The organism is Veillonella orientalis (assembly GCF_018406505.1).
GTDB classification, from domain to species: domain Bacteria; phylum Bacillota; class Negativicutes; order Veillonellales; family Veillonellaceae; genus Veillonella; species Veillonella nakazawae.
This window is the reverse complement of sequence record NZ_AP022322.1, coordinates 522,501-580,171: the sequence shown is the minus strand read 5'-3', so window position 1 is coordinate 580,171 and position 57,671 is coordinate 522,501. Positions and strand designations below refer to the sequence as shown.

The 57,671-nt window shown below is 38.6% G+C and carries 52 protein-coding genes, 4 tRNA genes and 1 riboswitch (1 of these 57 only partly in view); of the genes, 6 read left to right on the top strand and 50 right to left on the bottom strand.

Translation table 11 applies throughout. The annotated features are described in order from the left end of the window. From VEIS1202513_RS02570 to ilvB, 6 genes are all read right to left on the bottom strand, one after another. A protein-coding gene (locus tag VEIS1202513_RS02570) for a M20 metallopeptidase family protein (RefSeq protein ID WP_213467759.1) crosses the window boundary here: on the bottom strand, window positions 1–9 show its 5' portion. 1,176 nt of this gene lie to the left of the window's left edge; only the first 9 of its 1,185 coding nucleotides appear in the window; the start codon lies at window positions 7–9; its stop codon lies off the left edge, out of view. A gap of 344 nt (window positions 10–353) precedes the next feature. Beyond that, window positions 354–1,676 (bottom strand): fibronectin type III domain-containing protein, encoded by a 1,323-nt coding sequence (locus VEIS1202513_RS02565; RefSeq protein ID WP_213467758.1) that lies wholly within the window; start codon window positions 1,674–1,676, stop codon window positions 354–356. An 86-nt stretch (window positions 1,677–1,762) separates the two neighbouring features. Next, on the bottom strand, window positions 1,763–2,227 hold the full coding sequence (locus VEIS1202513_RS02560) for a hypothetical protein (protein WP_119207257.1): 465 nt from the start codon (window positions 2,225–2,227) through the stop codon (window positions 1,763–1,765). A 31-nt stretch (window positions 2,228–2,258) separates the two neighbouring features. Further along, on the bottom strand, window positions 2,259–2,846 hold the full coding sequence (locus VEIS1202513_RS02555; RefSeq protein WP_105089499.1) for a beta-class carbonic anhydrase: 588 nt from the start codon (window positions 2,844–2,846) through the stop codon (window positions 2,259–2,261). A 162-nt stretch (window positions 2,847–3,008) separates the two neighbouring features. Continuing rightward, window positions 3,009–3,521, bottom strand: a complete 513-nt coding sequence (gene ilvN, locus VEIS1202513_RS02550) for an acetolactate synthase small subunit (protein WP_060924047.1) — start codon at window positions 3,519–3,521, stop codon at window positions 3,009–3,011. A gap of 8 nt (window positions 3,522–3,529) precedes the next feature. Beyond that, complete coding sequence (ilvB, locus tag VEIS1202513_RS02545; protein WP_213467757.1) at window positions 3,530–5,257, bottom strand: biosynthetic-type acetolactate synthase large subunit; 1,728 nt, start codon at window positions 5,255–5,257, stop codon at window positions 3,530–3,532. 193 nt (window positions 5,258–5,450) lie between these two features. On the opposite strand from ilvB, the gene VEIS1202513_RS02540 reads away from it, so the two are divergent. After that, on the top strand, window positions 5,451–5,729 hold the full coding sequence (locus tag VEIS1202513_RS02540; protein ID WP_005385785.1) for a hypothetical protein: 279 nt from the start codon (window positions 5,451–5,453) through the stop codon (window positions 5,727–5,729). A 50-nt stretch (window positions 5,730–5,779) separates the two neighbouring features. Here the strand turns inward: VEIS1202513_RS02540 and VEIS1202513_RS02535 are convergent, their stop codons facing one another. The 3 genes from VEIS1202513_RS02535 to VEIS1202513_RS02525 form a co-directional block, all read right to left on the bottom strand. Next, window positions 5,780–6,109, bottom strand: a complete 330-nt coding sequence (locus VEIS1202513_RS02535; RefSeq protein WP_054746914.1) for a nitrous oxide-stimulated promoter family protein — start codon at window positions 6,107–6,109, stop codon at window positions 5,780–5,782. 9 nt (window positions 6,110–6,118) lie between these two features. After that, entirely contained in the window at window positions 6,119–6,934 is an 816-nt protein-coding gene (locus VEIS1202513_RS02530; protein WP_213467756.1) for a class I SAM-dependent methyltransferase, read from the bottom strand. 358 nt (window positions 6,935–7,292) lie between these two features. Beyond that, window positions 7,293–7,970, bottom strand: a complete 678-nt coding sequence (locus VEIS1202513_RS02525; RefSeq protein WP_244856285.1) for a LemA family protein — start codon at window positions 7,968–7,970, stop codon at window positions 7,293–7,295. A 237-nt stretch (window positions 7,971–8,207) separates the two neighbouring features. On the opposite strand from VEIS1202513_RS02525, the gene VEIS1202513_RS02520 reads away from it, so the two are divergent. Further along, the gene (locus VEIS1202513_RS02520) at window positions 8,208–8,627 is read left to right on the top strand and encodes a hypothetical protein (protein ID WP_213467755.1); all 420 of its coding nucleotides are present in this window, start codon (window positions 8,208–8,210) and stop codon (window positions 8,625–8,627) included. A gap of 104 nt (window positions 8,628–8,731) precedes the next feature. On the opposite strand, the gene VEIS1202513_RS02515 is transcribed toward VEIS1202513_RS02520, so the two are convergent. The 10 genes from VEIS1202513_RS02515 to moaC all read right to left on the bottom strand — a co-directional run bounded on the left by VEIS1202513_RS02515 (window position 8,732) and on the right by moaC (window position 18,227). Beyond that, a tRNA-Arg gene (locus tag VEIS1202513_RS02515) sits at window positions 8,732–8,806 on the bottom strand. A 171-nt stretch (window positions 8,807–8,977) separates the two neighbouring features. Continuing rightward, entirely contained in the window at window positions 8,978–9,436 is a 459-nt protein-coding gene (locus VEIS1202513_RS02510; RefSeq protein ID WP_213467973.1) for a low molecular weight protein-tyrosine-phosphatase, read from the bottom strand. A 36-nt stretch (window positions 9,437–9,472) separates the two neighbouring features. After that, window positions 9,473–10,114, bottom strand: a complete 642-nt coding sequence (locus VEIS1202513_RS02505) for a flavodoxin family protein (protein ID WP_213467754.1) — start codon at window positions 10,112–10,114, stop codon at window positions 9,473–9,475. A 214-nt stretch (window positions 10,115–10,328) separates the two neighbouring features. Beyond that, window positions 10,329–12,575 (bottom strand): autotransporter family protein, encoded by a 2,247-nt coding sequence (locus VEIS1202513_RS02500; protein WP_213467753.1) that lies wholly within the window; start codon window positions 12,573–12,575, stop codon window positions 10,329–10,331. Between the two features lie 150 nt (window positions 12,576–12,725). Then, the gene (locus VEIS1202513_RS02495) at window positions 12,726–13,448 is read right to left on the bottom strand and encodes a DUF4198 domain-containing protein (protein ID WP_105089507.1); all 723 of its coding nucleotides are present in this window, start codon (window positions 13,446–13,448) and stop codon (window positions 12,726–12,728) included. 261 nt (window positions 13,449–13,709) lie between these two features. Next, window positions 13,710–15,521, bottom strand: coding sequence for a translational GTPase TypA (gene typA, locus VEIS1202513_RS02490; RefSeq protein WP_005385769.1), 1,812 nt, complete (start codon window positions 15,519–15,521; stop codon window positions 13,710–13,712). Window positions 15,522–15,823: 302 nt separating this feature from the next. Beyond that, the gene (gene murB / locus VEIS1202513_RS02485; RefSeq protein WP_129823225.1) at window positions 15,824–16,756 is read right to left on the bottom strand and encodes a UDP-N-acetylmuramate dehydrogenase; all 933 of its coding nucleotides are present in this window, start codon (window positions 16,754–16,756) and stop codon (window positions 15,824–15,826) included. Further along, a complete protein-coding gene (locus VEIS1202513_RS02480) occupies window positions 16,728–17,096 on the bottom strand; it encodes a YlbF/YmcA family competence regulator (RefSeq protein ID WP_060924059.1) in 369 nt (122 codons plus the stop codon). The genes murB and VEIS1202513_RS02480 overlap by 29 nt, the downstream gene beginning before the upstream one ends. 104 nt (window positions 17,097–17,200) lie before the next feature. Continuing rightward, window positions 17,201–17,686 carry a tRNA (uridine(34)/cytosine(34)/5-carboxymethylaminomethyluridine(34)-2'-O)-methyltransferase TrmL gene (gene trmL / locus VEIS1202513_RS02475; RefSeq protein ID WP_129823226.1) on the bottom strand — a complete coding sequence of 162 codons (486 nt, stop codon included), beginning with the start codon at window positions 17,684–17,686 and terminating at the stop codon, window positions 17,201–17,203. Between the two features lie 28 nt (window positions 17,687–17,714). Then, entirely contained in the window at window positions 17,715–18,227 is a 513-nt protein-coding gene (gene moaC / locus VEIS1202513_RS02470) for a cyclic pyranopterin monophosphate synthase MoaC (RefSeq protein ID WP_213467752.1), read from the bottom strand. A 108-nt stretch (window positions 18,228–18,335) separates the two neighbouring features. Between moaC and VEIS1202513_RS02465 the strand changes: the two genes are divergently transcribed. After that, window positions 18,336–19,013 carry a metal-dependent hydrolase gene (locus VEIS1202513_RS02465; RefSeq protein WP_213467751.1) on the top strand — a complete coding sequence of 226 codons (678 nt, stop codon included), beginning with the start codon at window positions 18,336–18,338 and terminating at the stop codon, window positions 19,011–19,013. A gap of 124 nt (window positions 19,014–19,137) precedes the next feature. Here the strand turns inward: VEIS1202513_RS02465 and VEIS1202513_RS02460 are convergent, their stop codons facing one another. The 22 genes from VEIS1202513_RS02460 to VEIS1202513_RS02355 form a co-directional block, all read right to left on the bottom strand. Next, window positions 19,138–20,781: a vWA domain-containing protein gene (locus tag VEIS1202513_RS02460; RefSeq protein WP_213467972.1), complete on the bottom strand. Its 1,644-nt coding sequence runs from the start codon at window positions 20,779–20,781 to the stop codon at window positions 19,138–19,140. A gap of 135 nt (window positions 20,782–20,916) precedes the next feature. Beyond that, complete coding sequence (locus VEIS1202513_RS02455) at window positions 20,917–22,017, bottom strand: AAA family ATPase (RefSeq protein WP_213467750.1); 1,101 nt, start codon at window positions 22,015–22,017, stop codon at window positions 20,917–20,919. A gap of 13 nt (window positions 22,018–22,030) precedes the next feature. Continuing rightward, on the bottom strand, window positions 22,031–22,837 hold the full coding sequence (locus tag VEIS1202513_RS02450; protein ID WP_213467749.1) for a hypothetical protein: 807 nt from the start codon (window positions 22,835–22,837) through the stop codon (window positions 22,031–22,033). Window positions 22,838–22,950: 113 nt separating this feature from the next. Next, on the bottom strand, window positions 22,951–23,601 hold the full coding sequence (locus VEIS1202513_RS02445; protein ID WP_213467748.1) for a potassium channel family protein: 651 nt from the start codon (window positions 23,599–23,601) through the stop codon (window positions 22,951–22,953). A 34-nt stretch (window positions 23,602–23,635) separates the two neighbouring features. Continuing rightward, the gene (locus tag VEIS1202513_RS02440; RefSeq protein ID WP_213467747.1) at window positions 23,636–24,997 is read right to left on the bottom strand and encodes a TrkH family potassium uptake protein; all 1,362 of its coding nucleotides are present in this window, start codon (window positions 24,995–24,997) and stop codon (window positions 23,636–23,638) included. Window positions 24,998–25,007: 10 nt separating this feature from the next. Continuing rightward, window positions 25,008–26,024, bottom strand: coding sequence for a carbohydrate kinase family protein (locus tag VEIS1202513_RS02435; protein ID WP_213467746.1), 1,017 nt, complete (start codon window positions 26,022–26,024; stop codon window positions 25,008–25,010). A gap of 212 nt (window positions 26,025–26,236) precedes the next feature. Beyond that, window positions 26,237–27,877 carry a heme anaerobic degradation radical SAM methyltransferase ChuW/HutW gene (gene hutW, locus VEIS1202513_RS02430; protein ID WP_213467745.1) on the bottom strand — a complete coding sequence of 547 codons (1,641 nt, stop codon included), beginning with the start codon at window positions 27,875–27,877 and terminating at the stop codon, window positions 26,237–26,239. Between the two features lie 19 nt (window positions 27,878–27,896). Further along, on the bottom strand, window positions 27,897–28,415 hold the full coding sequence (locus VEIS1202513_RS02425; protein ID WP_213467744.1) for a flavodoxin family protein: 519 nt from the start codon (window positions 28,413–28,415) through the stop codon (window positions 27,897–27,899). A gap of 62 nt (window positions 28,416–28,477) precedes the next feature. Then, window positions 28,478–29,272: an energy transducer TonB family protein gene (locus tag VEIS1202513_RS02420; RefSeq protein ID WP_213467743.1), complete on the bottom strand. Its 795-nt coding sequence runs from the start codon at window positions 29,270–29,272 to the stop codon at window positions 28,478–28,480. 2 nt (window positions 29,273–29,274) lie between these two features. Continuing rightward, window positions 29,275–29,682 carry an ExbD/TolR family protein gene (locus VEIS1202513_RS02415; RefSeq protein WP_213467742.1) on the bottom strand — a complete coding sequence of 136 codons (408 nt, stop codon included), beginning with the start codon at window positions 29,680–29,682 and terminating at the stop codon, window positions 29,275–29,277. Window positions 29,683–29,684: 2 nt separating this feature from the next. Next, window positions 29,685–30,302: a MotA/TolQ/ExbB proton channel family protein gene (locus VEIS1202513_RS02410; RefSeq protein ID WP_213467741.1), complete on the bottom strand. Its 618-nt coding sequence runs from the start codon at window positions 30,300–30,302 to the stop codon at window positions 29,685–29,687. 35 nt (window positions 30,303–30,337) lie between these two features. After that, window positions 30,338–35,425 carry a TonB-dependent receptor domain-containing protein gene (locus VEIS1202513_RS02405; RefSeq protein ID WP_213467740.1) on the bottom strand — a complete coding sequence of 1,696 codons (5,088 nt, stop codon included), beginning with the start codon at window positions 35,423–35,425 and terminating at the stop codon, window positions 30,338–30,340. 268 nt (window positions 35,426–35,693) lie between these two features. Next, entirely contained in the window at window positions 35,694–36,584 is an 891-nt protein-coding gene (locus VEIS1202513_RS02400; RefSeq protein WP_213467739.1) for a helix-turn-helix domain-containing protein, read from the bottom strand. 275 nt (window positions 36,585–36,859) lie between these two features. Further along, window positions 36,860–37,255 (bottom strand): YbaN family protein, encoded by a 396-nt coding sequence (locus VEIS1202513_RS02395; RefSeq protein ID WP_213467738.1) that lies wholly within the window; start codon window positions 37,253–37,255, stop codon window positions 36,860–36,862. Beyond that, the gene (gene ulaA, locus VEIS1202513_RS02390; RefSeq protein WP_156720043.1) at window positions 37,255–38,622 is read right to left on the bottom strand and encodes a PTS ascorbate transporter subunit IIC; all 1,368 of its coding nucleotides are present in this window, start codon (window positions 38,620–38,622) and stop codon (window positions 37,255–37,257) included. Before ulaA ends, VEIS1202513_RS02395 begins: the two co-directional genes overlap by 1 nt. Window positions 38,623–38,653: 31 nt before the next feature. Beyond that, on the bottom strand, window positions 38,654–38,929 hold the full coding sequence (locus tag VEIS1202513_RS02385) for a PTS sugar transporter subunit IIB (protein WP_005385725.1): 276 nt from the start codon (window positions 38,927–38,929) through the stop codon (window positions 38,654–38,656). Window positions 38,930–38,941: 12 nt separating this feature from the next. Continuing rightward, window positions 38,942–39,406 (bottom strand): PTS sugar transporter subunit IIA, encoded by a 465-nt coding sequence (locus VEIS1202513_RS02380; protein ID WP_024047885.1) that lies wholly within the window; start codon window positions 39,404–39,406, stop codon window positions 38,942–38,944. A gap of 343 nt (window positions 39,407–39,749) precedes the next feature. Further along, window positions 39,750–39,923 (bottom strand): hypothetical protein, encoded by a 174-nt coding sequence (locus VEIS1202513_RS02375; protein WP_213467737.1) that lies wholly within the window; start codon window positions 39,921–39,923, stop codon window positions 39,750–39,752. Between the two features lie 413 nt (window positions 39,924–40,336). After that, window positions 40,337–41,335 carry an inorganic phosphate transporter gene (locus VEIS1202513_RS02370; protein ID WP_213467736.1) on the bottom strand — a complete coding sequence of 333 codons (999 nt, stop codon included), beginning with the start codon at window positions 41,333–41,335 and terminating at the stop codon, window positions 40,337–40,339. After that, a complete protein-coding gene (locus VEIS1202513_RS02365; protein ID WP_005385708.1) occupies window positions 41,328–41,957 on the bottom strand; it encodes a DUF47 domain-containing protein in 630 nt (209 codons plus the stop codon). The genes VEIS1202513_RS02370 and VEIS1202513_RS02365 overlap by 8 nt, the downstream gene beginning before the upstream one ends. A gap of 409 nt (window positions 41,958–42,366) precedes the next feature. Further along, a complete protein-coding gene (locus tag VEIS1202513_RS02360; protein ID WP_213467735.1) occupies window positions 42,367–43,836 on the bottom strand; it encodes a [FeFe] hydrogenase, group A in 1,470 nt (489 codons plus the stop codon). 132 nt (window positions 43,837–43,968) lie between these two features. Next, the gene (locus VEIS1202513_RS02355; protein WP_213467734.1) at window positions 43,969–45,975 is read right to left on the bottom strand and encodes an ABC-F family ATP-binding cassette domain-containing protein; all 2,007 of its coding nucleotides are present in this window, start codon (window positions 45,973–45,975) and stop codon (window positions 43,969–43,971) included. 112 nt (window positions 45,976–46,087) lie between these two features. Between VEIS1202513_RS02355 and VEIS1202513_RS02350 the strand changes: the two genes are divergently transcribed. Further along, window positions 46,088–46,408 carry a hypothetical protein gene (locus tag VEIS1202513_RS02350; RefSeq protein ID WP_024064881.1) on the top strand — a complete coding sequence of 107 codons (321 nt, stop codon included), beginning with the start codon at window positions 46,088–46,090 and terminating at the stop codon, window positions 46,406–46,408. A 129-nt stretch (window positions 46,409–46,537) separates the two neighbouring features. Here the strand turns inward: VEIS1202513_RS02350 and VEIS1202513_RS02345 are convergent, their stop codons facing one another. The 6 genes from VEIS1202513_RS02345 to VEIS1202513_RS02320 all read right to left on the bottom strand — a co-directional run bounded on the left by VEIS1202513_RS02345 (window position 46,538) and on the right by VEIS1202513_RS02320 (window position 53,990). Beyond that, on the bottom strand, window positions 46,538–47,701 hold the full coding sequence (locus VEIS1202513_RS02345) for an MGDG synthase family glycosyltransferase (protein WP_213467733.1): 1,164 nt from the start codon (window positions 47,699–47,701) through the stop codon (window positions 46,538–46,540). An 82-nt stretch (window positions 47,702–47,783) separates the two neighbouring features. Continuing rightward, window positions 47,784–48,083 (bottom strand): non-specific DNA-binding protein Hbs, encoded by a 300-nt coding sequence (hbs, locus tag VEIS1202513_RS02340; protein ID WP_005385694.1) that lies wholly within the window; start codon window positions 48,081–48,083, stop codon window positions 47,784–47,786. Between the two features lie 51 nt (window positions 48,084–48,134). Next, window positions 48,135–48,917: a nucleoside triphosphate pyrophosphohydrolase gene (mazG, locus tag VEIS1202513_RS02335; protein WP_060924080.1), complete on the bottom strand. Its 783-nt coding sequence runs from the start codon at window positions 48,915–48,917 to the stop codon at window positions 48,135–48,137. After that, the gene (locus tag VEIS1202513_RS02330) at window positions 48,901–50,508 is read right to left on the bottom strand and encodes a putative polysaccharide biosynthesis protein (protein ID WP_213467732.1); all 1,608 of its coding nucleotides are present in this window, start codon (window positions 50,506–50,508) and stop codon (window positions 48,901–48,903) included. Before VEIS1202513_RS02330 ends, mazG begins: the two co-directional genes overlap by 17 nt. Beyond that, entirely contained in the window at window positions 50,505–53,801 is a 3,297-nt protein-coding gene (gene mfd, locus VEIS1202513_RS02325) for a transcription-repair coupling factor (RefSeq protein ID WP_213467731.1), read from the bottom strand. The genes VEIS1202513_RS02330 and mfd overlap by 4 nt, the downstream gene beginning before the upstream one ends. Before the next feature lie 104 nt (window positions 53,802–53,905). Next, a tRNA-Leu gene (locus tag VEIS1202513_RS02320) sits at window positions 53,906–53,990 on the bottom strand. A gap of 480 nt (window positions 53,991–54,470) precedes the next feature. Then, window positions 54,471–54,642: riboswitch (cobalamin riboswitch) on the bottom strand. Between the two features lie 219 nt (window positions 54,643–54,861). Between VEIS1202513_RS02320 and VEIS1202513_RS02315 the strand changes: the two genes are divergently transcribed. Continuing rightward, window positions 54,862–55,137 carry a helix-turn-helix domain-containing protein gene (locus tag VEIS1202513_RS02315; protein WP_213467730.1) on the top strand — a complete coding sequence of 92 codons (276 nt, stop codon included), beginning with the start codon at window positions 54,862–54,864 and terminating at the stop codon, window positions 55,135–55,137. Between the two features lie 12 nt (window positions 55,138–55,149). Then, entirely contained in the window at window positions 55,150–55,593 is a 444-nt protein-coding gene (locus VEIS1202513_RS02310) for a hypothetical protein (RefSeq protein WP_156720037.1), read from the top strand. A 124-nt stretch (window positions 55,594–55,717) separates the two neighbouring features. Here VEIS1202513_RS02310 and VEIS1202513_RS02305 read toward each other — a convergent pair whose 3' ends face one another. From VEIS1202513_RS02305 to VEIS1202513_RS02295, 3 genes are all read right to left on the bottom strand, one after another. Further along, the gene (locus tag VEIS1202513_RS02305) at window positions 55,718–56,836 is read right to left on the bottom strand and encodes an IS1249 family transposase (protein ID WP_213466934.1); all 1,119 of its coding nucleotides are present in this window, start codon (window positions 56,834–56,836) and stop codon (window positions 55,718–55,720) included. A 268-nt stretch (window positions 56,837–57,104) separates the two neighbouring features. Further along, window positions 57,105–57,181, bottom strand: a tRNA-Arg gene (locus tag VEIS1202513_RS02300). 112 nt (window positions 57,182–57,293) lie between these two features. Next, window positions 57,294–57,369: transfer RNA gene (locus VEIS1202513_RS02295), tRNA-Trp, on the bottom strand. Window positions 57,370–57,671 lie beyond the last annotated feature (302 nt).

Genomic DNA, 57,671 nt, shown 5'->3' with positions numbered 1-57,671 from the left:
TGTATTCATTACTCTATCTCCTTTATACACTGTATGTATATTTTATACATTATTAGCGTATTTTTATAACCTATGTACGTATTATAATACTATCACTCATTTTATTCAAGTTTTATACAAATTTTCTGTATTTTTATTTGTTATACTATGGATTAATTTTTATCATAGTCTTTAAAACTGTAATTTACATGAACTTAATTTAGCATATAAAATATCTAATAAATATATAATTATCATTTATATGTTTACCTATTTAATCTATAAATCAGAGAAAACTATGTGTATAAACACACAAAAAAGACACCTTTCAAGGAAGGTGTCTTTTGCTTATATATTCTTATAATCTTGTACTTCTATTTCTCTATAACCGACTCATCTAGCTGTGTACCGTCTGGTAAGAAAGCTTTTACTATCAATTTATTCGGTGTAACAGTCATCGCCATATAGTTATTCTTATCTCGATCTGGTGCCACATATACATCTAAAGGATGTTCTTTCCACTTAGGGCGACGAGTATCTCCGGCAATACCAGTCAGAATATATAATGGTCCCGAAGCATCTCTATCAAAGTTACGTACATGCCCTCTATTACGATAAGAATGTAAATGAGCTGACAACACTAAATCTACATTAAACTCATCAAAGATAGGCATAAACAATACGCCCTCTTCGTTGAATCCTACATCACGACTTGCGCCAGGGCGGTCAATGGCATATTGGAATGGATCCCGATGCATGAGAACTACGGTCCACTTTTTAGTATTTGCTGCCAAATCTTGGCGTAGCCACTGAACCTGTACATCGTATAAATCAGGATGATGCGTATCATGATTATCTTCATGATTGCTTTCATAAAGTTGCGTATCTAATACAACGTAATGAACATCACCGAAGTCATAGGAATAATAACGACGATTAAAAGTTTCATTCCCATTAGGCGGTACTGCAAAGTAATTTAAATACGCATAAGGCTCGCGCATTTTCCAATCTAATGTATACATCTCGTGATTACCTAAGGTCGTTGCTAACGGCACATTAGCACTCAACGGTCTAATGGAATTTAACCAAGTGCGCCATTGATAGTCTTGTTCCCCATTATCTACAAGGTCCCCCATACTAATATATAGGGCTGTCCTTGGATTGCGATGTGCTGAGTCCTTTACAATCTCTTCCCATTGAGAATAATCCCCCGACTGAGAATCTGGATATATGAGCACATCATAGACACTAGCGCCAGCCGTTTCCAGAGAGTACCAATCACTACGGCGATCTGCACCGTAACCTACGCGATATTCATATTTAGTATTAGGTGTTAACCCTGTCAATGTAGCCTCATGAATATAGGTAGTACTGCCGTCATCAGTAAAAACTTTATCCGTTGCCCCTATCGTTTGAGTATTTTCAGAACCTGCTAGACGATACTCTATTACCGCATCAGCTTCGCTGCTATCTGATTGCCACATAATGGTACGGCTTGTGCTATTATCTTGAGCTACAATTTGTCGAATGTAACGGCCTTCAGAATTAAGGATCGGTTTTATCTCTTGACCACTTACGACAGCAGCCATTCTAGCTATACGACTCTGTATGGCATCCTTATATACATAGCCACCTACGATTAATATAACCAAAGCTACAATAGCTATAATTGTTTTTAATAGTTTACTTTTATTCATATAGTTCCTTTATGTAAATATGTATTAAGTACTAATATGAACACATTATAAAACTTAAACTTAACTTTAAGTCAAATAAGATTTTGCTATACTTCTTCAACATCTACTTTTCTATATCTAGCTGAAATATATCCCAACATGTTTAATTGCGGTATATTCCATTCATTAGGTAAATAGATATCACAGGTAAGCTCATCGCCTATAGAATTGTTAGCTATAAATTGATAGCGCCCCAATTCTTCATTACTGCATACTCTTTCAAGCTGATTTAAAGTAGTGTCCCCCCAAAATCGACTAAATTCAGTCCAAATAGTTTCTACATCAGCTTGAGATAACTCAACCTGTAATCTATATTTTATGCCAACTTTGCATCGTTTTTTTAAGCCCTTTTCATCAGCACTACAAACCTTAGTGGAACCTTTATCAAAAGACCATTCTAAACCATTTAACGATTGAACTTGGGTAGAAATGAGATTCTTAAAATTTGAAAAATCTCCGAGAAAATGTTTGCACGCTACCTCAAATGTATCTAGTCTATCTATATTGCTCAATTCACAATACCTCTTTTAAAGTATTTACCTACTATTTTTCGTAATATTGTTTCATTTGTGTATAGCCATTAACGATGACTTCAATTTCACCTGTTCTAGGATGGAAGATAAGACCGTGAATAGGTACGTCTTTCGGAATCAAAGGATTCATACGCAATTCGTCTACAGTATCTTCTACATTTTCAGCAGGGTGTGTAAATCCATCTGCCCAGCGTTCCATTTCTTTACGGACCATATGAATCGCTTCTGGTGCAATACCACGAGCCAACATTTTTTCTGTTAAATCTTTTGCCGTAGTTTTTGCCATACCACATTCGTGATGACCAATGATAAAGATTTCGTTAACGCCTAGCTCATAAATACAAACAAGTAAACTACGTACAACGCCATCAAAAGGACCTGTAATACAGTTCCCTGCAGTCTTTACAATTTTCGCTTCACCGCGGCCAATATCCATGGAATCTTCTAAGAAGTTAACAAGACGTGTATCCATGCATGTAACGATAGCCATTTCGCGGCTCGGCATTTTACTACATTTAGTGTCAGTTTCAACGTAACCTGTATTTTGATCTTCTACATATTCTCTATTATGGGCTAAAATATCATCTAATAAACTCATAGTACCTCCTATATAAAAAGACCTTGGCACACAACCAAGGTCTCTATATCAATAATGGTCGATATAAATATTATATCATATTCAGTTGTATCCATTCTAAATCACTACTAGTCTTAGATCATTATTCTCCAAAAATAGATTTAGAATAATTAGAGTTAAAACTTATCTATCAGGTGTAGATAGTGCTTCGATAGCTACGCTACCACCGCGTACAACTTCAATACGATTAACAAACATATCTTTAAATAGAGCAATCATATCGTTATTTTTGGATACTGTTTTTACACATTGTACAAGAACAGATTTGCGGTTATAATCGACTACCAACAAGTCAAAGGTTTGAGCAATGCGGAAGATTTCTTGTTTATCTGCTTCTTTGCAACTATTGACCTTAATAAACAATAGCTCTTTTTTTGTAATCGGCATATCCGTAAAGTCGATAACCTTAATCACCTCTACACTGCGATTAAGCTGTTTAATGATTTGTTCGTACGTCAAATCATCGCAAGTGAGCTCAATGGTCATACGAGACATGGTAGGATCTTCAGTTTCCCCTACTGTCAATGTATCAAGGTTATAGTTTTTACCTGCGAAGAGGCCAGAAATTTTAGCCAATACGCCGATTTGGTTTTCTACATACGCTGAAATACAGCGTTTTTCCATATGTAATTCCATAGCCCCTCCTATTTTTTATCCTTTAATAACATATCGCTTAAAGATTTGCCAGCTGGTACCATTGGCAATACATTGAGCTCCGTTGGAATGATGAACTCAAGTAATGTAGGACCATCTTTGAAAGTATCTGCCAATTGGAACCCTTTTTCGATATCCTCTACCTTCGTAATACGCATAGCTTTAGCACCATAAGCTTCTGCCAATTGTACAAAGTTTGGAACATATTCAAACTCATCATTATCGATCATATCACGCGTTACAATAGAACTTTCATCCATCAACAAATTAGTACAAGCATATCGTTTATCGTAGAACAATTGTTGCCATTGCCGTACATTACCAAGGAAGCCATTATTCAAAATGATGAGAGTTACAGGTAAACGGTAATGCATAGCTGTGGCAAATTCTTGGATATTCATTTGTACACCACCATCACCACAGATAGCAAATACTCGTTTATCAGGGTTGCCAATTTGAGCCCCTAACGCAGCTGGGAACCCATAGCCCATCGTGCCAAGGCCACCAGATGTCAACATTTGGTGTTGTCCTTTAATTTCGAGGAACTGAGTAGTCCACAATTGATTTTGTCCTACATCAGTAGCAACAATAGGTCGTGCATAGTGGTTATTAATATAGTCAATAACAATTTGAGGTGTTAAGCCTTCTTCACCCGCTTGTGTAACAGGGCGGTCAGCCTTAAGTTGTTGTAATTGTGCAGGCCATTCACCAAGATCATGAGGTTCAATATATTCCAATAATTTTTCAATAGCTAATTTAGCATCTGCTACAATTGGAATATCTACCTTAATATTTTTAGAAATAGATGCTGCATCCACATCAATATGGATAATCTTACAATTTTGTGCAAAGGTACTTAACTTGCCTGTAATACGGTCGTTAAAGCGTGTACCAATAGAAATCATTACATCACAATCAGTGAGTGCCACATTCGGTGCATAGCCACCATGAATACCAATATTGCCGAGATATAAAGGATGTCGACTATCGATAGCACCTTTACCCATCAATGTAGTTACAACAGGAATGCCTGTTTTTTCTACTAGCTTCATCATGAGGTCGTTAGCACCACTAATGCTAACGCCACCGCCTAATAAGAATAGTGGTCGTTTAGCCTTGCTGATAATAGAGCATGCTTTTTTTACTTGTCCTACGTGAACTGTTGTATTAGGTTTATAGCCACGAATATTGACTTCTGTTGGATACTCATCAGAGCCCATAGCCTTTTGAATGTTTTTAGGAACATCCACCACTACAGGACCAGGACGACCAGTACGGGCAATATAAAATGCTTCTTTCAAAATACGCCCTAGCTCTTTACGATCACGAACGGTAACAGCATATTTACAGATATTGCGCACAATACCAACTGTATCCACCTCTTGGAATGCGTCATTACCCATGAGGCCCAAGTCTACTTGACCTGTAATACAAACAAGGGGAACACTATCAGCGTATGCTGTAGCAATACCTGTCACAAGGTTTGTAGCACCTGGTCCAGAGGTTACCATGCACACCCCAACTTTACCTGTACTGCGAGCATAACCATCTGCTGCATGAGCTAATGCTTGCTCATGACGTGGCAAAATTACTTTTACCTTATCTTGTTTATATAATTCATCCATGATATCGATGGTTGCTGCCCCAGGATAGTTGAATAGTATATCTACCTGCTCCTCTTGAAGGGCCTTCACCACATATGCTGCGCCTGAAATCATAGGTGCCTCCTTAACTATGTAAAAAATGCATATCGCATTCTCAATATTCTCATTCGATATATCTAAAAAATTGAATATCTTATATAGATGTGTTATACTCAGTAGTGTACCACATGTTGTGGTACATGAGTATGTAATAAATCTCAAATTATAGAAATATATATTAATTTTGTCTGGAAAGGACTGTAAAACCATGAAAGAAATCTTAGGTTTCCACTTAAACGGTTGCCCTTATTGTGCAAATGCATTCCGTGCTATCGATGAACTTGTTGCAGAAAACCCTGCATATGCAGACATTCATATCAACTGGGTTGAAGATCAAGACGCTCATGAGCTCTTCAAAACTCACCCTTATGAGTACTATCCAAACTTATGGTTCGACCTCGACAAACAATATGAGGCTCAACCTGGTGAAAGCTATGACCAAACAAAAGCATTAATCAAAGCTGTATTGGACAAAGCAATCGCATAAGATTATTACATGAAAACGTGATAAATCCATTAAGAAAGAGGCTAGCAATGCTAGCCTCTTTTTTTGTCTTTCCATTCAAGATACATATGTTTAATTACTTGGATCGGTGATACAAATAACATTCTAGGCCCACCATATCGCATGATTTCACGTATCTTTTCACGATATGTTGGTCCATAGCAATGTGTTTTACATACGCTGCAAAAGGTTTTACTTTCCATATGTGGACATACATCAATACGATGCTCTGCATAATGCCAAACGTCTTGGCACTCCTCACATAGTTCACCTTTAGGCGTGTGGTGTTTATCACGACAATAGATGCCAATAATTTGGTACATAGTTTTTAGTTCTAACTTACGTTTTTCATCAACTGTCACGCTAATCTCCTATTTCACAGACCAAGAAACCCAAGCGACCTTATCAACGGTCTTATTATGAATTTCACCATTGATAGCTAGTGGTTCAATGAGATTTCTAATCTCTTCTTTCATATCATCCATTGCGCCCCAACCGTTATTATGAAGTCGCATAGTAAAGTAATTAATAGCCTTCTCAAGAGACATAACCTCTGTTTCAGGAACCGTTTTATAAGTTACTTTCACATTATGCCCTATTTCATGGATAGCCTCTAAGCACTCTTTCATCTTGCCATCCCAAGGGAATGAGTCGCGACCAAAGAAATGTTCAGATAGCATATCTACCATTTCGTCACTGCGCTCGCTGAAAGCAATCCACAAGCATTTATCATGACTTGCTTCGTGCATGGCACGAATATTTTCTACATCAAACATGATGGGACAGAAAATGCTATACGCCAAGTCGAAACTCTTATCCCAACCGAGTTCTCGACGTGTTTCATCAGACCAAGGTGCGATATATAAACTCAAATCAAGACCTTCTGCCTCTGCCAATTGTTTAGCACCTCGAATCATACCGTCAGATAAATCGATACCTGTTGCCTTATAGCCATCACGAGCCAATCCTAATGCATAGTCACATACACCACAGCCAATATCAAGGGTACAACCGTCTTTAGGGGGCAAAAGATTCTCATTCTTCAAGAAGGATAAAAACTCTGTAACCTGCGCCTTACGATCGTCCCGATTGTGCATTTCTACAAAGTAATTAGATCGATTATTCCACGCATCTTGCTCATTACGCCAAGTTTTGTCGACGGTGAGTTCTTGTATTCTATTTGTCATTCTATCTCCTCTGTATCACTACATCAAAACTATGCATTGATACAATTTGCTATTTTATTTAGCTTAATTAGATACTTTATATTTTTTCATCACGTCCTATATGCCTAGTGTTCCACCTAGGATGTTCAGATTTTCACAAGGACATTTTTATTGTACATCATTCTCAAAACAAAATGTGTTACTCAAATCACATTTACACGTTATCTTGATATTATTAAATATATATTTTTACATAAATGCTATATTAGACGGTATTTTCAAAAACAAAAAACTCCACTCAACGAGTGGAGTCTTTTATCTCTCATTTTACAAATAGATTTATATACTATCTACTCATATACATCAATTGAATATATGATTACTTCTCTTCTTGTTTCTCTACTGAAGCAGACGCCTCTTCAATTTTAGGAGCTTCTGTTTCAGTTTTCTCTTCAGTCTTTACACTCTCATTATTAGAAGAAGATTCACGCTCTTGTTTAAGATGTTCTTCTCTCTTCGCTTGTGCTTCTTGCTCGCGTTTTTCAAAGGATTCTCTAATTTTATCTGTTGTATCCTTCAACTTGTCTGTGCCCTTTATAGCAAGATCTTTAATTGCTTCTGGATCAGCACCACTAAATTCAGCTAAAGCCTCTTCATTATTTGGATCAAAGAATGGGGCCTGGTTAAATCCCAATAAGGATGCTACAAATACCATTGGAATTTGAGCAATCTCACTATTATACTCTTTTACTTGGAAGTTATAAGTCTCACGTTTATTAGAAATGAACGTTTCATTTTCACTAATCGCTTCTAAGAATTTACTATATTGAGTATTGGCTTTTAACTCTGGAAATTGATTAGCTAAAGCTGTAATATTTTGAACTGCTTTTGCTGTTTCACGAGCCATATCTACAAAGTTATCAGACACTTTTAATTGAATTAATTTTTCATAATCATCATACTCATTTACAAGACCTGTAAACTGATTAACAATAGCTACTTTTTTCTCGTAAGCAACGATAATATTGGCACGTGCCTCTTTAATCTCTACAGTCAATTTTTGTAGTAAATTGTATTGCTTAACAAAAAAGAAAATTAAGAATATAATTATAAAAAATATAAGCGTAGAAAACATAGAACTCTCTCCATTTCGATTACAAATAACCATACAATTTTGAGAATATTATACATATGAAAGATATAACCAATATGAAATTTCATTCATGAAGTGATATAAAATGATTTCATACATTACTTATATTTATTATAATAGAGATAAGGAGGACTTAATTGTATGGGAAAATATATGATAATCCTTATATTTCTATTGATTGCTATCGCTGTAGTTTTTGCTACTTATAACTTATCTATCATTAGATCTATGCCTCCTGAAGAGCGTTATAAACTTCTTTACTTTAAGGATGATCAAGTCTCTATAGGCATTGGCTTAGTAAGAAGAACATTTAAATTAAGCGATATTCGTGAGGTACGTTTTTCTAAAGGTAAACAATTCCGTAGCATGGGCAGCTGGGCCGGCAGAATGCAAATTTGCAAACTAAATGGCAAGACAAGTCGTTGGATAGAATTTGATGGTACGGTCTACTACAAAAAGATGGTGTATATAACTAATGAAGAAATCATTGATAAATCAATAGACTTACTGATGAATGAATTTCAAGCACGAGGTATTCGTTGTACTAAATATAGATGCTAACATATAATTTTCTAAACTATACCTCAACCTAAAGAATAAAGATATCAAGCTAAAGAATAAAGACACATAAAAAGGCTTCTCGAAATTTCGAGAAGCCTTTTATTTGGTGCGCCTAGCAGGAATCGAACCTGCGCACCCGGTTCCGGAGACCGGCGCTCTATCCCCTGAGCTATAGGCGCATGAATACCTAAAAATTATACCATATTACGTTATGGTTCGATAGTATAAAGTATAAAGCAAGATAGTCTGTATATAGAATAGACCTTACTATTAAATCAATTCAAGATTGGAATAACTATAGTTAAACTCAATCACTATTGATACATCATCTAATAGTAAGGTCTTTATATTTATATTTTTTCTTTAATCAACGCTAATAGAGCATCACAGCTACGACTGACATCATCATAGGTTTCGTCAAAGTTTCCCGTATACCAAGGATCCTTTACATCACGGCTTTCACTAACAAAGGACATAGCCTTATATACCTTGGAATCTACATCTTCTCCAATGATACGTTTTAAATTACGTCCGTTATTTTCATCCATAATTACGAGGTAATCAAAATTATGATAGTCATCAACGGTCACTTGACGAGCCTTGCGACGAGTGTAAGGAATACCCATTTCATCTAATTTCTTTTTAGTCCCATAATGGGTGTCGTTCCCTATCTCCTCACGAGATGTAGCGGCAGACTCAACATAAATAGAATCGCTAAGTCCAGCTTTCGCAACGATATGCTTCATATAAAACTCAGCCATAGTTGAACGACAAATATTACCATGACAAATGAATAAAATTTTAACCATCATAATTCCTCTAGTAACTCAACAATCGATAAGTTATTAACGCACAAAGTTCGTAGATACTTTTTTCTCTTTATCTGTATCTGGATATGGCACACCTTGTTCCTTAGCTACAGCAAAGCTACGCATCATCCAAACCATATTTCTAGCCAAGTTGCGCATTGTTTGCATACCTTCTTCATCTTGCTTAGCATCTTCGGCTACTAGACCATGGCTAATATTCCAATATGTAGAGCCTGCAATTGGCATTTGAGAAATACCAAAGTATTTATTGAGTACATCAAAGGATGCAGTTGTACCGCCGCGACGAGCTACGGCGATAGATGCACCTGGTTTAAAGGCAAATGGATTTGGCTTTACACTTTCTGCACTAAAGAATACGCGATCTAAAAAGGATAAAATACGTCCACTCGGATGTGCATAATATACAGGTGTTGCAAAGATAAAGCCATCTGCATCCTTCGCTTTTTCTATGAAGGCATTTACATCATCATCCTTGAATACACATTCTCCATGTTCAAAACAATAACCGCATTGAATACAATCGCGAATAGGTTTATTGCCTAGCTGAATGACCTCTGTATCTACATTGGCTTCACTAAATACCTTTTGTACCTCTTGTATAGCTTGCATTGTTGTGCCATTTACATGGCTACTACCATTTACGATTAGAACTTTCATATTATATCCTCCAAACTCTTACTTAAGAAGTTACATATTAACTAGCCTTTATATACTATCATAGAAATACAAAATTGTTAAAGTCTGTCCATCACAGCAAGCCAGTTAATGTTTGCCTATTTGCCGATAAAGAATAACTCACATAGACACTTTTATATAAAAAAACTCTGTAGCACCTTATCTACAGGCAACTACAGAGTTTTCATCTATTCAATTAGAAGTTATGTCTAACCCCAGCATCAATACGCCATGTATTATCTATAGTAGCACCAAAGTTTTTGGTGAATGTACCATATAGATATGTGCTAGGACGAACACTCCAAGAACCGCCGATTTCCGCATCAAGCCATGTATCCTTTAAATCTACAGTTGTTTGTACTGTTGGATTACCTGGTGCAGAATATGTAGTATTTACCTTACCAGAGAATTCATGAGCTAGTGCTAGTTTTGCAAAGATATTGGATCTTTCTGTTTCTTTACCAATACCAATGCCAAGTCTACCTACCGCAGAGTTGACCGCATCAGATTTCACATGCATGGATCCACCACCTGCAATAGTTGCATCATAGGATACACCATTTAAACGACCTAGAATAAATTCTACACTAGGGTCGATATAGAAACCATTTTGTTTTTTAATACGTTTGCCATATTCAGCACTCAAGGATGTACCAAATGTATGATAGTTACCATTCAAACGTTGACCACTAATTGAGTTAAGGCTATAGTCGTTGGATAATCTATTACCACGAGCGATGATATCAATATACCGACCATCGTCATGTTGTTTTGTACCATATAAGGCAATACCGCCAAGCTTACCATCGCCACTGCCATTAGCATAAGAGTTGCTAGATGTGCTGTAATCAATAGCACCACCAAAAATCCAACCATTAGTTGCCTTATGGTCGTAACCAACTTGTACGTCATTGTATGTCATATGTGCATCAGCACCATCTGTAATCTTAGATTTACCACCTATATATTTAGCCCATACGCCTTTATCTGTATTAGCTAGACGAAGATCACCTAAACGGCGTTGTAAATCATTCGTATTATTTTTCCATGCCATAACTGTCGATGTAAGAGCTGATTTTGAACCACTCACCAAGGATGACTCACTATCCCGAGTAACCTTTGTTGTATCGTCTACAATGAGATGACCTTGAGCATCAAAATGATCTGCCCCTAGGTCTGCAACAGCACCAGGTGTAGTAACACCTTCATTGATTTGAACTGTTGTGCTAAGCTTCTTATCATTACCTGTGTATTGTAATTTCTCAGCTAATGTTTGAATATCCTTTTTGTAGCTTGCATCGTCGATGGTATTACCGGAATGGTCGCCTTGCATTGTAATATGGCTATTATCCGCCGCATGTTCAACGATGATTTGCCCTTTTCCTGTATCACTAGCCGGCACACCAGATTTATAAATAGCATTCACATAACCGCTATAGTTCTGAATTGTTATAGGCCGCGCATCGATAGGATGAATGTTACCTGCTGCAGTTGGGTTAACACCACCTACAAGATTGCGAACCTTACTCCCCTTGTATAGGTACGCTGCATTATCCCCTGATGGACGTTCTTTTTTAGGTGTAGGACGCTCCATGCCAATCCACTCATTATTCCAAGTAGCACCATTTTGTAGGTAAATATCTGCACCAGAATTATGAGGATTTTTATTGCTTTCAGCATATTCATTTAATACAGCACCTGTGAGGCTAGAGTTTGGTGTTGTAAAAGCTAAACCTACATTCGTCGGTTCTTCATTATGGTTTGGATCGCGGCCATAATCCTTGTTGATAAGGCCCACATTACCAACAGCAACCAAGTCTTTGGTACCTGGATGTTTACCATCAGAGCCTGCATTTACATAGACATCCCCTTCTTCTGCTACTACAGAATAGGTATCAGATGTTTCTACAGGATGAGTGATAATCTTACCGCCTCCATCAACAAGGATATGACCTCGTTGATTGACTTGTAAACCAGAGCCGATAGCATCGATATCTACATTACCTTTCACATGAATATTAGTATCACCATAGTCTCGATCAGGGTTATCTTTACTTAGACGTGGTACCTTACCGCCATAACCAGCATAGACTGCACTCATATAATAATGACCTAATTCTCTCTTCGATGCTGGTGCATCATTCTTTAATCGTACAATAAGGTCTTTATCTACCGTTAGTTGTGCCCCAAAGCCATTATAAATACCTGTAACATTCTTACTTTTACCTGCCTCTGTTAAACTTTTACCATGTACATTAACTGTTAATGTATCCTCTATGTGTTTAACCTCAGGTTGCGTTTGTACTGGTGAGCCCATTGTTAAACCCAGCAACTCCTCTGCTTTATCGCTAGAAACATTAATTTCTGTAGCCATTGCAGAATAAGATATACCTGTTAATACTAGTGCAGTCATCACGGCTGATACATGACGTCTAATCTTCATAATTCTCTCCTTCTTATATCATGCTTATAATACTCTCACTAAATCACATAAAATTTATAACACCTAAAAAGCACAAAAAGACCCCCTTAGTCCAACTAAGGAGGTCTTCTATTAACTCACACACTCGGCAAGTACTAAAATTACTAATTATTATTCTTCAGGAGAAATAAGGAAGGACAATGCACTAAAGTATTTATTTTGTTCCCCTTTATTTTGTGTAGGGAATGCAACTTCAACACCTACTACATTTAAGCCATCTGCTGTAACAGCTACAGTAGCTTTACCATTTTCATCTGCTTTAGCTTCACCAGTTAAATCATTTACTAAATCTTTGATAAGAGGTGCATTCGCATATGGTTTACCATCTTTAAACACTTGGATTTCATATGTATCACCTTTTCTTAATGTCAATGGATTAACAGAAGGTACAATTTGAATAAATGCATTCTTATCTACAAATGGTTTTGCTTGTGCATTCCAGTAATGAACATCATATTTGATAGCATGTGTACTCTTAACCGCACCAGGAACTTCGGTGATTGGTTTATGAATTGTTTTACCATCTTTAGTCTTAGTCCAGTAGCCATAATCAAAATTAGTTACAGTTACACCAAGGTCTGCTGGTGGAATAATAGCTACATTTTTTTCATGCTTCACAACTTGTACAGGAATTTGTTTGCCTTGTACATCATATCCAGTAATATTTTTTACCATATCTGCACTATAAGCATTATCTACAGGACCCTCACCTAATACAAGTACTTTTTCATCTGTACGGTTAGCGAAGAACACACCATGTGCATCAACAGAAGAGCATACACTACCTGCAGCTAAACCTACAGCAAATAAAGAAGCTAGAATTTTCTTATTCATAAGAACCTCCATAATCAATAACTAGTTTCAAGAAACTTGCTATTATTATACATCGTCATGGATATTCCGTATATACCGATACCCCTATCAGCAAGACTTTATGCAAAGTAAGTATATACAAGGTTCTATATTCCTATTAATCATAAATGATAAAATTATCACCAATTTTTCATATGAATATAATAAATAGGAATATCTTCTTTGTTATATATAACAAAAACGACGCCCCCATAGGAGCGTCGTTTTATATCACTAAGGATATTATTTTTTGTTTTTAGCAGCTTTCGCACGTGCGTTACGATCAAGGATTGTTTTACGCATACGAATACTTTCAGGTGTTACTTCAACAAGTTCGTCATCGTTGATCCACTCAAGAGCTTGTTCCAAGGAGAAGATACGAGGTGGAGTCAAGCGAACTGCTTCATCAGAGGAGCTAGAACGCATGTTAGTAACGTGTTTTTTCTTACATGGGTTAACATCCATATCAAGTTCACGAGTGTTTTCACCGATAACTTGGCCTGCGTACACGTCTTGGTTAGGACCAACGAACAATGTACCACGGTCTTGAACAGAGTTCAAACCATATGGAGTAGTTTCGCCATTTTCGAATGCTACCAAGGCACCGCGTGTACGGGAAGGAATTTCGCCTTTGTATGGTGCATAACCATGGAATACATGGTTCATGATACCATTACCTTTTGTAGCTGTTAAGAATTGTGCACGGAAACCGATCAAACCACGTGCAGGAATTACGAATTCCATGCGAAGGTAACCAGCTAACTCAACCATGTTAGTCAATTCAGCTTTACGTTGACCAAGATTTTCCATTACAGTACCCATGAATTCTTGAGGTACGTCGATAGTCAATGCTTCTAATGGTTCGCACAATTTGTCGTTAATAGTTTTGAAAATTACGCGAGGTTTACCTACTTGTAATTCATAGCCTTCACGACGCATAGTTTCGATCAATACAGCCAAATGCAATTCGCCACGGCCAGATACTTTGAAAGCATCTGCAGAATCAGTTTCTTCTACCTTCATAGAAACGTTAGTTTCTACTTCGCGGAACAAACGATCACGTAAGTGACGGGATGTAACGAATTCACCTTCGCGACCTGCGAATGGAGAGTTGTTTACAGAGAATACCATGGACAATGTTGGTTCGTCGATGGAGATGGATGGTAATGCTTCAGGATTTTCAGCATCTGCTACAGTTTCGCCGATATTGATATCGTCGATACCAGCGAACGCAATGATATCACCCATTTCAGCTTCGTCAGTTTCAACACGGTTCAAACCATTGTATGTATATACACGACCGATTTTCGCTTTACGAGTGCTTTCACCAGTCATGATAGCTACTTGTTGGTTAGGTTTCATTTTACCGCGAACGATACGGCCTACTGCGATTTTACCGATGAAGTTATCGTAATCAAGTGTAGTAACCATGAATTGAAGAGGACCTTCCAAATCACCTTGTGGTGCAGGAATTTCTTCGATCAATGTTTCAAACAATGGTTCCATATTTACAGCTTCGTCATCCCAGTTAGTTTTAGCCACACCAGCACGAGCAGATGCGTATACTACAGGGAAATCTAGTTGGTCATCATCAGCTTCAAGTTCCATGAACAATTCAAGAACTTCATCTTCAACCTCTTTAACGCGTTGGTCAGGACGGTCGATTTTGTTGATAACTACGATTGGTTTCAATTTTTGTTCTAAAGCTTTACGTAAAACGTATTTAGTTTGAGGCATTGGACCTTCATAAGCATCTACAAGAAGCAATACGCCGTCAACCATGTTAAGTACACGTTCTACTTCGCCGCCGAAGTCAGCATGGCCTGGAGTATCAACGATGTTGATTTTAATGCCATCATGCATAACAGCCGTGTTTTTAGACAAAATAGTAATACCGCGTTCACGTTCCAAGTCGTTGGAGTCCATTACGCGTTCTGCTACTTTTTCATTTTCACGGAACACATGGCTTTGTTTTAATAACGCGTCCACCAAAGTAGTTTTACCATGGTCAACGTGGGCGATAATCGCTACATTACGAAGATTTTCGCGAATCATAAGATCCTCCCTTTAATTCCTTTAGTATATTCTATATCACATAGCGCTTGTGAAAGTAGCTATGTAGGTATATTCCCAAAATTGGCAACACTTAATTATAACGTAGTCTATAGAAAAAAGTCAAAGAAATACAGGATTTCTAATCATGGTAATTTCTACATTTGATTATACTTTTGACTCATCTTAAGACTAAATTAGCTACATAAGCATATGGTATAAAAAAAGATTTCTTATGCTACCTTGCCTCAAATAAGATAAAAGGAACGTCACATAAGAAATCTTGTATTAATATTTAGTTTTTATCAATCTTCACCAATCATACGTACTTCTGGCTCCAGATGTACACCATGTTGATCATATACGCGTTTTTGTACTTCTTTAATAAGATCAAGTACATCTTTAGCTTTAGCATTACCAGTATTGATAACAAAGCCAGCATGCTTATGAGATACTTGTGCATCACCAACAGATAATCCTTTAAGACCTGTTTGTTCAATCAAAGTACCTGCAAAATACCCTGGTGGGCGCTTAAAGGTTGAACCCGCGCTAGCATACTCTAAAGGTTGTTTAGATTCGCGCTTTTCTGTGAGCTCATCCATGCGAGCCTTAATAGCATCCTTATCACCAGGTTGTAACGTCATAATAACCTCTCCAATAACCTCATGATTATCGTGGAATACGCTATGACGATATCCAAAATCTAAGTGAGATGCATCGTACTCCTTAATATTGCCCTCGAAGTCTACAGCTAGTACTGAAGTGACCACATGGCTCATTTCCCCGTCATAAGCACCTGCATTCATAAATACAGCACCACCAAGTGTACCTGGAATACCAATGGCAAATTCAAGGCCAGATAGTCCGTTTTCCCAAGCAAATTCAGAAGCATCTTTTAACATATAACCAGAACCAATGCATAATACATTATCATTGCAATCCATGATTTGTGTCATATGTCGAACCGATACGACAGCACCGCGAATACCACCATCTTTCACCAAAATATTGGAGCCGCAACCAATAATAGTTACAGGCACTTGTAATTCGTGAATCTTGCGTAGCGTAAAGCTCAACTCATCCATCGTCGTAGGTTCAATAAATAAATCAGCAGGACCACCAATTTTAAATGTCGTATGATGACAAAGCAGTTCCTGTTCTCGTACACGTGTACTAGGTAATTTCTCTAATAAGGCTTCTTTTAAGTCCTTAATGCTTTGGTTGTTGTTGTTCGCCATGATCTAACACTTTCATCCCCTCAGTGATTGGTTCGCTAATGATTTTATAAATATCATTAGAGATTTGGCTCCAACGCATTTGTGCTTGTAAATAAGCAGCCGCTGCAGCATTTTCTTGAATTTGAGGCATCAATTCCTCTTGTTTCTTTTGCAATTCATCAGCTTCTGGTGCACCAGACAACTTTGCGTATTCCCATTGCATTTGTTGTGCCATAAATGTGCGTACCAACGCCGCCGCTACTGCGTCAGCTTTCAAAGCTTCTTGAGCTGCCATTAATTCTTTGTACTCTTCGGATTCACGCATAGCGTGAGCTAAATCATGAGCTTTATCGTAGTTCATAATATCCTCCTCTAACAACACCTGTCAAAATACTACCTCTCATGTAGATTGGGTAGAATTTCTAATACATATTTATTGTATATATCTCAATAGTGAAAGTATATTTATTTAGGTTGAATCCAGTTGCCTTCGGCTTTAAGATCTGGATAATCAAGTTGGCGCATAGCTTCATAGGCAATAATGGCGACTGCGTTAGATAAGTTTAAAGAACGCGCCTCATCTACCATTGGTATGCGAATACATGTTTCTTCAACACCTTCTAATAAGCTTTCAGGCAAGCCTCTTGATTCAGGGCCAAATACGAGCATATCCCCGATTTCATACTTTACCTCGGAGTGGGTATGCTTTGCTTTTGTAGTAGCGTAGAAATATCTACGATTAGGATATTTCGCATACAACTCTTGAATATTTTCATGTACCTGTACATCTACCAAATGCCAATAATCGAGACCAGCTCGTTTCACGTGCTTATCGTCGATAGAAAAACCAAGTGGTTTGATAAGATGTAGGGTCATATGATTAGCTGCGCATAAACGCGCTATATTTCCTGTATTGCCAGGGATTTCTGGCTCATAAAGTACTATTTCCATTTTCGTTCCCCTATTCTTTATATCTATATTATTCTACAAAGGAACGCACAAAATGTCCACTTTTCCCGCCTTCTTTTTCTACGAGATATGTAGGTCCCATAATCATGCCTTTATCAATGGCCTTACACATATCGTATACGGTGAGCAATCCCACTTGTACAGCTGTAAGGGCTTCCATTTCAACGCCCGTTTTTCCCGTAGTCTTAACGATGGCACGTACCTTGACGGCCTTGTTATGATTTTCATCAGTGCAAGCAGGGCTTTCACCATCTACTAAAGAGCAGTGAACCTCAACCTTTGTGAGCGCTAATGGATGACAAAGAGGAATGAGATTGCTCGTTTGCTTAGCCCCCATAATAGCAGCTAGTTGTGCAACACTAAGGACATCGCCCTTTTTTATAGTACCTGCAGTAATGCGCTCATAAATTGCATCATTGATTGCTATGAATCCTTCTGCGATAGCTGTGCGAGATGTGACATCCTTATCGGATACATCCACCATCCAAGCATTACCATCTTGATCAAAATGTGTTAAATCCATACTATATCCTTACTAATTATGCATAAATTATCATCAATAGTTTTATTTTCATTAGTTATATTATACAATAGAATTAAGATTTATATGTATAAGGAAGGAAGTGTTCCTATGAAAACAAAACTAACTTATTTCGGTCATGCTTGCTTTATGCTAACACGCGGTGATGTGTCCATGATTTTCGACCCATTCTTAACAGGTAATACATGGGATACCGCTAAAAAAGAAGATATCAAATGCCAATATATCTTTGTTAGCCATGGTCATGACGACCATTACGGCGATACAGAATACATCGCCAAAGAAAATGATGCGCTCGTTATCTCTACTGCCGAGATAGCAGGTAAAGCAGCAGCTGCTGGTTGCCGTGCTCATGCTATGCATTTAGGCGGTAAATTTGACTTTGAATTCGGTTCTGTTCGCATAGTTCCAGCCTTCCACGGCGCAGGTATCCCTGGCGGTCATGCAGCAGGTTGTATCGTAGACTTCTACGGAGATATTGTATACTTCGCAGGTGATACAGCACTCTTTAGCGATATGAAGTTGTTGAATCGCTTTGGCGATATTGACTACGCTTTACTTCCTATCGGTGATAACTTCACGATGGGTGTTGAAGATGCAGCTCTTGCCGCTTCTTATGTAAAAGCGCGTATCTCCATTCCAATTCACTACAAAACATGGCCTGTTATCGACCGTGAACCAGGTGTATTTACAAGCTTAGTTGAAGGCAAATACAATCAAACAGCCCTCATTATCGATCCAGGTTCCTCGATCGAGCTCAATAACTAAAATAAAAAATAACACCTACGTAGAAATGACGCAATTCTAAGGAATTGCGTCATTTTTATATGCTTTTATAAACGCTCCTCTAGGTTAAACCAAAATATATCACTGCTCACCTTTATAAAGCAGCTTATACCTCTTGGTTAGCCATAGAAAAGCCACTACGACTAGACATACGTACAAATTCATCTATATCTTGTGTTTCATCTACACCTACATAACCTAGTTCACGAACCATGCCATACGGATTATGAAGAGATAGTTGAGGCTTTTCCCCTGTAAGAACCCATAAAACCTTATACCCTTTCGGAGCCTCTCGTAATCGTTCCTCGCCTTTGCCATCCGTGAAGTAAACCAATAAATCCACACGGTTTTGATTGGCTAAAGAAAATACTGGCGAGAAAGCTGTTGCACCGCGCACATCAAGGCGAGGCTTTACATCTTTTACTGATTCCATCGTATAAGTACGGCGCACCTCATTATCACATTCTACAACGGTAATGCGATGGTTATAGGCATGTACAATTTGCAGTACTTGTTCTAACGCGTTCGTAAACTCTGCATCGGTAATACTACCACTCATATCGAGAGCAACCCATACATTAGCTTTATGTTGACGCAAGGTACCAGACAACTCCAAGCGCTCAGGTTGACGACGATTGCGACGCATCGTCGTTTTCTTGTACCCACTTGCTACCTTGCCCATGAGCTTTTTAAGGTAGAAATACCACGGAAGAGCACGACGCGTCTTTTGGAAGGTATCGATGAGACTCTTCACATATCCTTCCATATCACCTTTTGAGGCTTCGTTGATATAGCGCTCCGTAATTTGGTCCATCGTATCCGTATCAATGGAATCAGATTCATCCCAAATATCATGGCTAGTTTGAGGATCAAACTCCATAGCTACAGCTGTATCAGAATTATCTACGGGTACAAAGAGTTCAGGCTTTTCCTTCATCGCCTTATCGATGGCCTTGGCGTAATACTCAATGGTACGGAATCGTTTGAGCATCAATCCAAAACGTTCATTTACATTGGCTACAGTAACCGCATCACGATCAACATGTTCTAAGTAGTCATTTACAACCATATCCATCGCCATATGTACAGCCGTTTTATTAAAGCTTTGACTCAATGTTTTTACGCGCATCAAATGTGCAGAAATAATATGTAGAATTTCACGCTTAATGCCATCTTTCATAACATCTGGTGGCTGGCGTAGTAAGATAAAAGGATTTACATATAATACATAGCCACCTTGTTTTAAGTTAATACCGAAGGCACTGGTCATATCAAAACGAATACGATGAGCCATTTGTAAATAGAAATAACCAAAGAATTGGTCTTCTTCAAGGAGTAAGCTATTTACATCATGTAAAATATTCCATAATCGTTGCTCAAAGGCAGGTGTCATAACGGCTTGTTGCATTATCGCAAAATCGGTGCCTTCAATTTGTATCTCATCTAAGGCGCGTCCTATGGTCCCTATATGACTGTCTGACATATTGTGATTCATCAAGTCCGCCGCTATGCGTTCTGGTTCCATGCTATGATGTTGTGCTTCATAACTATCTACATAGGCTTCGTAGGCAGCATAGATTTGTGTGTACAAGGCCTCTGCTTCACGATGAATACGTTCCCGTTTTGCATGCCAACGATCGAGAGCCTCAATGGCATCCGCATCATAAGAGCCAGTTTTTTCCCAACCATCAATATGCGTCAGTAAGTCAGACGCATCGCGAATATCATCTTTATCTAAATTTCGTTGCATCATTCCACCTCCTTTTTCGTTTAACATCAGATTTTATGTATATCATGTTTTATATATTGGTTATTGTATCCCCAATCATTCGCTAAATTTCTTTATCCATATAGACAGCTTCATTTAATTAACTATGGAGCAGAACTATTTTTGTGCTTCAAAGAAGGTATCGATGAACAAGTCATCTTCAATCGCATAGGCGTATACCCGTTCATAAGTGTTTCGTAAATCTTTCATAACTGCTACGCGTAGATCACCTGGATACAATGTAAGGAATTCAATGAAGTGATGAACTTCTTCGGCATTGCTATTGCGGTTTAAACGATGCAACATATTTTTAGCCGCTACGTATAAGCGTGTTGGACTTTCACTTTTAACCTGTTCAGCCATAGACATAATGGCTCCTGGCTTTTGAACCGCCGCCAATACATCATCAAAGGTAATAAGTGGTTCTTGGTCTGACTCAATAAAGTTTACAAACGCCTCGGCAATAAGTTTACCTACGTTACCGCAGATAACATTCATAAATACATCGCGACTATAGGCTGAATCTTCTTGGTTTTTATAAATCGTATACAGGCCAGATACGCGTTCAAAGGAGCGTGGTGTAGCATCAATATCATCTTCATGTCGTTGATTTAAATACTCTGGATAGGAAGAAATGAATTCGATAACTTTTTCCTCAATACCAGCACCTATCGCCCAGTCAATCCATTGCATATAATCGGCATTCATATAGAGCCATACGAAACGGTTTTGTTGTGCCGGGTCCATGTCGATAGTTTGGTAGTCAAAAGAATCCTCAGGGTTCATAGCGGCGATGATACGCACTTGATCACTTAAAGAGAAGCCATTGATTTCACGATTCAAGATAAGATTCATTAACTCCTGTTGCACGGCATGTTCAGCACGGTTAATTTCGTCGATAAATAGTAATACTTGACGACCTTTATCCACAGCTTGAGCCACATGTTCCAACGTATGATGTACAGCATACACTGTAGTCTTTACAGAATGTGTGTTACCACGACCATCTGTATGTGTTACAGATTCTACAGTTGGTAAACCACCAATTTCACCTTCTTTTAAAAGATTTCCATCAATGGTTACCAATTCCCAGTCATGCACAGTAGCTACGCGTACCGCAAGAGATGTTTTACCAATGCCCGTTTCACCAACGAGCAAAGGCACTTGATTAGCAGCAAGCACTAATTCTACACTTGCCATTGTATCTATAAAGTTCATTGTGTCTCCATTTCTAATACTTCAAATATTCACTGACTGCAATTTTCTTAACAGCCCTAGTTCCATAAGCGTCTATAAGTGACAATAAGTCGATATGCCATTTAGATTGGCGACCACCGATAGCTTGGTTGTTAATCAATTCACGAATATAGTCTTCATCAGCTGTATCACTAGAGATGGCGCTAATGATGATCGATTTAATTTCGTCCACAGTGACACCTAAATTATTTGGTATATACCCGAGTGTGGCAGCACTTACACCAAATAGGTGCAATGCCAAGTCCTTTGTAAGCTTTGTAATTTGCCGCATCGCTTGAGAATCTTGTTTAACTGCTGCTTCTAATACGGCTACGCTAGGCTCATCAATATAGCGCAAAGCCAAATAATTTTCTTTAACGGCTTGCAATTGTACGGCTTCACTAGGCTCCTTAATATATTGCAAAGCATCGTAGTTGGACTTTACAGCTTCTAACTGCAGTGCTTCAGATGGATTTGCAATATAGCGAATAGCCCACCCAGATTGATCGAGTGCACATTGAACAACTGCATCAGATGGGGTATCGATATATTCTAAAACAGCCCAATCTTTTTTCACCAAGGCCTGTAATAGTTCTTCTGTAGGATGTTCCACGAATTGTATGGCTCGTGGTGATTGTGAAAGCGCCGTTTCAATAACCTTTTCGGTAGGTTCTTTAATGTATTGCAACAACATGCCATTTTGAGCTACGCAGGTAAGTTGCATTGCTTCTGTAGGGTTTGGAATATTCCGAATTCCATGGGGGTTATTGGTCAGCGCCGTTATGTATTGTTCTTCTGTCATACTAACCTTCATTTCTATTTAAAAAGGCCATACGAATACGTATGGCCTATACTGAATTCTATTTTTATTGTATCACATTTTTTCGATATAATTATATCTCTTTCGTATACTTACTACACCGTCAATGCATCTAAATCAGAATTATTCCCAATTACTAATAATTTATCATCTTCACCGAGAATGGTAATTGGGTTTGGTGGAACTTCTAAATCTTCACCGCGTCTTATGCCTACTGCATTAAGATTATATTTCTCACGCAAATTAGAATCCTTTAAGTTAGACCCTACCAAGAATGTTGGCACCTTAATTTCTATGAGACTAATATTTTTAGATAGTTGTAAATAATCCATCACATGGTCTCTAGTTAAAAACTGTACAAGGCGTAATGCCATATCGTATTCAGGGTAAATCACTTGATCTACACCTATTTTATGAAGCATTTTGCCTTGTATATTATTTTCAGCCTTGGCCACAATTTTAGGTGCATTTAATTCTTTAAGAAGCATAGCTGTCATTAAATTAGCTTGAAGATTTCCACCTATAGCTACAATAACCATATCAAACTGGCTTAGGGCCAATTCTTTGATTGCCTCTTCATCGGTTGTATCTGCAACTATAGCATGTGTTATAAATGGCGAAATTTTCTGTACAACTTCTGGATCAATATCTACACCTAATACCTCATGATCCATGGAAGCTAACATCTTGGCAACAGTGCCACCAAATTGACCAAGACCTATTACTACTATCGTTTTATGTTTCATATATGCCCCCTTTTATATTCAATCTAATCTATTTTTATAACAATACACGCTCTTCTGCATAGCTAATTGGTTTAGTCGGTGCCGTTCTTAGCGCCCAAGTACCAATAACAGTCATAACCCCTACACGACCTGTAAACATGACAAGCATTAACACCCATTTACTACTTTCAGATAAATCAGGTGTAATACCCGTTGTAAGACCTACGGTCCCAAAGGCAGAAGTTACCTCAAAAAGCAGTCGAATAAAGTCATATGGCTCATCCCAAGCCAAATAACAAGTAGCAAGTAAAACAAGAAGGATAGATAAAAAGATTATCCCATTTGCCTTAAGTACAGTAACCAACGAAATACGACGTTCAAAAACCTCTGTATCAGGACGGTTATTAAATAATGTACGCGATGCTAGAAAAGCGACGGCAATAGTACTAATCTTAACACCGCCCCCTGTAGAGTTAGGACCTGCCCCAATAAACATAAAAATGATGGTAATAAACAGTGTAATTGGATGTAAATCATTATAATCTACAGTTGCAATCCCCGCTGTACGAGGTGTAATCGATTGAAACAGAGATGCCATGACCTTGTTCCATATAGGTAAAGGGCCAAACGTTTTTGGATTCGCCCACTCAACCCCCAAGAAAATAATAGTCCCTAAAAGAATGAGCGCCGTTGTACCAACTAACATTATTTTTGTATGTAGTTTTAAATCTACAAATCGTCGTAGCTTGCGATGCGACCAAATATCAAAAGTTGCAAGATAACCAAAACCACCTATTACAATAAGGGCCATTGTATTTATATTAAATAATACATCACCCACCATAGCATAAGGTAAATCATTATCAAAGAATATAAATCCTGCATTACAAAAGCTGGAAATAGATTGCATAATCCCCGTATATAAAGCAGCATCACCAATATAGGGATATAACTGAATGGTATAGATAATACCACCAATTATTTCGACACAAAAGGTATAAATGGTTAACTTCTTCGTAATATGTAAAAGCCCTTTCATACCATCTTGCCCTACATCCTCTGACAAAAGCACGCGATTTTTCAGACCTACCCGTCGCCCTAATACTAGAGCAATAATAGTGGTAAAGGAAACAATCCCTAAACCACCTAATTGGATAAGGATTACCATGACAATTTTGCCAAACAAGGACCAATGATGATAGGTATCTACTGTTGACAATCCTGTTACAGAAACACAAGATACTGCGGTAAAAGCTGCATCTACAAGCGTTGTACTATGGCCTTGAGCATGTGATATGGGCAACATGAGTAATATCGTCCCTATAGTCATGGTAGCAAAAAAGCTAAGGGCTAATAGGCGATAAGGATTTTGTTGCATATATTGCTGAACTTGATTTTTTGAAGTATTTTTCCACATAACTGTAGTCCTATCCTATTAGTTCCTGCACTGACTTTAACGTTGGTAGTGGACTGCGCCCGCCTATGCCTTGTGTATTTAAAGAAGCTACTGCAGATGCAAAAATAGCGGCCTTCTCTAAATCGGAATGCGCACAAGCTTTTAGCAACTCTACAGCATGTATAGATGCACGGTCATGCTTAGTCGTCGAAGTTGTGTCTTGCCCCTTCATATGACTAATTGTATGTACTAAATTAGCTAAAAAAGCCCCATGGAAGCTATCCCCAGCCCCCGTTGTATCTACTACGGTAGCTTGAGTAAATGGTTTACATCGATAAAATGTTCCATCAGGCCATACAAAATAACTGCCATTAGCACCATCTGTAACACCTGCAATACATGCACCTCGTTCATGAATGATACGACAAGCCTCTTCTAAATTAGTTGTACCCGTATATTTTTCAGCATAATCACGAGCTACGATAACGATATGACTGGCTTCTGTAATCGGTTTCATCTCTTCGTCGTAGCGCTGTGCCCCACCGTCAAGAGAAATAATTGTACCAACCTCTTTTGCAACGGCCATAGCAGAGCGCATGAGTTGGCGATGTCGACCATTGATATGCAGAATATAGGCAGATTCTATGAGCTGCTTATGGGTATCTAAAAATTCAGGCTCAGTTGCAGTAGACCGTTCAAAAAATACAGCACGTTCACCAGTACTCTGTTTTACGAGGATTGTTGCCACACCGCTCTTAGCACCGCGTTCAACTTGAATTGCCTCTGTATTAACATTATATTTTTCAAAGTCATCTAATATATGACGACCTACCATGTCCTCACCAATGCTATCAATCATAGCTGTACGGGCACCATATTTTCCTGCCACCGCTAGTGCTGTAGCCACTGGCCCACCACCATCTGTAGTAGACGATACGACTTGTTGTACCTCACGGCCTGTAGGATAATGATCGACGACGATAAATCGATCTAATGTACTGGCACCTATGCCAACAATATCTATATGTTTTTGAGGAAATGTACTCATACTAATCTCCTAACTCCGAAAACATAACTATTCATACAACAATATTACTTCTTATAGTTACAGAATACCTTTCACCTTATAAAAAGTAAACCCCAGACCATGGTCTGGGGCTACTTTGTACTACAAAGTGTACTGTATGTCACGTAATTTGTCTTATTTAGTATATGTTGTGTGTGAGAAAGGTTGTTAGATATAAGGTGTAATATAACAGGTTAAGACATCATACGTTCCATCATATATTCAATTTCATCAGCACTCAAATTGTACATAGCCTGTACCATTCGCTCTGCTGACTCACCAGATGCACCACTTTTGGCAATTTCTGCTTTTGCCTTAGCTATAAGGGCTTCCTTGCGTTGTGCTTCGGAATCTTCATCTGTTGGTACGGAAATATTAGCTTTACCTTGACCAATACCACGTACCTCTTGGTTAGGATTATCTTTAGACGTTGTTTTCGTATCTTGGGCGGCCACCGCTTCCATAGCGAAGGAGTTTTTACCAGTCATGATATACTCCACAGCCTCCAAAGTACTTTGTGTAAGATTTACAGTCCAGAATTCACCAGCTGCAGTCAATTTATAAAGCAATCCATTGTAAGCTACAAGACCACGTTCTTCCCATAATTTATAGAGCCAGTTTAATTCTTCTAGTCTTGGATCTAGTGTTACTAAACTCATAATATTGAGGAACCCTTGTTCAAGTTGGCTTACCACTTGATTTACGACGGGTTGTAACTCACTTTGTTTCATAAGAGCCATAAATGGTTTTTCACCGCGACTAACCATATCTTCGTATGGCTTTAATGCACGATGTAACATCATGCCGTACCCATCGACATTACCACCGGCACCGCTACCAAATGGGAACATAGGCACGCCCGCTTTAGCCAAGATATTATACAAGCTACGTTCACGATTATTAGCGCTCCAGTGAGCTGCGCTTAATCGGCGATAGGAACGCTCATCAAGGTACTTACGACCGAATTTGAACATATCTCCTTGCATTGCTGTTGTCGCAGCAGCTGGCACCTTACCTTTTGCAATATCTTTATTAAGATCACTGCCATCAAATACGTTCAATTGATATAGGTCAGCACCATCTACGCCAGAGCTTACTAAATCAGCTAAATCTTGTTCCCAAACCTCCATAGTTTGACCAGGCAAACCATAGATTAAGTCGATAACAACAGAACATTGACCATAGGCTTTTAACGCAGCCAACCGTTCTAATACGGTTTCTTTCGTATCTAGTCGGCCTACCATTTGACGAACTTCTGTGTTAAAAGATTGTACACCAATAGACATGCGGTTTATGCCGTTTGCCATCCAAACATCGAGATTTTCAGGAATCAAATCGTGAATACGGCCTTCTAAGGTAAGCTCGTAATCGTTAGCTAGTGGCAAATACTCTTTAATTGCTTTCAACAATCGTTCAGAGTTTGATGGAGATAGCGATGTTGGTGTACCACCGCCGATAAATACGGCGTGGATTAATCCATCTTTTAATCTTGGACGCTCACTAGCTAGTTTTAACTCGCTAACAAGACCATCAATATATTGGTCCTCTACACTTTGACTCGTACCGTTTTGGAAGAAGCCACAATATGTGCATTTTGTCTTACAAAATGGAATGTGAATATAGGCGCATTGCATTTCACCCTTTTTAGGTGTGCCATTCATTAAGGTATCCCAAACGGCTTGTGTTTCCTTTGGAGAAACTAAGGTACCATTTAGCCCTGCATGAACAACCCGTTTATGAGGGAATGCACCACTCATCGGATTATCGCATTCTAAACCTAATTGTAGATTGCGTTGTTTCTCCGGAATGGATTCAAAGAAACTTGCTAAACTCATACTCCAATCCCCTTTCAGTTTAGGCTTGCAACTTTGCAAGTACAGATTTAGTGAATTCTTTTGCATTGGCAAAGTCTTGTTCATCTGGATGTGTTTCAGCTGCTTTATGTAACGCATCCCGTTCAGGACTTTGACCATGTGCAGATCCAGGTGGGAACATTTTATACATCATTTCGATTACTTTAGGGTCGATTTTGCCTTGGCATACAAAACCATCTACAAGGGACTCTTTATTATGTAGTAATTCAGATGCTTTGTCTATACTTTCACGAGCATGATCAGAATCTGCATACATACCTAATGTGGCAAAGAATACGATGTTAGGATTTGTTAAGGTTTCAATCAACTTAGCTGCTTCTTTATTCGCTGTACCACGGTCTACCCAGAAACCTACGAATACTGTGTCATAATCAACTAAATTCTCAGGCGCTTCTTTTACAGGAACGCAAGGTGTACCTTCAGGCATTACAGAAGCAATTGCTTCCGCTACGCTTTTTGTATTTCCCGTGAGGGAAGAATATAAAATAATGGATTTCATAATTAGCTCCTTTAATTCTTGGATGAGTATATTACTAAAATAGATCTATTACATAGATACATTTATTCTTCCTCATCATCAGAGGATTCGTGACCTCTAAACTCAACTGGTACTTTGACATCGATATCTTCGCCTGTTGGATTTCGATATGGTGTTGCGGCCACTACGGCAGACATTGCCGCATCATTGAATATTTCATTTGTAGAAGATACGATACTTTGTCCAATAAGACTACCATTTGTATCAAGTGTTACTTGTACAGTCACATCGCCTTGTAATTTTCTTTTTAAAGCCATGGAAGGCATTTGTGCATTGTCTTGCACTCTTGCACGGAACCCTTCCGCATCAAATGCAGCTTTCACTGTACCATGGTTGTTACCATTGCCGTTTCCATTGCCATTGCCATTACCTTGACCTTGACCATCCCCATCACCAGGGCCAACACCTGTGCCGTTACCACCACCGGAACCACCACCAGTTCCAGAACCGTCCCCCCCTGCGGAATTATCCCCAGAGGTATTACCTTTATGTTCGCCGCCTTTCGGAGCTACATCTACTGCATCAGGAATATCTGTTGCTGAAGATGGATCAATATTTGCTACAACAGCCTTTGTTCTTGCCGCCACTTCATCAGCCGATAGTGGTTTAGGGAATAGGTCTGACCTATTACCGCCACCACCGCCGGCATGACCACTACCGCCATCATCGAGTACACTTTGTGTAAGATCCACTTCATAGGTGTCCATATCTTGAATAGCTGGAACGACCACAAAAAAGATGACCGCAATAAAGAGAGCAATGAGATGAACTACGGCGGATATAATGGCTGCTTTTTTCCATGATATGCCTAGTCCCATAATTATCCTTTCTGTTCAGCTGCAATAGCCAAGCGTTTAACGCCAGATTGTTTTAACATATCCATAATCGCTACTACTTGACCATGGGCAGCCCGTTTATCGGCTTGCAAGATAACACTGGCATTCGGATTTTCTTGAATACGTTGTTTAACCATTGCCTCAGCATCATCAATGCTCATAGGATTGTTATCAATCGTAATATGACCTTCTGCATCTAATGTGAGTACTACAGGCAATTGAGCTGGTGACGAAGCACTAGTCGCCTGTGGTAATTGTACAGACAAGGCTTTTTGAGCCACTGTTTGTAAGCTGTTCATCATGAAGAATACCAACAAGAAGAAGATGATATCAATCATTGGAATAATCATGAATTCCGGCTTACTTTTCATACGAAAGCTTTGTAAATTCATAATTATTTCCACCCTTCTCGTTTAGCAGTCACAAGGCTTACACACATATTTTCAATTTGGTTAATAATAGAATCTAAACGATGACTAAAGATTGTATACACAATAAATGCCATGATAGCTACGCACAAACCAGATGCTGTGGCGATGAGGGCTTCACCGACACCACCAGTAATGGCAGATGCACCAGCACCAGAGTCGAGGATGCTGAAAGAACCAATCATACCTGTTACTGTACCTAATAGGCCCAATAATGGAGAGATTGTAACGGTAGCACTGAGATAGTCCATATATTTACGGAAGCCTACTGCGTCTACGCCCATTTGGTCAGCAAAGGCTGTTTTCATAGCTTCCTCGCTAGAAGCATTATGTAAACCTGCTTCTGCAATACGGCTCGCAATAGATGGGTTTTCTTTGATTACTTTATCAATTTCTGCCCAATTTTGTAATTTTGCTAGTTCATTGACTGCATGGGTAACAACGAAAGTTTTACTGGCATATTTGCGATAGTAGAAAGCTCGTTCTGTAGCGATAGCGATAACCATGAAAGACAAGAGTAATAATGGATACATTACATACCCGCCGCTATGAAACAAGTGAATGACATAATTTAAGTTTTCCATATTAGTAACCTTTCTGCCTGTTTACAGACTGAACATTAGAACCTGTAGGTGCCTTGAATTCTTGTATAATCGCCTAACTTAAAGCTTTCACTACCATATAAAGTATCTCGTTTATTAGTGCCCTTCGCATCGAATGTGTAGAATGCCTCAAGGAGTAAATCCTTGCGAGGTACATAGCCAGCACCAAATGTAAAGCTGCGTATACCGTCGAGATAACGATCCGGTACTGCGCCAGTACCATTGCCACCGAAGAAGGAGCCATGTTCAAAGTGTTTGTAATCGATGAACGCATTCCAAGATTTTGGAATATCTAGGTCGGCACGTCCAATATCTAGACGAGCCATCCAGAAGTGTGGTGTACCACCCATTTGATGACCTTTAAGAGCAAAGTCTGCTGTGCCACGTTCGTGTTGGTATACAGTGTTACCATTTAAATAACGACCCAAGTTGGAGCGGTTTTGGCCGTAATCAACGGTAACAGATGCATTGGAACCTAATTGATATTTAGCGCCAATACCAAATACATGGGCTACATTGGAGAAGCTATGTTCGTCATTACCGTTGCCATTTGCATTTAGGTATGTATGAGTTTTACCACCAAAGGAGCGTAAATACCATGCTTGTAAACCAAGACGAGAGCCTATTTGTTTCTTGTATTGAACAAAGGCGGCTTTATCGATAGCTGGTACAGTATCTTTTTCAAGAACTACACCTTCTGTTTGAATCAAGTTACCAATGATCTTACCAATCGCTTCACGTGGTAATTTGTTTTCAGACTCTGCATCATGTACAACTTTTTCAAGATTATACATATAATTGAACAATGCATTTGGCATGCCCCAACCATAGTAAGAACTACCTTCACCCCAGTCATTAGAGGCCATTGTAAAGTTCTTTTTATAAATTGCATCTTTAGCATCATAATCACTAAATACATAGTTACCACTATCGTATTTATACGTTTTAGCACCTAAATAACCAGTGAACTCATAATCACTAGATGGTTGTCCATAGTAATCATAGGATTGTTTGTAAGTACCATCTGGCTGTTTAACCCAAACCACATCAAGCTCACTATTGTTATAGTTGCTCCAGTTATCTGTAGCATTATATTTAGCAATTTCTTCTACGGATTGATTGATTTCGTCACCATGTTTTTCAACATAGGCTTTAGGGTTTACTAAAGCATCTTTATTATCAGTAGATATGATAAGACCTTTAGCCTTTTCTTTTAAGTATTCAGGGTATAAAGAAGAGTTCACATTATACATAATGTCCCCGGTCTTATAGAGTTTTTCCCCTGTATTCTTATTAGTGATTTCATACATTGCATAACCACCAGATGGAATATCGAGGGAGAATTTCTTCTCAGCCATATCTGTAGGGTATGCCTTTGTAAGAATATCTTGTAATCGACTCATCACTTGAGCTTGTTTTTGTTGTGTTTCCGCAAGCTTAGCATTTGCCTTTTCAATCTCTTGATCGCGATTTGGATTACTCCAGCTTAAATCCAGTGTTTCTTTATAAGCTTCATATTCAGCTTGCAAGTCTTTCAGTTGTTGATAGAAGTAGATGCTATCTGTCTTACCTTTGTAAGTAGAATCATAAATACCATTAGGGCTATCTGGTGCAGCCGTATCTTCACTAGATTTTTTCTCACCATCAGAACCGGTTTTAGTAGCACTTTCAATATCGTATGGGAATTCATCGCGATTAATACCGATTAACTCAGCCGCTGTTGGCGGTCTGTAGATAACTTCATGTACTGCGTGAGTATAGGCAGAATCAGTGATACCTGTACTATGTTTGAAAGTACCAACACCGATACGAACCTGAGAGTCATGACCATTCCAAACGGCACGAACACCGTCATAAGATTGACCGAACCAATAGCCACTCGCACCCATAGGCTCTGTTAAGCGGCCCACAGATACGTCCCATTTTTTAACGCGTCTCGTGAGATCCACTGTATCGAGTCGTTGATGGTTAAAGCCTTTAGAATCAGATTGAGTCCAGCTTGTATCTACACCACTCATGCCAGTCGCACTGCCGATAACTTTGAGGTTTGTAAACTCATTAAGACGTGCATCGAAGCCAAGGCGTAAGCGTTGTTCAAAGCTATGACGATTAGCATCGTACATATTCGCTTTCGCAGAACCAATAGCGGAGTTAGCTCTAAATGGAGATTGAGGTCTGTTAGAACCATCATGTGCCATCCAACGCGCTCTGTAGTCGCCAACTAATGTAACACCACGTTCTTTTGTGGTATCAAAATCAGAACGAATAAAGTCAGTTAAACGAACTACATCTGCTACATTTTGTACACCAGATTCAGCATTTACTACTTCGCCATTAGCGCCATTAGGTGTATTGGCCCCTACTGCATTAACAGTTTTGCCATCCTTGGATTTGCCGATTGCTGTAGTTTTGCTGCTGTCTCCACCACCAAATTTAAGGTTAACGCCCACACGGTATACCCGTTCTTGTGTAGCACGGTCATCATCGCGATGGTTAAAGATATTGTTGATACCAAAGTACATCATGGCATTTTTATTGAATCGTTTTTGAACCATTACGTTCCAAATGCCAAATGTTTTCTTTTCATAGGTTTGCTTATTATAAACGCCTGCATCACCGGATAAGATATCTGGCCAGTAGTTACCGCCATTGTTAAGGGTATTACTATCAAGCATGTTGATATAATAATCACCCCAAATGGATCCATTCCAACCGGATTTAGGATTGTCATAAGTAATACCGATGTCAACTTTGTGCATTGGTTTATCAAGCAATTGACGAGGCATACTTGGATCGCTCTTGTTGATGGCATGCAAGTATGTATAACCTAACTTACCAGACCAATATTTGCCGAATTTTTGTTGTACTTCCGCTTGAACACCTGTGATTTCTGCTTTACCAATATTTTTAAAGCTGTAAATCATATCTGGGGCCCGTTGGTACTTCGCATCGCCTTTGAGGTATGGTGCAAAGTCCATGAAGTCCCCTGTGAAGTATACAGACATATAGTTCTTGATGCGGTTGTGGAATACGCCTACGCGCGCATAAGTATTTTTATTTTCACCTTCCAAGCTCATATCAAAGTTGACAGATTTTTCAGGTTTCAAATTAGGATTACCAGCCCAGTACCAACCGAGTTTCGCTACACCAATCCCTACAGGGTTAGAAGCGTACATTTCCCAGTTATACCACAATTCACCCATACCAGGCTCTGTATAACCAGTACCTACATTGGCTTTAAATCTACGGTGTGTATTACCATTTACGTTATAGGTCATACCTAAGGAAGCAGATAAGTTAGAACCAAACAAGCTACTATTATCAAAGCGAAGAATCGGAGATAATGTTAAGTTTTTATTTACTTGCCAAGTATCAGAAATATAAGCGTTTAACTTGCGGATTGAACCGCTACCAGTAGTCAATCGTTGGTCTCGATTACGGTACTCTTCTAAGAAAGCTTTACCATTTAACTTAGGCGCTTTTTTACGCATTTCTGGATCGTTAGACTCGCCATATTTAAAGTAATCACCTACGATGTTGGCACGTGTAGCAGATAATACAGGATTTTCTGCTTTTAAACGATCTTCTAAAGCTTTATAACGAGCTTTAAACTCATCCGTTACAGGTTGATTGTTAGGGGATGTACTAGACCAATCACTTAATCGGCTTTCAGATAAACCATAATTTATATAGTCATCGTATGTAATGCCTGGTTTTTGAGCATCTGTTTCGGCGCCATAGTATTCATAATCCATATCCCATTGTGGCATACCGCCACCGGAATTGATGAACTTGTAGTCGTGGATGTGAGAATATACCTTAATACTGTTATCGCCTTTACGTCTTACAAGACGGTCTAGTTTATCTACAAGCAAGCTCTTATCATAGTCCCATGGATCGATGTACATAGTGCTTGTATTAGGAGAGCTCTTTAAACGGCTACCAGAACCTTCTTCGCGAGCATAGCTCACGCCGTAACTAAGCAGATGATTTTTATTGAGCTGTGTATTCGCATTAGCTCGAATGTCTAATTGACGGTGATCGATATTATCGATATAGCGCAACTCATTGGAGCCTTCATAAGCAGAACGACCAGTATAACTAATGAGGGCTACGTCATTTTCTTTGATGCGGGAGTAGTTAGTTTCAACAGTCCAGTCACTTTTACCAGCTCGAGAGGACCATTGCAAGTTTGCCGTATTACGATCTGCAGTACGTTTAAAGTGTTGTTGAGGCTCTAAGTCGGAGTCGGAATGCTTAACATCGCGTACAAGATCTTCTGTATACCGGTTGAGACGCATTTCAAATTTATTCTTATCATTAGCTTCATAAGTTGCTACAAGACCAATATCGGCCGCATCACCATAGTAACGAAGTACATTGGGTTTAAAGTTATGCTTAGCATAATCAAAAGCCATACCGGAGTCACGACGTTTAACGGATGCTAAAACAGGCATAAGATCACGTTTACTACCAGATAAACCGACCTTTAATTTCCCCATTTGACCAGAGTCGGCACGAATGAAAAAGTTTTGATATGGGAACGCATCGCCATCGCTCTTACGACGCATACCTTCTGCATTCAATTGTAAGGTTGGTTTCTTTTGTGCCTTTTTGGTGATGATATTAACGACACCACCTATAGCATCAGAGCCATATTTAGCACTGGCAGCACCTTGGATAACTTCTATACGTTCAACGTTTTCTGTACCTAGCCGTTGGACTTCGTCTGCTGCACCAGAGTACTTATCAAAATCGCCGAGTACGGGTTGACCATCTACAAGGATTAGTGTGTGACGCGCTTCGGCACCGCGGATGGATACACCAACACGGCCCATAGCATCAACGGTTCTAGATACACCTGTTTGAGTAAATATAATATCTTCGACGGACTTCGCCTGTTTCTTTTCAATCTCTTTCTTGGTAATGATTTGCACTTGCTGTGAGTTCAATTTTGCTTCTTCTTCAGCCCATGTTCCTTTAACATGAACTACATCTGTCGTGACAGTCGCATTCCCCGCCCACACTACAAGCGGTGCACTAAGCCATAAGGCAACTGCACTTGATAGAATAATGCTACGTTTTGCATGTCCCCACCGGTTCATTGTGCCCTCCTCAATTTCTAACTAACCATATGTTTTGTATCTCATACACAAAATAAAAAAGATACACTCTACCAACATATAATGACATTGAATATCATTTACATTTTAATGTTAGCAAAGTGTATCTTGCATATCTACTCCGAAAAGACCAAAAATATACATTTCGGACAATATTAAGTTTTATAACCTACTAGTTCTAAACCTTAAACACTTATATTTTAAATATTACTAATACTATAATGCATGTCTTGGTTTAGTTTGAAGGTATTTATACTTTACGATAAGCACTAGGCGTTACACCTGTGGCCTCTTTGAATGCACTAGTAAATTTACTACCATTCTCGTAGCCTACGGCATTAGCAATTTCTAAAATAGATTGATCTGACTCTTGAAGCAAGCGCTTAGCTGCATTAATACGACATTCCTTTAAATAGTGATGGATTGTCGTACCATATACCCCTTTAAAACAACGCTTTAATGTTGATGTAGGAATATCAAATTGGTCAGACAAGGAATCTATGGTTATCCGTTTCATAAACTGTGTAGATATATATTCATTAACAGCTTTTACAATATCTACTTGTTGTTTACGATAGGAGCTTCTCTTTTCATGATTAGTTGTAGAAATAATAGATAATAATAAGAAAATTTCAATAACTTTTAATTTAAAATAGTGCCCTTTAATTTGATCAGGCACTTTATATAAACTAGAAAAAATCTGACGAACAGATTCCGTCTCTTCCATCATCATACCAAATTCAGATTGCTCACAAAATCGATTTGCTAGCTGAGTTAAATCAATACGGGTCTCAGTAACAAGAGTATCTAAAATAGGCTGAGCTTTTTCAACATCTACTAATAATACAACTCCTTTAAAAAGCTTAGTAGGGAAATAATTTTCATGTTGATAATTAGAGCTAATATGCCAACCTAAAGACATATCCCCTGGCCCCATATATAAATATTCACCAGAGGTAAACTTACACTCTATACGCCCCTCTTCACAATGATTTATGGCAAATGTCTTAGTATGTGATTTAGCATAAAATTGAATCGTTTCTTGCTTCACGTCAAGGAACATTAAATCGATACCATCAAACACCTTATGTCTCGATATAGACGTCCCTGCATGTGACATTGCATGATTATGTGGATTCATACGATCACCATATAAACAAATACTATATAAATTACTATATACACAGTTATCATAGTATAATTGTTGATATTCATTGTCAAATTCAATTTTGTAATAATTCATTTTTTCTTTATGAATATAAGTTTATACTATTTTATCTAAATAAATCCATATTTTCTAATATATATATTAGTCTCTGGCCACTACCTTCATCAAATCTAAGAGTTATAAAAAAGCCTCGTAAACTAAACCAATGTAGTTTACGAGGCTATATTTAGAATTATGTTTAATAGTTTTTATTTTTTTGTTTTTACAATAAAGGCTACTGCTATAACATGACTAATCCATACAAAGGCCATAACGATAAGTGCAATGGGCATATCTTGACTAAAATAGGCACCAATTGCCATTATTGTACTAACCGATAAGAGAATGGACAACTTTGTCCGCAACGTCAACGCTTTATCGCGCTCATAAGCACCAACAGTCTTTTGATATAAACTAGATTCTAAGAACATGTTATGAAAGCGTTCCGATCCTCGAGCTAAACAAAATAATGTAAGCATATAAAAAGGAACTGTTGGCAATAGTGGTATTACAATTCCTGCTGTACCAAGAACAAAACTGACTGCTCCAATAGTCAAGAATATATATCGCACAACCACATTACTATGTTGCTCAGTTGTTTTCATTACTCCTCTTCTACGTAGTTAATAACTTTACCTTTTGTTTTAATAAAGTTTGGAATAATAAGTACAAGAGCTGCAATGGCTACGATACCATAGATGCCAGCCATACCGATCCATTCGAATGCATGACCTAATACAAGACCCATTACTGCAAAGTCTGCATCACCAAATGTTGTATTTTGGAAACCTAATTGACCAAGAACTGGCAATGCCAATGCTGGTAAGAAGGTAATAGCCAAACCATTAAGGAATGCACCTACTGCTGCACCACGACGACCACCTGTAGCATTACCATAAATGCCTGCTGTTGCACCGCAGAAGAAATGAGGTACAAGACCAGGAATGATCAATACACCACCTACAGCACCAAGGATAAGCATGCCGATGATACCGCCGATAAAGGAGCTAATGAATCCCAATACTACAGCCGTTGGAGCATATGTAAAGAATACTGCACAGTCTACTGCTGGAATTGCATTAGGGATAATTTTTGTAGCAATACCTTGGAAAGCAGGAATCAAGTCACCTAAGATCATACGTACACCAGAATATACGATTGTTACACCTACGGCAAAGTTCATAGCGCTCATAACAGCATATAAGTAAGGACTCATATCACCAGATAAAGTAGATACGAATTCAGAGCCTGCTGCAATAGCTGCAATTAAATAGAATACGATCATAGTCAATGCAGTAGATAATGTGGAGTCACGCAAGAAGCCCCATTTCTCAGGAATTTCAATATCTTCTGTGCTATCTTCAGCTTTACCTACATATTGAGCAACCCAAGCAGATAGATAATAACCTAAACTACCAAAGTGACCGATAGCAATTTCATCACCATCAGTAACTTTAGATGTGTAGCTTTGACCAATCGCTGGAGAAATTGCAGACCATGCACCCATCAAGAAACCACCTACAAGGATGAGTTCCATACCAGATAAACCTGCTGTACCAAGTACGGCAGACATAAGACATGCCATAAACAAGCTATGATGACCTGTTAAGAACACATATTTGAACTTGGTGAAACGAGCAATACATAAGTTCATCAATAAGCCTACTACGAGAATAGACATCGTTTCAACACCAAGTACCTTTTGTGCTACAGCCACGATAGCCTCGTTATTTGGTACTACACCAGTAATGTGGAAGCCATGCTCGATCATCTTACCTAGTGGATCAAGGTTATTAACGATAACACCTGCACCAGCTGCGAGCATCAAGTAGCCAAGAATAGGTTTTAATGTACCAGTCATTACCTTATGAAACGGGCGTTTCAAGGCAATTAAACCTATACATGACATAATACCAATTAAAAGTGCTGGTTGAGACAGCACATCACGTAAGAACTCTAATACCATTTCCATGGCACTACCTCCTATATATAGTTGTTACATTTTATTGAGCTGCTTGTTTCAATGCATCAAGAATATCTTCAGTGATTTTCTTTTTATTGATATAGCTGCGAACAATAGCGACATTCTTATCTTCAAATTGTTCCGCTAACTCTTTTACAGTTACAATAAGGTCTGCTTTACGGCCTTGTGCAGCATTAAAATCAATAGATTCAACTTGTGCATCAATACCATTTTCAGCACAAATCTCTTCAATTTTCATTTTTAGCATCAAGCTAGAACCAATGCCATTACCGCATACAGTTAATACAGAAATCATACTTGCCTCCTCCTAAACGTATTCTTGATCTTCTAAACGCTCTGCCAAGAATTCTTGTACATCTTCAATACTTTCAAAATCAGCTGCTGCATCTAAAAACTCGTCATCTTCAAATAACGTAGCAATATCAGTCAACAATTGAATATGTTCATCCTTGTTAGGAGCACATAAGAATAATGCAACAGAAACCGGATCGTTATCAGGGCTACCAAAGTTTAATGGTTTTTCTAAGGTTACTAAAGCAGTACCTACACGTTTTGCCCCATTTTCCGGGCGAGCATGTGGCATAGCAAGACCTGGTGCCAATACAATATATGGCCCCATTTCACGTACAACCTCTACCATAGCCTCTGTATAAGATGGATCAGTAAAACCTGCATCAACCATAAGTTGACCACCGTGACGAATTACCTCTTCCCACGTTTCTGCAGGATAATGAAAAGATACATTATCCTCAGATAGTAAATCTTGTAACAAGCTAACACCTCCTAAATTTACTCACGTATATACTTGTATTATATCTATTCTTACAGTTTTTTCATATAACAAAATAGGAATAGGGTAATAAAAACAAATAAAATTAACTTTTTTCTATTATTTTATTAAGTCACCTAAATTAATGTAGGTTTTCAAAAATTACATATGTAATATACGAAGAAGGTCCCAATTCAAATGAATTGGGACCTTCTTCGTACTGCTTGTATTGCACACAGCATATTGTAGAGAGTAGAGATGTGTTGTAGTTGAAAGATTTTAAAATGGATTATTGTAAAATAGATGTAAAGTTTATTAAGTTGTATATGCTGTGACAATGCCTTTTTTATCTATTTCGATTATATTGTTGCCTATATTTTTTATCATTATTTGCCTTAATGGCCATAATTAATGGTTTGAGTGAAAGAAACTCTTCATCACTGAGTCGAATGGTTCTACCAATACGTTTAATCGGATTACGTGGGCGCCCGGCACCGCGTCTAGTTCCACCCCATGCCATATACATACCTCACTTTTCACTTGAAAAACTCCTTCTACCGATAGTATAACTGCTCATACATAAGTATGCAACATCTATTCATTATAAACAATCTCATAATAGTCTTTAAACGTGTAATAAACTGCATTTATTAATAAAATGCATAATCAAGAAAAGCACATATTTATAAGCATTTTCCTATTCTCAACTTGAATTGTAACATCAATGTTGCCAAATATAGATAAATCGCTTTTATAGAATATAGTATTTAAAAGCTAATGTATACCTATATTCTTTGATTACATACTAGATACAACTAGTCAAATTAAAGTGTTAAAATCTCATCAACAAATTGGATATCTTAATCAATCTAATACTTTAACTACAGAAAAAAGACTGCTCTCGCAGTCTTTTTATTTCTATATATGATTGTATTAACCAAATAGTAAGTGACCTACTTCATACGCAATAGCTGCTACAATACCAGATAATGGAATTGTTACAAACCACGCCAATACCATAGATCTTGCTACGCCCCAGTTAACAGCTTTCAAACGTTTAGAGGAACCAACGCCTAGCAAGGAACCACTTACAACGTGTGTAGTACTTACAGGTAAATGTAAGAATGTAGCTGTAAAAATAGTGATGGCAGAGTTTAAGTCAGCAGCGAAACCATTGATAGTTTCCAATTTGAAAATCTTAGTCCCCATAGTAGAGATGATTTTCCAACCGCCTACTGCTGTACCCATGGCCATAGCCGTAGCACAACAAAGTTTAACCCATACTGGTACCTCTAATGTATCGATAAAGCCACCGCTAAGTAATGTTAAGGTAATAATCCCCATCGCCTTTTGCGCATCATTAGAACCATGAGAAAAGGCCATCATGATGGCAGATACAATTTGCATGGATCTAAATCTATCATTCAATACGATTGGAGAAAATCTACCAAAGATAAGCAACAATACTTTCATCACAATATAGCCACCAATCATGGCTACAATGGGAGATAAAATAAGGGATAAGAAAATCTTTATAATCCCTGCCTCATTTAAAGCATCGAACCCTACGGACCAACCTACAGCACCGATGATACCACCGATAAGAGCATGAGATGAGGAACTAGGAATCCCCCAATACCATGTAAGCAAGTTCCATGTTATGGCACCAATAAGAGCTGCTGAGATAATCGCACTATTAATAAGAGACGCAGACATTACGATGTCACCACCGATTGTCTTTGCAACGCCTGTACTAACCATGGCCCCCAAGAAATTGAGTGCCGCAGTCATCATAATTGCCTTTTTAGGCTCAATAGCACGGGTCGAAACAGATGTAGCAATAGCGTTCGCCGTATCGTGGAAGCCATTGATATAGTCAAAGGCTAATGCTAGAAATACAACTAGCCATACTAAATATTGAGCATCAAGCATACTTCAATACTACCCGGCGGAATGTACCAACCAAATCTTCGCAACCATCGATTACATCCTCCATGGCACTAAGGATTTCCTTCCATTTGATAATTTCAATAGGATCTGTACACTCAGTAAAGAGTTTAGCCATTTCTTCGTGGTAAATATTATCCGCTTCAGACTCAAGTTTCAATACTTGGTGTACACGGCCTTCTACCTTTACATGGTCCTTTTTAAGGCTACCCATATAACCAATAGATTTATTGATATGCTTAACGCATTTTACAACGATTTCACTCATACGGATAGCACCATCACTTGGCTTACCAACGTGGTACATAACCATTTTATCCATGATTTCTTTAATATTATCCAATGTAGTATCCAATTGGTCGATTAGAAGCTGAATATCTTCGCGATCCATTGGAGTGATAAATGTTTTACGCAAACGTTCTACAGTTTCGGTTACTAATTCATCGGCAGCTTTTTCCTTTGTATCAATTTCAAGAAAAGCCTCTTCTTTAGAGATATCGCCTTTAAACACACGTTCCATCATTTCTGCACTTTCATATGTAAGAGCAGCATGATTTTCTAAAATACTGAAAAATTTTTCTTCTTTTCCTTTTAATTTAAAAGCCATGAAGATCCTCCTGAAACAGTATTGATTGCTTCTATAAATATAATTTAATTATAGCACACTAACAATAATTCCTAAACAATTTACCATGCTCTATATTTTAACCCCTATGCGTATATGGCATATATAGTATCTCATTTCGTGAAAACAACTATAATAGTATTTACGTATTATAGGTGTACTCTCTAAACATTCTAGATCACAATAACTCGTAAGGTGAATAGTTCTATGATTCTTCATAACATCCAATACAAGTCTAAAGACAATAATAAAAAAGCAGATAGCTGATTAATTATCAACTATCTGCTTTTTAACTTAAGCCACATACGAGTTTGTATAATATATAGCAACGAATTACAACAGTTAACAGTTAGAAATACAGTTAATTATTACTGTTACTATTTTTTACCTATTAGTTATTAACTTCTGCTGCAGCTTTAGCTGCTTCTGCGGCCTTTTTCAAGTTAGGCACAGATGTTGGGCATGTAGCAGGTGTACAAGCACCATTAGGACCCAAGTCTTCAGAGCGATTTACAAATGTTGTATGTAACATGTGATGTGCTTTATGGCTCATAGGTTTGCCATCGAAGAACTCAGCATATAATTTTTGGATATCTGGATTATCACAAGCTGCTTTCACTTGTACCTCTGCATCGCGAGTATACAAGGACGCAATACGAGCTTCACGAGCTTTATCAGCCATCGGTAATTTAACGCGTGGTTGACCACCACCACCGATACAGCCACCACGGCAAGCCATTACTTCAATGAAGTCATAATGGATATTTTCTGCACGCATGCGTTCGATAAACTTACGCAAGTTACCTGTACCATGAACAGCCGCTACATGTAATGTTTTATCACCAATCACTACGTCTGCTTCACGAGCACCATCCATACCGCGAATGGCTTCGAATGGGATCAATGTTTGAGGTGCATCTTCACCAGTTGCTAATTTGTAAGCCGCACGCATAGCAGATTCCATAACACCACCAGTATTACCGAAGATGATACCACCACCAGATGCTTCACCCATCAATGGATCAAATGTAGAATCTTCTAATTCATCAAAGTTGATTTCTTCTGCACGTAACCATTTTGCAAGTTCACGTGTAGTAATACAGTAGTCTGTATCGCGCATTTCTGGTACATCCCAGTATTCAGCAGAGGAATTCATTTCGTCACGACGGATTTCGAATTTCTTAGCTGTACAAGGTGTTACTGCAACAGCAACAATTTGTTTTGCATCAAGGCCCATTTTTTCAGCAAAATATGTTTTTTGTGTAGGCGCTTGCATTGCAATTGGACTCTTAGCAGTAGACAAGTTTGGCAAGAATTCTGGATAGAATGTTTCAGCAAACTTAACCCAAGCAGGACAGCAAGATGTGAATTGAGGCAATACGGCATCACTATTGATAACGCGTTCCAACAATTCAGATGCTTCCTCCATGATAGTCATGTCAGCACCAAAGTTTGTATCTAAAATATAGTCGCCACCCAATTTACGAAGAGCAGCTACCATTTTACCTTCTACGAATGTACCCGCATCAAGACCGAACTCTTCACCTAAGCCAACACGTACAGCAGGTGCAGTTTGGAAAACGACGATTTTATTAGGGTCAGCAATAGCTGCTTTTACTTCATCAATTTCAGAGCGTTCATTGATGGAATCGAATGGACAAATAGATGCACATTGACCGCAATGAATACAAATTGGATGATCCCCATTAGTTGTTAAGTCATAATAATCAAATACGCCCATGTCTACAGCACACGCTTTACGACATAAGGAGCAGTTTTTACATTTGGATAAATCTTGAACTAATGCAATATTGCCGTCTTCAATAGGTACACGACGGTCTAAAAATTGGTACTTACTCATAAGTTCCTCCTACTTAGGTAACGTTGTTATCGTTAATCGATGAAATTATACTATACATTGTGATTTTTATCAATAAATTTACATGTAATTCCTTTGCATAACAGATATTAAAAAATCGCATGATACAAGGAATTATAGGCGTTCTTCTAATTCCATCCACCGTTCTGTGAGCGCATCTATTTGGGATTGAGTCTCTTCTCGCTCAGCCATCAAGGATTGCATCTTTTCATAATCAGTAGCAACTTGACTAATCATGACATCGAGCCCCTTTACTAAATGCTCTAATTTAGGTAACTCATCCATGATGTTAGCATACTCTGCTTCTTCCGCTTTATTGAGTCCCTTCTTCGGTGTTTCTTTGAAAGTATCATCCCCAAATGTAGCCATATTACTATCACTACCATCTACCGAAGTACTTAATGATGAATCATCAGAGCCAGTACCAATTTCAGATTTGTTAGTTTTATCAGTTTTAGAAGCAATAGATGTATCAGTATTGGCCATGTAGAATGGGCGCTTTCCACCACTACTTTCATCTAAAGAATCCTTGTAATCGGAATAGGAGCCGTGAACAATTTCAATTTGACCATCGCCACTAAAAACAAAGAGTTTGTCTACAACACGGTCTAAGAAGTAACGATCATGACATACTGTGATAATGACCCCACTAAAGGAATCTAGGAAGTCCTCTAGCACCTCTAATGTAGGAATATCAAGATCATTGGTCGGTTCATCTAGTAATAAAACATTAGGAGCGCTCATAAGCAATTTCAATAGATATAAACGACGTCGTTCACCGCCTGAAAGCTTACGAATCGGCACACCATGTAACTCTGGTGTGAAAAGGAATCGTTCAAGAATTTGACCAGCACTCAACGTAGAACCATCGCCCAAAACCATATAGGAATGATCTTCACGAATATAATCGAGAACACGCATATCTTCATCAAACTCTGGTAGTTCTTGTTTGAAATGGGCAATGCGAACGGTCTCTCCCTTACCAATAGTACCGTTTGTAGGTTCATAGGTTCCATCAAGAATATTCATAAAGGTAGACTTGCCAACACCATTAGGGCCTACAATACCAATACGATCATGACGCACTACATGGTAGGTAAAATCCTTAATCATAGGGCGCTCGCCAAAGTAGAACTCTAAATGTTCAATATCAAAAATGGTTTTCCCTAAACGCGTTTTTAAAGCAATGGGATCCATTTGATCGGGACGTCTAGTTTTCTCCATATTCTTAAGTTTTTCATAGCGGTCTAAACGAGCCTTTTGTTTCGTCGTTCTCGCCAAAGCCCCACGACGTACCCATTCGATTTCTCGTTTCAAGAACTGACGGCGTTTCTCTTCCGTAGCGGCCTCGCGAGCCTCTCGATCAGCCTTCAAGGCAATAAACTCTTCGTAATTACCGTCATATTGATACATACGACGATTAGAAAGCTCTAAAATTCCATTACATACAGAGTCGAGGAAATATCTATCATGAGTACTGATTAATAGGCCTCCTTGGCGAGCACTTAAGTAGGACTCAAGCCAGTCGATACTATCTTCATCTAAATGGTTTGTCGGTTCGTCTAACAATAATAGGTCACAAGGATATAATAATGCCTGTCCTAACGCGAGACGACGCTTTTGACCACCAGATAACATAGCCACTTTTTGATCCATCTCAGGAAAGCCTAATTTAGTTAAAATAATACGAGCCTCTTGCTCTACCTGCCATCCATCTTGTTGATCCATTTGTTCTAACGCATTCATATAGTTACGCGATATTTTACTATCCTCGCTACCAGACTCTTGCATTTCACGATATTCACGACTAATGCGTTCAAAAGATTGCACCATCCGCAAACGAGGATGGTCTCCATCAAGAACAGCTTCTAGCAAAGTTGATTCTGGATCAAACTCTGGGGTTTGAGCCAAATAATGAATACTCGCCTTGCCATTCCGCTCAATGCTCCCCTTATCAGGCTCCATTCGGGCTGCTAAAATTTTTAGAAATGTAGACTTACCCGTCCCATTAATCCCTACAAGACCTAACCGTTTGTCTGTGGTGAAAGTAATATTCACATCTTTAAACAGCAGTCGTGTGCCATATGATTTTTCTATATTTTGTAAACTAATAACGTTCATCGTATGCTCCTATTATGTCATTCTGTTATTTATTATACTACACATTACCATTGACAGTAACAGGCGCCGTCAGTAGAATAAACGTAACGTATATATTCATGAGGAGGTCCACATGGCAGTAGATATCGTTTTAGACTTTTATGAAACTATCAATTTTGAACTTATCGATATCGATGGGTATGACACATTATTTACAGAACTCTTGGAAGATGGCACCTATGCAACTGTGTCCGATGATGACGGTCATTTGCCAGAGGATTTAGAAACGCCAATCGTATTCAATGTGTACGACGATAACGACTCCTTCCAATGGAGTGTGACCCTAGATGATTCCTACCAACTAAAAGACTTGTTGGACAGTGCTGAAAGCACAGATACATTCTTAGAAACACTTCAAAAAATTCGACAAGAACATATTGAACAATACCAATAAAGCAAAAGCGATGACCTAAGAGTCATCGCTTTTTGTTTCATATAAAGCTACTAATATCTGTATATTACAAATCTAGAAATACGCTCATCACCAACAGCTAATTATATTCGTACTAGCCACTACAAGAGATTAGTTAATAGACTCTTCCGCTTTTACTAGTTCAACAGGTTCGTCCGTATTAGTAGTATCTAGAATTTCAATTAAGCTATTTACGATATTCGCTGCACCATCAACATGCCATTCTCGAGCGCGCTCAGACATCTGTTGAAGTCGTGGTGAATTGATAAGAAGGGCTGTCACAACATCTTCTAAGTTATGAATATCACGAGCCCAACGAGCACAACCTCGTTGTTCTAATAGCTCTGCATTAGCCTCTTCTTGCCCTGGAATAGCATTAAAGAACACCATAGGTAAACCAATTGTAACAGCCTCCATACAGGTTAATGCACCAGGCTTTGTTACCAACAAGGAAGAGGATTTCATAAGCTCCGAAATATTCGTAGTATATCCATACACAATAGTCTTAGTACGCATAGATTCACTAAGGGTAACTAAGGATTCATAAAGAGATGTATTTTGACCGGCTACAACTGTAATTTCATCAATGCCATTAACTTCATCTAAGTGTTTTAATGCCGTTTCTAGAGAACCTAATCCAAGGCCCCCACCCATAACGAGCACTTTTATAGGTTCCTCTAAGCTATATTCTTCAATAGCATCACGGAAGAAGGCACGACGCACTGGAATCCCAGATACATGGATACGTGAGGCATCGATACCAGACGATACCATTTCATCTACCATCGATTCAGTAGCTACATAGTATGTATCAATTTGTGGATATAGCCAAAATTGATGGCTACTAAAATCCGTCATGATAGCAACTAATGGTACATCGATATGACCTTGACGTTTTAAGATAGATGCTGCACCACATGGGAATGGATGCGTAAATACCATTACATCTGGCTCTTCTTGTTGTACCAATTTGAGCATGCGGCTTTTCAATAGGTATGATAATGCAGTTTGCATAATCGTACCTCGTTTTTCCCCTTTTGATACGCGGTAAATCATATCATATAGCATAGGAAATACGTCAATCATCTTGATATACGTACCCTTGATCAAATGCTCTACAGACATGGTTTCTGTATCAAGAAAGTCTACATGCGTTATGGAAGCTTGTGGCTCTTTCTCTTTCCAATATTCTTCTATAGCTCTGGCGGCCTGCATATGTCCTGTCCCAATAGAAGCGGACACGATGAGAACCTTCCGTGATCTTTCGTTATTCATAGTACACCCTTTCTCTGTGCATTATACCATAAATAGACGAAAAAAAGAGACCTCGAAAGGTCTCTTTCCAATCCATTAGAGATTATTTTTTGCGTTTTTTAGCTTTTGCAGCGTTAACTTGTTCTTTCAAACCTTTACCAGCTTTGAATGCAGGGGATTTGGAAGCTGCGATTGTGATAGTTTTACCATTTTGTGGGTTACGGCCTTCACGAGCTGCGCGTTCACGAACTTCGAATGTACCGAAGCCGATAACTTGTACTTTACCGCCAGCAGCTAATTCTTCAGCAACTGTGTCAAATACAGCTTTTACCGCTTTTTCAGCGTCTTTTTTAGTTAATTCAGTTTTTTGTGCAACACTTGCGATTAATTCTGTTTTGTTCATGACAGAACCTCCTTAAAAATACTATACCTAAGAAGCATGCAAACCTCTAGGCTACTTTTCCTGCACTTTAGCCTCCTCCCAAAAAGCATCCAGCTCAGCTAATGAAAAGTCTTCCCATGAGCGATCGCTTTGGTTAACACAAGCTTCTACATGTAAAAAACGCTGTCGGAACTTTGTGTTTGTGCGATTTAGTGCATTTTCACCGCTTATTTTATACCATCTTAATAGATTAATCAAGGAAAAAAGCACGTCTCCCGCTTCTTTTTCCATATTTTCTCTATCTTTTTGGGCAATAGCCTCCTTAAATTCATCCATTTCTTCCGAAACTTTCGCCCAAACCGGATCGAGCTCATCCCAGTCAAAACCTAGCTTTGCAGCCTTTTCTTGCAACTTATAAGCGGCCACTAAAGCAGGTAAACTTTTTGATACACCATCTAATACAGATTTTTGTATATTTTTCTTTTCTTGTGCCTTTAATTCATCCCAACTGTATGATTTTTCATTATTTTCAGGGTCAAAAACATGGGGATGACGACGAATCATCTTCTGAGTCACATCATTAATTACATCTTCTAATGTAAACTGACCAGCTTCTTCAGCCAATTGACTGTGAAAGACAACTTGTAATAATACATCACCTAGTTCTTCACGAAGATTAGCCATATCTTTATTATCGATAGCATCTACTACTTCATAAGTTTCTTCAATGAAGTATCGACGCAATGATTCATGAGTCTGTTTTTGATCCCAAGGGCAACCATTAGGAGCTCGCAAGGCTTTTACTACATCTACTAATGGTTGTACCGATACAGGCTTATCAGTATTGTTCTTCATATAGTTTAGCCTCCTCCTTATCTCGGCGAGCTTGTAAGCGCTTGCCTATAACAGGGAAATGATACATATCAGCTTTTACAACGGCCTTTGTTAACCATAAGGATAAACCATATACAAATACAGCCACAATAATAGCTGCTGCCACTGCACCACCATTGCCGAATAACTCTACGGTAGTCACATACACTACCTGTGTAGCACCGCCCATAGCCATGGCAGACACTACAATTTTTAATAGCTCTAATTTATTAAGTACAGATCCTACATATTTTTTAACAAATATATAGTTTATGAGTGCCGCAATGGCAAAATTCAAATTCGTTGCCCATGCAGCACCATTAATACCTAGCTCAATAGTACCTGTCAATTCATAGTCTAAGAATGTCTTAGCCAACAAACCAATAAAAATGGCTATCATAGGAATAACAGTTCTGCCTAACCCTTGCAATATGCCTGCTGTAATCTGTTGCCAACCTAAGAATATAATGCTCAAGCTAATAACAGCAATAACAGGACCTGCATGAGGCGTTGCATATATCAGTTTAGATATAGGTGTCGCCAACACACAGAGGCCGATACAGGCTGGAATAGTAAAGATATTTGCAATTTTAATGGCTGTCCCAGCGCGCTGCACAATACGATGTACATCACCTTGGGCATGCGCTTCCGATACAGCTGGTACAAGACTAGCTGCCAGAGATGTAGTCAAAATAATGGGCAATCCAATCAACGATGTAGCCATCCCTGTAAGATAACCAAATTGTGTGGTCGCTTCATTGAGATAATACCCAATATCCATCAAACGCTTTGGCACGATAAATGTATCGATAAGGGATACCATAGGCAGCATAATATTGGCCATCGAAACAGGTATGGCCAAACTAAATAGTCGTTTCACTACAGAACTATTACTTTCACCAACAGCATTCGGATTCTGCTGTGCCAACATGTGCATCCGCACACGACGTTGACGATAGTAAAAGTAAATTAATACGAGTAATCCCGCTAGTACGCCAGGGAATGTAGCAAAGGTTGCACCACCAGCCGCTAAGTGTAACCCTCTATCAATGAAGTAATAGGCTAAGCCCACCATAGAGGATACGCGGAAGATTTGTTCAAAGACTTGGCTAGTCCCGGTAGGAACCATATATTGGAAGCCTTGGAAGTAACCTCTAAAACAACTCAAAATTGTAACGACAAAGATTGCTGGTGATAGTAGCTGAATAGCAAGCAATGCACGAGGATCTGTAATAATATGAGAATCTATGAGCCACTGTGCACTACCGTATAAAGCAACACTAAATACAAGGCCTAACAGTGTTAATACCTTTAAAGATACGGAAAATACTTGTTGTACGCCACGCATATCATCATTAGCTAGCTTTTCCGCAATCATAATAGATATGGCCACAGGAATGCCAGCCGCGGAAATACTAACGATAATTTGATAAATCGGATAGGCCATCATATATAGGCCAATCCCTTCACCACCGAGAACACGTGCAATAAGGACTTTACTGAAAGCACCAATAACCTTAACGATAATCCCAGCTAAGGTTAAAATCATAGCACCCTTTAAAAATCGATTCATAGGCCCTCCTTAGACGATGATTTCTGGCTAAGAGCCTTCATCACCGCTTCCGTAATGGTCAAAATAGAACCTTTCATGCCATTAAGTCTCACATATAATGTGGCTGGCTTGGTGTCTCCGAATTTCATCTTCTTCCATAGATCTTCTCGTACAGCCCCCATATCCCAGTCGGCCATCTTAGAATCATCATGCCAATGAATGGTAAGCTGTTGATCTCTACGGACGATACTTTTAATGCCAAGTAAACGTGCTTGCTCTTTAATTTGGGCAATGCGCAATAGTCGGTCCACCGGATCTGTTGGCGTACCGAACCGGTCGATGAGTTCGTCTGTCATATCATCAAGCTGTTCTTTTGATTTAATATGTAACAATCGTTGGTATACAGAAATTTTGCGGGCACTATCTTTGATATACGCATCGTCGATAAAGGCATCTACCTCTAAGTCGATGGCTGGATCAATGGTGACCTCGCGCTCTACCTCTTTATGTTGAGCCTTCGCAATGGCTTCTTCTAACATACTTACGTACATACCAAAGCCGACAGAGGCGATATTACCATGTTGCTGTGAACCTAAGAGATTACCAGCACCACGGATTTCTAAATCTCGCATCGCCAATTTAAAACCAGCACCGAGCTCGGTGAACTCTTCAATAGCTTTCAAGCGCTTTTCGGCAGCCTCTGAGAGCATTTTATCAGGTCGATACATAAAGTATGCATAGGCCCGTCTACGAGAACGCCCTACGCGGCCACGCATTTGATATAGCTGAGATAAACCTAATCGGTCCGCATCATAAATGATGATAGTATTGGCATTAGGAATATCTAAGCCGGTTTCAATGATACTTGTAGACAATAATACATCATAATGGCCTTCATAGAAATCCGTCATAATTTCTTCAATTTGACGGCCCGTCATTTGACCGTGAGCAATAGCATAGCGTAAACCAGGTAATGCTGCTTCTAATAACTCACCCATATGATTAATTGATGCAACGCGGTTATATACGAAGTAAACTTGTCCGCCCCGTGCCAATTCTCGCTTGATGGCATCAGCAACGATGTTCATATCATATTCCACCACATAGGTCTGAACCGGCAATCGTTCCTCTGGTGGCGTGTTGATAACAGACATCTCCCGAACACCTACAAGAGACATATGTAAGGTCCGAGGAATTGGGGTTGCACTCAAGGTGAGCACATCAATATTACTAGCCCACTCTTTCCATTTTTCCTTTTGTGCTACCCCGAAGCGTTGTTCTTCATCAACAACAAGCATGCCTAAGTCTTTAAAGACTACTTTTTTATTAAGTAGTGAATGGGTTCCGATGAGAACATCGATAGAGCCATCCTCTACACCTTTTAGAACTTGTTTCTTCTCAGATGTACTGCGGAAACGATTGAGCACATCGACTTTGACCCCAAATGGAGCAAAACGATTCCAGAAGGTTTGGAAATGTTGCTGTGCAAGAACTGTTGTCGGTACGAGCACCGCAACCTGTTTGCCACTCATAACGGCCTTAAAGATGGCACGCATAGCCACCTCTGTTTTACCAAAGCCTACATCACCTGCTAGCAAGCGATCCATAGGAACAGGTTTTTCCATGGATGCCTTGATTTCTGCTGTAGCCTGTAATTGGTCTTCCGTTTCTTCATAAGGGAAGGCATCTTCAAACTCTTGCTGCCATGGTTGATCTGGCAAAAATGCAAAGCCTTCTGTAATTTCTCGTTGTGCATAGATCTCAACGAGCTTATCTGCCAAATCATCGATGGATTTTTTTGCCTTTGTGACAACCTTAGCCCAGTCACGGCCACCCATTTTGTGGATGCGCGGCACATCACCTTCATTGCCAATGTATTTTTGTAACTGATCTAGATTGTTTGCTGGTAGGAATAACTTATCCGTTCCGGCATAGGCGATTTCAATATAGTCTCGGTGAATGCCTTCTGTTTCTATCGTTTTAAGACCAATATACTTACCAATACCATGCATGCTATGAACTACATAGTCACCTGGTGTTAAATCCGTAAAATAATTGATCTCTTGGCCCTTTTTAGGCTTGTTGCGAAGCTTACGTTTTTGTTGTCCGTAAATATTGCCTTCTACGACAACTACGAGATGGCTATTAGGTAATTCAAAGCCATCGGTCAATAAACCTTGCAAAATAACGACCGTATTAGGTTTTGCAATCCATTCCTCACTATGAACAAAGGCAATCCCTTCCCCTTCAAGAGCTCGTTCAATACCTTCTCGTCGTTGTTGGTTATTTAAGACCAATACAACTTGATGATTGAGGCAATGCCATTGCTTAATTTCATCTGTTAGGAGCGGAATTTGACGCTCAAAGCTCGTCATCGTCTTACCTTGAATACCGATTGGATTAAATCCAGGTAAACCGATAGAGCGTTGTTGCATAAATGTGAAAGCTACTTGATTTATAGCCTCTACAGTACGTTGTAATTCACTCCAATCGCAATGATTTTTCCGATGTGTAGGATCTTCCTTGAGGAATTTCTTTAATGCTTCCTGGATACGACCGGGCTCATCATAAATGAGAGTCCCGTCTTTCACATAGGATAATAAGGTGCAATCTGCATCACTTTTACCAAGGAAGAAAGGTGTCACCGTATACGAATCAATTTGTTCAATGGAACGTTGGTTCTCAACAGAGAAGAAGCGCAATGTATCGATTTCATCGCCAAAGAACTCAATTCGTATTGGATGTTCACTATTAACAGGATAAATATCTAGAATATCCCCACGCACGGCAAAATGACCACGTTGTTCCACCTGGTCTACACGTTCATATCCAATTGTGACAAGCTGTTCAAGAGATGTATCGCGTTCAATCGTATCATTCAAAGAAAAATGTAACGACTGGCCTTTTAAATATTGTGGAGATACTACATATTGTGTAACCTCTTCTGCATTCGCTATAACTACGGCAGGTTCTTGCCATGCTAGCAATGCTAACGCACGCATTTGTGCACCTTGATCTTCAAGGCTACGAGCAGTAGTTGTAAACTCCACATTGTCAGTTATAGGAAATGATAGGACTGGGATATTAGGCCTGAAAAAGGCTAAATCTCGTTCCCACATCTCTTTATGGTCCTTATCATGGACTACGATAACTACGGGCTTTGTAAGGCCTGTAGCAAAAGCTTGGTTTAAGAGGAAACTCTTTTGAGATCCACTTAGGCCATATATGACTGACTTTCCTTTCCGCTGAAATGCGTTTAGCCCATCCACAAAGGATGGGTTCTGTGAAAGCAGCTTAGTTAATGTATTATCCATACTGCACCATATAGTATTCATGATTATTTAAATAAATAGTTCTAACTCATTTATTATAACATTTTTAGGCAAAAAAAATAGCACCTCAAAAGGTGCAATAAAGTTGGTGCGGGAGAAGGGACTTGAACCCCCACGCCGTAAGGCGCCAGATCCTAAGTCTGGTGCGTCTGCCAATTCCGCCACTCCCGCGTCTCAACTGAAATAATAATATCATGTATATAATTCATCGTCAATCATTTTTTTAGATTTAACTTAAATTTCATGTTACCTCTAAAATATCTACTATATAACTAATTAAATATCTAATATATAACGAATTCTTTTTTCTTTATTTTAACCTTACATATTGGTCATTATATAAATTGTAAAATGAAAAAGAGACTGACCCAGAATCCGAACTACTAGAATCCTGGGTCAGCCTCTTTTTTAGGATGATGATGAATAAATGCATGCCCTACATTTACCATAAAAATATATTAACAGTCATAACGTATGTCATGCTGGTAATACCAAGAAGGTATTATTCACCATGACCATGCCATCGACATTTAGGTCTTTCGAATACAATCTAACTCATAAATAATGAAGATTATATAGAACTAAAAAATCCTTTTTACGGGTACGTAAAAAGGAGATACTAACTTCTCCTCCCTATCTCTCGTAGGTCAAATGGTGAATGTTGAATAGGCAGTTCTCCTGACTCGGCGTCATCGCTTATCTAGCCTTCCCAGTTTCCCAGTGACTTAATTTAGACTCGCTCGACCATACAGTGGCGGGACCGTGCTGGCATTTAACCAGCTTCTCTATTATGCTTTTCAGCACCTATTCCCAAATATGATGTTTTCTATGAGTTAATATTAACACCGCTATCGTATTAAGTCAATTTATTTTTGTAATTTTATTTACAATTTTACTGTCCATTAATTTATACATATATAAACATGAGTTATACACTATTTAGATATCTTCACCGCTTTTACTTTTTCATCTCTTATTCATCTATTGCCATATATGATATTTTTAATTACAATATAAAGGTATCTAAAAATAGGAGGAATCTATGTATATCGGAGATTTCATTACAGAATATCGGGAAGCCAATGGTGTGTCCATTGAAGACTTTGCCACAAAAGCAGGCTTAACAGTTACAGAAATTGAAGCCTTAGAAAATAACTTACAAGAAGATGGTACTGTAATACCAGTTGCGATGCGACAAATCAAAGGTATCGCCGCAGCTATGAGTGTACCAATGCCTGTAGTTATGGCTCAGATTCCTTCCGATCAAGAATTAGTTGTCCATGTAGTAGCTGAGTCTGATCAGCCCCATGCAAAGTAATAAGGAGAATAAATGAAGCGTAGTTTATTAATTGCAGCAGCTTTCACTATCTTAGGCATCCTGCCATCTCAAGCAGTCAATATTGCTGACTTAGAGAATGCAAGAGGTTATGCCTACTTATATCGTATGAATGGTCAAAACTATTACGCAGAACAACGCGTTAAAGTTATCGCTGGTGAAGGTAATAAATTTGAAATTATCGGTCGCACCTATAGTCATCAAGGGGCTCAATATTATATGACAGAGTACATAAACCATTATTACTTTGATCAAGATGCCGATACAATTCAATGGGTCCAAGAACAACGTAATATTATCGATGCCCGTACAGGTAGAGTATTACGTGAGGAAAAACGACCTAAAGCGAAATTGATTACGTTAAAACCAGATACTTATGGTTATATGCAAGCTATCTATTGGAGAGATCTTGCCGTAGCTGCAGGTCAGCTAAAATAATCTAAGTATTATCTAATTGACAATTTTTAAAAGCTCGCCATATTAAGTATACATATAATAAAGGACTCTACTGATTAGAATGTAGAGTCCTTTTGAGGGTTATAGGACAAAAAGTGTTGCTATTTCAGTCCCAAAGATTGGTAAATAGGCGATCATAATTATGCAAATCGCTCCAAACAATAGCATCACCCCAAGTTGGAATAGAGGCTTCTAACCTAGATTGTTCATGTATGGTATGATATATATCAGAAATACTCTTGTTGGTCGGCATAACCTTAAGTATTTCTGCATTAGAAAGCGGGTTCGGTGAGTGCATATAGCACCACCAGAACACCGCTTTTATTCGTCTTTCAATAGACATTCCTCTATGATTACGTAACATAGCGCGTAACTGAGCATTTACGCCACCTTCTATACGATTATTAGTAGCCGGACAGGTACATGTTAATGATGTATCTAAGTAAGTAAACAAACATCTTTTATTGATTAATTTAATTAAGGAATTTTCTGCTTTTATGAGTCGTTCGTGTTTAGGTCGTATCGTACCATTTTCGTCAACGGTCATTTCTGATAGAAATACTCTATGTCGTACTTTCCATGACATAACGTTTTGTACCCACTTTACGGCATGATCTTGTGTGTGTATCGTTAATAAATCCCTTGCAATTCCATATAATTCACGGCCAGCAATCGTTTTAGGACGTATTGTTGTATAGCGTTTTACTTGTTGAAATGCGTGAAATAAGCATCTTTGTAGTTTGGCCTTCGGCCAAACTTTTTTTAATGCCTTTTGAAAGCCGGTACCACCATCGGATACAACTACTGTAGGTGGTGAAATACGTCGTAATAAAGCCTCCCAAGCCTTAGAATGTTCATATCTACAAACATACCAGCCTAAGACATGCGTCTCATTACAACAGATTAAAATGCAAGCATTTCTAGCTAAATAAATACCATCAACAAATACTACGCTACTTGATGATTCAACTTTTGGTGGTAATGGCCAAAGTTCCCAAAACTGTGATGTTTTTCTCCGAAATGAACGTCCATCACCAGCCATATCTAACTGTGTGTGTTTACCAAATAACCAATCCAAAAACATCTGTAAATTATTGTTAGTTTTATTCACTTTATTTGTGAATGAGCAAGAACATTGATTACAATACCAACGTTGAGAACCCGCATTTGTTCTACCATTTTTCTTACAAATGAAACCACAACTAGGGCATCTGACTAGTTTCATAATTATACTCCTTCTAAAAAATATATCTTTCTAGAAAGATAAAACCTTATTTGAGTCAGTAAAATCAAGGGAGTTCAGACTTTTTAGCAACACTTTTTGTCCTATATGTAAAAGTTACTCAAAAAGATAAAATGCCGATAGAGCCAGTATTTAACTACCTCCATCGGCATTAACAGCAACACTTTTTGTCCTATAACCCCCTTTTGATTATACTATTACTATAAGTAGATAAAATAAAAAAGCACCACATTACTGTGATGCTTTCATTTGGTGACCCAGAAGGGATTCGAACCCCTGGCCTTTTGATTCGTAGTCAAACGCTCTATCCAGCTGAGCTACTGAGTCATGTACTTGGTACTCACTTATATTAACACAACGCTTAAATCTATGCAAGCATTTTTTTAATATTTTTTGAGTAATTTTATGGACATGCGGTCCGAAGACCGCAATCCAAATTTGGCAGGGGCAGTAGGACTTGAACCCACAACCAACGGTTTTGGAGACCGCTACTCTACCAATTGAGCTATACCCCTATGTTCATCAAGCCGTGCTTGATACTTGATTAGTTTAACAAAAAATAGACCCTATGTCAAGAAACAAAGCGCTTTAAAATAATGAAATAATAGTGAATTTAAAAGGAAAAAGAGCCCTTTTTCAAGGGCTCTTATGTCTACCTAACTTTTACCTTTATATATACGGGAGATGGTATATATAATTAGAGAGTTTTGTATATGTATTGTTTTGTTTATACACAGGGAGAGTATTGTTGTGTATTTAAGTGTTGTTTTATGTGTTGTATTGTTTTGTGTTGTGTTGTTTGTATTATTTGTAAAAG

Coding starts and splice junctions, on each gene's coding strand:
- VEIS1202513_RS02305 (WP_213466934.1), bottom strand. CDS start 56,836: ATGAAACTAGTCAGATGCCCTAGTTGTGGTTTCATTTGTAAGAAAAAT.
- VEIS1202513_RS02425 (WP_213467744.1), bottom strand. CDS start 28,415: ATGAAATCCATTATTTTATATTCTTCCCTCACGGGAAATACAAAAAGC.
- VEIS1202513_RS02460 (WP_213467972.1), bottom strand. CDS start 20,781: ATGCAACGAAATTTAGATAAAGATGATATTCGCGATGCGTCTGACTTA.
- VEIS1202513_RS02435 (WP_213467746.1), bottom strand. CDS start 26,024: ATGAGTACATTTCCTCAAAAACATATAGATATTGTTGGCATAGGTGCC.
- VEIS1202513_RS02555 (WP_105089499.1), bottom strand. CDS start 2,846: ATGAGTTTATTAGATGATATTTTAGCCCATAATAGAGAATATGTAGAA.
- VEIS1202513_RS02450 (WP_213467749.1), bottom strand. CDS start 22,837: ATGACAGAAGAACAATACATAACGGCGCTGACCAATAACCCCCATGGA.
- VEIS1202513_RS02455 (WP_213467750.1), bottom strand. CDS start 22,017: ATGAACTTTATAGATACAATGGCAAGTGTAGAATTAGTGCTTGCTGCT.
- VEIS1202513_RS02385 (WP_005385725.1), bottom strand. CDS start 38,929: ATGATTTCTGTATTAACTGTATGCGGTAATGGCATTGGTTCTAGCTTG.
- VEIS1202513_RS02315 (WP_213467730.1), top strand. CDS start 54,862: ATGTATATCGGAGATTTCATTACAGAATATCGGGAAGCCAATGGTGTG.
- VEIS1202513_RS02565 (WP_213467758.1), bottom strand. CDS start 1,676: ATGAATAAAAGTAAACTATTAAAAACAATTATAGCTATTGTAGCTTTG.
- VEIS1202513_RS02530 (WP_213467756.1), bottom strand. CDS start 6,934: ATGACAAATAGAATACAAGAACTCACCGTCGACAAAACTTGGCGTAAT.
- VEIS1202513_RS02510 (WP_213467973.1), bottom strand. CDS start 9,436: ATGGTTAAAATTTTATTCATTTGTCATGGTAATATTTGTCGTTCAACT.
- VEIS1202513_RS02400 (WP_213467739.1), bottom strand. CDS start 36,584: ATGAATCCACATAATCATGCAATGTCACATGCAGGGACGTCTATATCG.
- VEIS1202513_RS02520 (WP_213467755.1), top strand. CDS start 8,208: ATGGGAAAATATATGATAATCCTTATATTTCTATTGATTGCTATCGCT.
- mazG (WP_060924080.1), bottom strand. CDS start 48,917: ATGAAGAACAATACTGATAAGCCTGTATCGGTACAACCATTAGTAGAT.
- VEIS1202513_RS02480 (WP_060924059.1), bottom strand. CDS start 17,096: ATGAACTACGATAAAGCTCATGATTTAGCTCACGCTATGCGTGAATCC.
- VEIS1202513_RS02345 (WP_213467733.1), bottom strand. CDS start 47,701: ATGAATAACGAAAGATCACGGAAGGTTCTCATCGTGTCCGCTTCTATT.
- VEIS1202513_RS02350 (WP_024064881.1), top strand. CDS start 46,088: ATGGCAGTAGATATCGTTTTAGACTTTTATGAAACTATCAATTTTGAA.
- VEIS1202513_RS02370 (WP_213467736.1), bottom strand. CDS start 41,335: ATGCTTGATGCTCAATATTTAGTATGGCTAGTTGTATTTCTAGCATTA.
- VEIS1202513_RS02440 (WP_213467747.1), bottom strand. CDS start 24,997: ATGTGGAAAAATACTTCAAAAAATCAAGTTCAGCAATATATGCAACAA.
- ulaA (WP_156720043.1), bottom strand. CDS start 38,622: ATGGAAATGGTATTAGAGTTCTTACGTGATGTGCTGTCTCAACCAGCA.
- VEIS1202513_RS02445 (WP_213467748.1), bottom strand. CDS start 23,601: ATGAAACATAAAACGATAGTAGTAATAGGTCTTGGTCAATTTGGTGGC.
- VEIS1202513_RS02365 (WP_005385708.1), bottom strand. CDS start 41,957: ATGGCTTTTAAATTAAAAGGAAAAGAAGAAAAATTTTTCAGTATTTTA.
- VEIS1202513_RS02395 (WP_213467738.1), bottom strand. CDS start 37,255: ATGAAAACAACTGAGCAACATAGTAATGTGGTTGTGCGATATATATTC.
- VEIS1202513_RS02465 (WP_213467751.1), top strand. CDS start 18,336: ATGAAAACAAAACTAACTTATTTCGGTCATGCTTGCTTTATGCTAACA.
- VEIS1202513_RS02500 (WP_213467753.1), bottom strand. CDS start 12,575: ATGAAGATTAGACGTCATGTATCAGCCGTGATGACTGCACTAGTATTA.
- VEIS1202513_RS02310 (WP_156720037.1), top strand. CDS start 55,150: ATGAAGCGTAGTTTATTAATTGCAGCAGCTTTCACTATCTTAGGCATC.
- moaC (WP_213467752.1), bottom strand. CDS start 18,227: ATGGATTTAACACATTTTGATCAAGATGGTAATGCTTGGATGGTGGAT.
- VEIS1202513_RS02540 (WP_005385785.1), top strand. CDS start 5,451: ATGAAAGAAATCTTAGGTTTCCACTTAAACGGTTGCCCTTATTGTGCA.
- VEIS1202513_RS02360 (WP_213467735.1), bottom strand. CDS start 43,836: ATGAGTAAGTACCAATTTTTAGACCGTCGTGTACCTATTGAAGACGGC.
- murB (WP_129823225.1), bottom strand. CDS start 16,756: ATGGCGAACAACAACAACCAAAGCATTAAGGACTTAAAAGAAGCCTTA.
- typA (WP_005385769.1), bottom strand. CDS start 15,521: ATGATTCGCGAAAATCTTCGTAATGTAGCGATTATCGCCCACGTTGAC.
- VEIS1202513_RS02420 (WP_213467743.1), bottom strand. CDS start 29,272: ATGGGACTAGGCATATCATGGAAAAAAGCAGCCATTATATCCGCCGTA.
- hbs (WP_005385694.1), bottom strand. CDS start 48,083: ATGAACAAAACAGAATTAATCGCAAGTGTTGCACAAAAAACTGAATTA.
- VEIS1202513_RS02415 (WP_213467742.1), bottom strand. CDS start 29,682: ATGAATTTACAAAGCTTTCGTATGAAAAGTAAGCCGGAATTCATGATT.
- VEIS1202513_RS02375 (WP_213467737.1), bottom strand. CDS start 39,923: ATGGCATGGGGTGGAACTAGACGCGGTGCCGGGCGCCCACGTAATCCG.
- trmL (WP_129823226.1), bottom strand. CDS start 17,686: ATGGAAATAGTACTTTATGAGCCAGAAATCCCTGGCAATACAGGAAAT.
- VEIS1202513_RS02505 (WP_213467754.1), bottom strand. CDS start 10,114: ATGAAAGTTCTAATCGTAAATGGTAGTAGCCATGTAAATGGCACAACA.
- ilvB (WP_213467757.1), bottom strand. CDS start 5,257: ATGATTTCAGGCGCAGCATATGTGGTGAAGGCCCTTCAAGAGGAGCAG.
- hutW (WP_213467745.1), bottom strand. CDS start 27,877: ATGAGTTTAGCAAGTTTCTTTGAATCCATTCCGGAGAAACAACGCAAT.
- mfd (WP_213467731.1), bottom strand. CDS start 53,801: ATGGATAATACATTAACTAAGCTGCTTTCACAGAACCCATCCTTTGTG.
- ilvN (WP_060924047.1), bottom strand. CDS start 3,521: ATGGAATTACATATGGAAAAACGCTGTATTTCAGCGTATGTAGAAAAC.
- VEIS1202513_RS02330 (WP_213467732.1), bottom strand. CDS start 50,508: ATGAATCGATTTTTAAAGGGTGCTATGATTTTAACCTTAGCTGGGATT.
- VEIS1202513_RS02410 (WP_213467741.1), bottom strand. CDS start 30,302: ATGGAAAACTTAAATTATGTCATTCACTTGTTTCATAGCGGCGGGTAT.
- VEIS1202513_RS02495 (WP_105089507.1), bottom strand. CDS start 13,448: ATGAATAAGAAAATTCTAGCTTCTTTATTTGCTGTAGGTTTAGCTGCA.
- VEIS1202513_RS02405 (WP_213467740.1), bottom strand. CDS start 35,425: ATGAACCGGTGGGGACATGCAAAACGTAGCATTATTCTATCAAGTGCA.
- VEIS1202513_RS02355 (WP_213467734.1), bottom strand. CDS start 45,975: ATGAACGTTATTAGTTTACAAAATATAGAAAAATCATATGGCACACGA.